The organism is Lentibacter sp. XHP0401, assembly GCF_025751535.1.
Taxonomy (GTDB): Bacteria; Pseudomonadota; Alphaproteobacteria; order Rhodobacterales; family Rhodobacteraceae; genus Lentibacter.
The window spans coordinates 57,672-114,067 of sequence record NZ_JAOWLC010000003.1; the positions used below are offsets into that span (position 1 = coordinate 57,672).

The window sequence follows — 56,396 nt, forward strand, 5'->3', positions numbered from 1 at the left end:
TCCCTCTCGGAAATCACATCACGGATCGCCAAAGCCGAAGCCGCTGCAAACCGCCCCGCAGGCTCTGTGCATCTTATTGCTGTCTCCAAAGTACAGCCCGACGAGCGCGTCGAAGCTGTGCTCAAAGAGGGCCACAGGCTCTTTGGCGAAAACCGCGTGCAAGAAGCCGCAGGCAAATGGCCCGCCTTCCGCGAGGCCTACCCCGAAACGCAGGTTCACCTCATCGGCCCCTTGCAAACCAACAAAGCACGGCAGGCTTTCGAGCTGTTCGACGCCATCCACACGCTCGACCGCATGAAGCTCGCCAGCACCTTCGCCCGCCTCGCCCAAGAGACAGGCCACTGCCCCGAGCTTTTCGTTCAGGTCAACACAGGTGAGGAAGATCAGAAAGCAGGCATCGCCCCCGCCGAAGCGGACGCTTTCATCAAGGAGTGCACAGCGCTCGATCTGCCCGTTGCGGGCCTCATGTGCATCCCTCCCGTCGATGAAGAGCCCAGCCTGCATTTCGCCCTGCTCGCCAAAATAGCTGCCCGCAACGGCCTCACAGGTCTCTCGATGGGCATGAGCAGCGACTTTGAATCAGCCATTGCCCTCGGCGCAACCCATGTTCGCGTCGGCTCCGCCATCTTCGGCGCACGGGCCTACGAGCTGTGAACTTTCCACCGCTACAAACCGTCTCCACAGGGCTCGTTGTTGCCATTGTCGGCTTTTTCAGCTCCTTTCCCATCGTGCTTCAAGGCCTCACCGCCATGGGCGCAACCGAAGCTCAGGCAAGCTCTGGCCTCATGGCCTCCGCCCTTGCCATGGGCCTCACCGCGATCGTCATCAGCCTCGTCACGCGCCAACCCTCCTCCGTGGCATGGTCCACACCGGGGGTCGCTTTCCTCGCCGTTTCCGCCGCCCCCGCTGGCGGCTTCCCCGAGGCGGTCGGCGCATTTCTCCTCGCAGGCGCGCTCACCGTGCTCGCAGGCCTTTTCCGCCCCCTGCGCCGCCTCGCCGCCGAAGTTCCGCTGCCACTGGCTCACGCCCTTCTCGCAGGCGTGCTCATCACCATCTGCGCACAGCCCTTTCTGGCGCTGGCCAGCGCGCCCTATACCGCCCTGCCGATCCTGCTCACATGGTTCATCACGAGTCAGATCTCGCGCCTCTTCGCCGTGCCCGCCGCCGTGCTCATGGCCCTCGCGCTCACGCTCTTTCCCGCAGGCGTCGCTCTGCCTGAAAGCTTGCTCACACAGCCCGAACTGGTCACACCCGCCTTCAGCATAGCAAGCACCCTCGGCCTCGCGCTGCCGTTGTTCATCATCACAATGGCCACACAAAACAGCCCCGGAATGGCCGTGTTGCGCGGGGAAGGCTACCCGCCACGCCCCGCCTTCTTCCTCTCGGCGGTCGGCATCGCAAGCATCCTCTCGGCCCCCTTCGGCGCGGCCCAAACCTGCCTCGCGGCCATCACATCATCGCTCTGCGCAGGCAATGACTCGCACCCCGACAAAGCCCTGCGCTTCTGGTCAGCGGTCATGGGCGGTATCTACTACTGCATCTTCGGCCTCTTCGCCGCGCTCATCATCGCCGTCGCCCAAGCCGCACCGCCCCAAACGCTCGAAACCCTCGCAGGCATCGCCCTCCTCGGCGTCTTTGCCAATTCGGCCAGCATCGCCCTCTCCGAGGTAAAATCCCGCGAAGCCGCCGCCATCACATTCCTCACAACAGCCTCGGGCGTCAGCATCCTCGGCCTCAGCGGCGCAGTCTGGGGCCTCGCCCTCGGCGGCATCGCCTACTTTATCGCCCACAGGCACTAATTCGTGCTATCCTCTCCCCAAACAACGGGAGACAAACATGAAGCCAATCACCCTCGCCGCCGCCCTCATCCTCGCCGCAGGCACAGCCCACGCCGAGATGCAGCTCAGCTTCAAAGGCTGGGGCAATATCCCCTCCTGCACCACAGGCAAACCAAACACAGTGGGAAACCCCGCCTTCACCCTCAAAGGCATCCCCGCAGGCACAACCCAAGTGCAAATCCGCCTTAAAGATCTCGATGTCCCAGGCTACAACCACGGCGGCGGCAAGCTCAAAATGACAGCCGACGGAACCATCCCCGCAGGCACCTTCAAATACAAAAGCCCCTGTCCGCCCTCAGGCGTCCACACCTACGAATGGACGGCCACTGCCAAAAAAGGCAACAAAACCCTGGCGACAGCCAAAGCCGCCAGAAAATACCCCTAAGGCCAGCCTTAAAACGGCCGCCCTTTCTTATTGCCTTAAATATCCCGGGGGTAGGATTCAAAAGCTATAGAGCTTTTGAATCTAGGGGGCTGGCCCCCGCCACCGCGATTTGGCGTAGCCAAAGCGCAATCCCTCACCGCACAATCAACCGCGCGCCATACTCCACCCGCGCCGCAATCCAGTGCAGGTCTTCCCGCGCAAAGGCCACACAGCCCTCCGTCGGATAGCCCTTCCGCCGCCACTGATGCAGGAAAATAGCCGAGCCTTTGCCCGCCTCCGCACGAGGCCAGTTCCAGTCCGTCACAATCACAAGGTCATACAGCGGGTCCGCCCGCCGCATCCGCTCATGGCTGCCCCCGTAAGGCGCTTGCACAAGCTGGTTATACTCCGCATCTCCACTCTCGTCAGACCACAAGTCGCGCGGCCCGATCCGCTCCGCCCAAGAGCGCGGCTGCGCAATACGGTCGGGCCGATAAAACATCCCGACAAGCCGATGCTCCCCCAAAGGCGTCGCTCCGTCACCCTCGCGCTTGTCAGCCCGTATTCCGCCTTTACCAATCACACAAGGAAACGTGCGGCCCATAAAGCGCAGCCCCGTCGGCGTCAGCACCAAGTCGGCCACACTCACAACAAATGCCCCGATTTCGCCGCCTTCACCTTGAGATACGCGTGGTTATGCGCATTCTCGCCCACAACAAGCGGCACGCGCTCAACCACTTTCACACCGGTTTTTTCCATCATGGCAATCTTGGCAGGGTTGTTCGTCATCAGGCGGATCGCATCAAAGCCAAGCTCTTTCAAAATCGCACCGCCCACCCGAAAGTCGCGCTCGTCGTCCTCAAACCCGAGTCTGTGGTTCGCCTCCACCGTGTCAAACCCCTGATCCTGCAAGGAGTAGGCCCGCATCTTGTTGGCAAGACCAATTCCGCGCCCCTCCTGGTTGAGGTAAAGCAAAACCCCCGCGCCCTCGGCCCCCATCTGCGCCAAAGCACCGCGCAGTTGCGGCCCGCAATCGCACTTAAGTGACCCCATCAAATCGCCTGTAAAACAAGCCGAGTGCAGCCGCGTCAAAACAGGTTGCGCGCGGTCAGGCTGGCCAATCTCGACAGCATAATGCTCCTCGCTCCCGTCATCGGGGCGAAACACATGCAGCCTCGTATTCTCCGAAACCTCGATAGGCACACGCGCCGCAACAGTCTCGCGCAGAGCAGCGCTCGCATCCATCGTCACACGCGCCGCATCAGCGTCCACAACCGTCAGTCGCTGAGCAGCCGCAAAAGCCTCGGGCGCCTCCAGATTGGCCACCAAAGCTGCTGGCAGCAACCGCGCCGCTTTCGCCAGCATCAAGGCAAGGCGGTGCAACGCTGCACTGCCCTCCCGCTCCGACATCAGCGGCCCTTTCATAGGGGTTGCCAAATCATCCTTTGGGTCGGCCACAGCCAGCACCCAGCGCAAATCAGCACCTTCAGGCAGCATAATCCGCGCCAAATCGCCGTCATAGGCTCTTGCCTTCAGCGTCTCTGCCCGCCGCGCCGTTATGGCCAGCACAGGCTTGAGCCCGTCGGCCTGCAACGCGTTCAAACGCACCGCATCCGCTGTTTCTGCCGCCATAACAACCGCACCTTGCCCGCCGCTCACAAGCACAACAGGCACACCAATGCGCAAATCGGCGCGCGCCCGCGCCAGAGTTTCGTTTATGTCGGGGCCAAGGTTCATGGCTCACTCTTAGGCGATCAGATTACAGAATTGAAACAAAAACAGCCCTCACAACACGACCCCGTGAAAGATTGCAGCAAAACTTGCGAGAGCTGCGTTCCGCCCTACCTTGATCACAAGACGTTCACAAAGAAGTTCATTCGGAGGCCCCAATGGCTCAGCTTAGAAAAATCCTGCTTGTCGATGATGATGATGACCTGCGCGAAGCGCTCAGTGAACAACTCGTCATGACAGAAGACTTCGACGTATTCGAGGCCGACAGCGGCGCCACTGCTATGCAAAAAACTAAGGAAGGCCTCTACGACCTCATCATCCTCGATGTCGGCCTCCCCGATACCGACGGCCGCGAGCTCTGCCGCCTCATGCGCAAGCAAGGTGTCAAAGCCCCCGTGCTCATGCTCACAGGTCATGATAGTGACGCCGATACCATTCTCGGCCTTGATGCCGGCGCCAATGATTACGTGACCAAACCGTTCAAGTTCCCCGTGCTCCTCGCCCGCATCCGCGCCCAGCTGCGCCAGCACGAACAAAGCGAAGATGCGGTGTTCACACTTGGCCCATACACGTTCAAACCCGCGATGAAGATGCTTGTCACTGAAGATGACAAAAAAATTCGCCTGACCGAGAAAGAAACGAACATTCTCAAGTTCCTCTATCGCTCAACCGACGGTGTAGTCGCTCGCGATGTGCTCTTGCATGAAGTTTGGGGCTACAACGCCGGCGTCACTACCCACACGTTGGAAACCCACATCTACCGCCTGCGTCAGAAAATCGAGCCTGACCCCTCAAATGCACGCCTTTTGGTCACAGAATCGGGCGGGTATCGTCTGGTTTCGTGAGGAATACCTGATTTTCTTGATTTGCATCAAAGATGCATGTTATAGTTGTGTATACAAGTTAACTACCTCGTCGCATATGCGGGCAATCATATGTACCTCCCTGTTGGACTACGGCCGAGCTTTTAGCTCGGCCTTTTTTTATCCGGCTGAAGTGTGGTGATTCACGCAAGCGCCGTCTGCCTAAAGCGTTTTGCGTTTCATCTCTGTCACAGGTCTAATGCAAACATCCGAAACCGTGAAAGGCTCTACACAACGACGCCGAACAGTGTCCCCAATAGTGAGGTAATGGCCATGGCAAATACGCCCCAGCACACAACCCGCACAATAGCGCGAAACTTTGGCGCTCCGCCGGCGATAGCCCCCAAAGCCCCCAGCACAGCCAGCGCAAACAAGGTCACCACAAGCACAACAGGAATAATCCAGCCTTGCGGTGCAACCACAGCCGCCAGAAGCGGAACAGCCGCTGCAACACTAAATGTCATACCCGAAGCAAAGGCCGCCTGAAACGGGCGCGCAGAATGCACTTCAGAAAGCCCGAGTTCGTCACGCATATGCGCTCCAAGCGCATCATGTTCGGTAAGCTCCAGGGCAACCTTGCGCGCCGTGTCTGGTGAAAGCCCGCGCTCTTCATAGATATGTGCAAGCTCCGCAATCTCGGATTCAGGGTTCGCTTCAATCGCCTTTATTTCCCGAAGCATATCCGCCTTCTCGATATCCGCCTGCGAGGAAACAGAGACAAACTCCCCCGCCGCCATCGAAAGTGCACCCGCGGCAAGCCCGGAAAATCCGGCCAGAAAGACCGTGCTCGCGCTCGGATCGGCCGCAGCAACGCCAACAATAAGCGCCGAAACCGAGACGATCCCGTCATTGGCCCCCAAAACGGCTGCTCTCAGCCAACCGCTTCTGTTTACATAGTGTCGCACTTCGGGGTGTGCGGGCGGGCCTTTTGCCATCAGCCTCTCCTGTCTTCTCTGCCTGTTTACGCCGACAATAGCCGATTCCCTGCCAGTGCGTGTTGTGCTAACTCATAGGTTCTTTCAATCAGGAGCGCACCCCATGTCATTCACTCTCGCCACTTGGAACATCAACTCTGTCCGCCTGCGCGAGCCTCTGGTGCTCAAACTCCTGTCGGAAGAGGCACCCGATGTGCTCTGCCTGCAAGAGTGCAAAAGCCCGGTTGATAAAATCCCCCTCGATGGCTTCAAAGCCCTCGGCTACAACCACATGGTCGCGCGTGGCCAGAAGGGCTACAACGGCGTCGCGATCCTTTCAAAAATCCCGATGATCGAGGCAGGCGCAGAAGACTACGCCCAACTCGGCCACGCCCGCCACATCGCAGGCAAGCTCGAAAACGGCGTAACGGTGCACAACTTCTATGTCCCCGCCGGCGGTGATGTCGCCGACCGCGAAGTGAATGAAAAGTTCGGCCAGAAGCTCGACTACCTCACCCAGATGCGCGATGCCTTCCACGCCGATGCGCCGCAAAAGTCCATCCTCGTGGGTGATCTCAACATCGCCCCCCGTGAAGATGACGTTTGGGACCATAAGAAACTCCTCAAAGTCGTTTCCCACACGCCTGTCGAAGTCGAAGCACTGGCGCAAACACAGGATGCAGGCGCATGGGTCGATATCACCCGTCAGGATATCCCCGAAGGCAACCTCTATTCATGGTGGTCCTACCGCGCCCGCGACTGGGACGAAGCCGACAAAGGCCGCCGCCTTGATCACATCTGGGCCACCCCCGATATTTCCAACGCTGGCCATTCTTCCCGCGTCCTGCGTGCCGCCCGCGGCTGGCAGCAGCCCTCCGATCACGCGCCTGTCTTCGCCACGTTTGATATCTAAGCGCCCCGCGCCCCTTGCAAGCACGCGCCGCATCCCTCACATAAAGGGCAACACATATTTCCCGAAGGAGGCCCCTCATGGAGCTCAATCTGACACCCGCCGCGCCCGACAACCTCATCTTCGACGTGACCGAAGCAACCTTCATGGCCGAGGTCGTCGAAGCTTCGATGGAAACACCAATCATTGTCGATTTCTGGGCGCCCTGGTGCGGCCCCTGCAAAACCCTCGGCCCCATGCTCGAAGATGCCGTGACCCGCGCCAAAGGCGCTGTCAAAATGGCCAAAATCGATGTCGATCAAGAGCAGCGCCTCGCGCAAATGCTCGCCCAGCAAGGCCTCCCCATCCAGTCGATTCCGACAGTGGTCGGCTTCTATCAAGGCCGCCCCGTAGATATGTTCCAAGGCGCTGTGCCGGCGTCGGAGCTTGAGGCTTTCGTCAAAAAAGTCGTCGATGCCGCAGGCGGTGATGCCTCCGGCGGTCTTGATGATGCCGTCGCCGCCGCCGAAGAAATGCTCGCCGAGGGCGCGGCCTCCGATGCCGCCCAAACCTTCGCCGCGATCTTGGAAGAAGAGCCGAACCATGCCGCAGCCTACGGCGGCCTCGTGCGCAGCTACATAGCACTTGATGACCTCTCGGGCGCCGAAGCCACCCTCAATGGCGCCCCCGCCGAGATCAGCGCCGCGCCCGAGCTTGAGGCCGCTCACGCCCAGCTCGAACTCGCCAAACAAGCGGCCAATGCCGGACCCGTGGCCGAGCTTCAAGCCGCCTCCGAAGCCGCGCCAGATAATCATCAAGCGCGCTATGACTATGCAAACGCCCTGCAAGCCTCGGGCGATGTTGAAGAAGCCGTAAACCAACTTCTCGAGCTTTTCCGCCGCGACCGCGAGTGGAACGATGGCGCCGCCAAAACCCAGCTCTTCACGCTGTTTGATGCCCTGCCCCCACAAGACCCGATCGCGCTGTCAGGCCGTCGCAGGCTCGGTTCCATGATCCTGATCTGAGGCACACAATGCGCAAGTTCAAAGACCTGCCAAGCGTCATTTCCGTCTTCCCGCTTCCGGGTGCGCTGCTCCTGCCGCGCTCCAACATGCCGCTGCACATCTTTGAACCGCGCTACCTCACCATGCTTGATGACGCCCTCAAAACCCCCGAGCGCCTCATCGGCATGATCCAGCCCGATACAGGCCCGCACCGCACCGAAGATGCGCTGATGACAATCGGCTGCGCGGGCCGCATCACCCAGTTCAACGAAACCGACGATGGCCGCTACATGATCACTCTCACGGGTGTCTCCCGCTACCGCATCAGCGCCGAGGTCGACGGCTTCGCGCCCTACCGCCGCGCCGAAGTGAGCTGGGAAGGCTTCGAGCACGACATGGGGCCAGAAGAACACGACCCCGCCTTTGACCGCGCCAAATTCATGGCCCTGCTTGAGCGGTTCTTCTCTGCCAAAGGCCTCAACACCGATTGGGAAACACTGCAAGAAGCCGAGGATGAGCTCCTCGTCAACTCCCTCTCCATGCTGCTCGACTTTGCCCCAGAAGACAAACAGGCGCTCCTCGAAGCGCCCTCTCTCTCAACCCGTCGCGAAACCCTCGTGACCCTTATCGAATTTGCCCTGCACAGCGGCGGCGATGGCGAGGATATTCTCCAATGACCGACACAAAACAGTTCGACCGCCACATGCTCGAAGCCCTCGTCTGCCCCGTCGCCCAAGGCCGCTTGGAATACGACGCCGAGGCGCAGGAACTCATCAGCAAATCCGCCAACCTCGCCTACCCCATCCGCGATGGCATCCCCGTGATGCTGTTCAGCGAAGCACGGAAGCTGGAAGAGTAAATAAAGCTTTCCCAAACCCACCGCGCGCAGCCTTCACACCTGCTGAGCGCGCAAAAACCCCGTTCAGGCCGTGCACGGGTTGTGCGCGCATGGTGCACGCATTTCACCCCCCCTGGAATCAGCAGGGCCAAAAGCGCGTTAATCTTTTGGGTTACGATTTCATCAAATCTGGCAAATCGCCGTTCAAACCCGCCGCTTCGCGCATAAATCCGCGCTTTAGGCCCGGCATAGCGTTGATCAGCCCCATGCCAAGGTCACGCCCCGCTCTCAGGATCGGATTATCGTTTGAAAACAGCTTGTTGGTCAGGTCGGTGCTGGCAGCCAAGGTGGCCGTGTCAAAGCGCCGCCAGCTTTGGTAGCGCTCCAGCACAAGCTGGCTGGCAAAGTCCTCACCGCGCCGCTCGGCATGTTCGATCACATGCGCCAGCGCAGCCACATCACGCAGCCCCGCATTGAGGCCCTGCCCCGCAATCGGATGCATCCCGTGCGCCGCATCGCCAACAAGCGCAAGCCGTTGACTTATAAAGGAATTCGCAATGGTCAGCTTCAGCGGATAGGCAAAGCGCTTGCCCTCCAGTTTGATCTCCCCAAGAAAGTCCCCAAAGCGCGGCCGCAACACCTCAAGATAGTCCTCATCGGGCAGCGCATTGATGCCATTCGCCCGCTCCGTGCGCTCTGACCAGACGATAGAAGAGCGGTTCCCCGGAAGCGGCAAAATAGCCAGCGGCCCCTGCGGCATAAAAAATTGTTGGGCAACGCCATTATGCGGTTTTTCGTGGGCAATCGCACAGACAAGAGCGGTTTGCCCATAATCCCAACCTGTCCGCCTGATTCGCGCCCTCTCCGCCGTCCCGGAGGCGCGGCCATCGGCCCCCACAATCAACCTTGTGGAGTGCACATCGCCATTGGCCAAAGTCAGCCAGGCACCGCTGTCATTCACTTCTTGAGCAACCACCTTACCCTCGATGGTTTCAATAAGCTCATGGGCGCTCACAGCCTCCAGCAAAGCGCGCCGCAGGTAACGGTCTTCCAGCATATGGCCCATCGGCCCTTCTTCCAGCTCACCCTGCTCGAAATGCAGAAAAAACGGCGCTGGCCCCTCGCCTGCGCGCCCGTCACTCGCCTTGATCTCGTTCATAGGCTGCGCGTGCTCTGACACCTTGTTCCATAGGCCCAAACGCTGCAAAAGCCGCACCGAGACCATAGCCAAAGCATAGGCGCGCCCGTCAAAGGCCGCGTTTTTGCGCACCGTCTCGGGCTGGGCATCAAAGATGCTCACACGCCGCCCTCGTTCGGCCAAAGCCAGCGCCAGAACAGGGCCGTTCAGCCCGCCACCCACGATTGCGATATCACTGTCATATGTCATGCCCCGCACTATGCCAGCCCTTGCGGGATTGTCCATGCAACAGAACGCCGCTACCGTAGATTTGAAAGCAGCAAGAGGGGCACACGATGACAAACTGGCTTACAATGAGCATGGCCGATCTGGGCCGTGGCATCGCCGCAGGCGAGATTGATCCTATTGATCTTACAGAAGAATATCTGAAAGCCATCAAAGCCCACCCATTCGGCACCCGCATCTACGCCCGCCTCACAGAAAAGCGCGCGAGGGCCGAGGCCAAAGCCGCTTCAGAGCGCGCCAGCCAAGGGCTGCGGCGAGGTCTGCTTGATGGTGTTCCCGTCAGTTGGAAAGACCTGTTCGATACCGCAGGCACAGCCACAGAAGCAGGCTCCGCCCTCCTCGAAAGCCGCGTGCCGGACACCGACGCATGGGTCTTGCAAAACGCCACAAAAGCAGGCCTCGTCTGCCTCGGCAAAACCCATATGAGCGAGCTGGCTTTCTCTGGCCTCGGCCTCAATCCCGTCACCGAAACACCCCCCTGTGTGAATGATGAATCTGCCGTTCCGGGCGGCTCTTCTTCCGGCGCGGCGGCCTCCGTTGCCTTCGGGCTCGCCCCTTGCGGCGTTGGCTCCGACACAGGCGGAAGTGTGCGCATCCCTTCCGCGTGGAACGATCTTGTCGGCCTCAAAACAACCTCTGGCCGCATCCCCCTCACAGGCGCAGTTCCTCTGGCCGCGACGTTCGATACAATCGGCCCGCTCTGCCGCACAGTTGAAGATGCCGCGCTCATGCTCGCCGTCCTTGAAGGCAGTCAAGCCGCTGATCTCAAAGGCGCTTCCATCAAAGGCATACGCCTTGCAATCCTTGAGACAGTCGCCCCCGATGAGGTGCGCGAAGCTCCCAAATCCGCCTTTGAAAGTGCCGTTCGGCACCTCAAAACAGCAGGTGCCCAGATCGAGCATATCAAGGCCCCCGAGGTCGCCGAAATCATGCCGCTCTCGGGTATCCTCTTCACATCCGAAGCCTACGGAACATGGAAAGACACCATCGAAGCCGCCCCGGCAAAGATGTTTCCCGAAATCCTTGGCCGCTTCCGCTCTGGCAAAGAATTTTCTGCCGCCGATTATGTCGCCGCATGGCAGACTGTCGAGCAAGCTCGCGCCACATGGGCCAAACGGGTTGCAGGCTATGATGCTGTCATCCTGCCAACCGCCCCGATCTTGCCGCCCAATGCCGAAAGACTGGTGACAGATAGCGACTATTACATCACAGAAAACCTGCTCGCCCTGCGCAACACACGTATCGGCAATTTGCTCGGCCTGCCCGCCATAACCCTGCCTACTGGCACTCCCAGCTGCGGAATTTCCTTCATGGGCGCGGCTTTCGGCGAGGAAAAGCTCCTCCGCGTGGCCGCTGCCGCAGAAAAAGCCATGTCTTAAATGCCACAAACCGCCTGAATCCACAGAGTTTTTCTGGACGGGAGAGGTTTGCTTCAGTAATTTACTCTCAAACGGGGCGCCAATGACCCCGAAGTTGAGGCAGTTTTAATATGTTTCCCGAGCGGTTCTCGAACCTTCCGGCCTATGCGTTTCCGCGTTTGCGCGCGCTGTTGGATTGTCATCCAGCAGGCGGCGAAACCGTGCACATGACAATCGGTGAACCCAAGCACCCCTTCCCCGCGTGGGTCGGTGAGGAGCTTGCCGCCAACATTGAGGGCTTCAACAGCTACCCCCCGAACGACGGCAGCGAAGCGCTGCTCACGGCCATTTCCGGCTGGCTCAAAAGCCGTTTCAACATCACTGCCGCTGCTGATACGCAGATCCTCGCGCTCAACGGAACCCGCGAGGGCCTCTATAACGCCTGCATGGCGCTGATCCCCGAAGAGATACAAGGCGAGCGCCCAAATGTGCTGATGCCCAACCCGTTTTATCAGGTCTACGCTGTCGGGGCAGCTTCTGTCGGCGCGCGGCCAGTGTTCACAAATGCCACAAAAGCCACAGGGTTTTTGCCCGATTTCACAGGCCTACCCACGGATATTCTCAAGAAAACCGCAGCAGCGTTCATCTGCTCCCCGTCAAACCCGCAGGGCGCTATCGCCAGCCGCACTTACTTGCGCGAGCTTATCACACTGGCAGAGCAGTTTGACTTCCAGATCTTCGCCGATGAATGCTACTCAGAGATTTATCGCAATGATCCGCCCCCCAGCGCGTTGGATGTGGCTACAGAGATGGGCGCGCACCCCGAGCGCGTGGTGATCTTTCATTCACTCTCCAAACGCTCCAATTTGCCGGGCCTGCGCTCCGGCTTTGTCGCAGGCGGGCCCGAAAGCATCCGCCGCCTCAAACAGCTGCGCAACTATGCAGGCGCGCCCCTACCCACACCACTTCAGGCCGTGGCAGCCCGCGTTTGGTCCGATGAAGAGCATGTTATTGAAAACCGCAGGCTCTATCAGGAAAAATACATAATCGCCGACAAGATTATGGCTGATTTCGAAGGGTACAAAGGCCCCGAAGGAGGGTTTTTCCTCTGGCTTCCGGTGGAAGACGGGGAGAAAGCCGCGCTCAGGCTCTGGCGCGAAACAGGCGTGCGCGTTCTACCCGGAGCCTACCTGAGCCGCGATGCCGAAGGGCGCAATCCGGGTAAGAATTACATCAGGGTCGCTATGGTGGCCCCAAAAGAAGAAATGCAGCAGGGGCTTACGCGCCTCAAAAGCTGCTTACAAAGCTGAGGACGAGGGAACATGGCATATCAGACACGCGGGCGCGATCCGCTACTCGATAGCAACATGGCGGAAGCCATTGAAAAACGCGGCAAAGAGCTGATCGGCATCGCGCTGATCGTTGTGGCTCTGGCCGCCGCGGCCATGATTGCCTCCTACACTCCGAATGATCCGTCATGGCTCTCCGCCACAGACGCCCCCGTGCAAAACTGGATGGGCAGCATCGGCGCCGCCATCGCAGCTCCGCTCTTCATGATCGTCGGCTGGGGCAGCTGGGGCATTGCAGCGGCCCTCCTCGCATGGGGCCTGCGTTTCACATTTCACTTCGGAGCCGACCGCGCCATCGGCCGCCTCATCTTCGCACCCATCTGGCTCGCGCTTCTGTCAATTTACGCCTCTACCCTCGTTCCGGGCGAAACTTGGACACATTCTTTCGGCCTTGGCGGCCTCTTTGGTGACACCGTGCTTGGCAGCGCTCTCAGCATCCTGCCAGTCGGAGCCACCTTTGGTCTCAAAGTTCTTTCGCTGCTTCTCGGTGCGGCCATGCTGGCATTCGGCTTCTTCATTCTCGGCTTCACACGCCCTGAAATCCGCTATATCGCCCGTTTCCTGATGATCGGCACAATCATGGCCTACGCGCTTGTCATGAACCTTCTGGGCAAAACAGCCACAGGCGCGGTTTCTGCTGCCCAAACCATGCAAGAGCGCAACCGCGTGCGCCGCGAGCAGCGCGCTGTCGAGCGTGCGGAAGCCGCCGAATGGGCCGCAATGCAAGACGCCCAATCGCTTGAAGCCGAACAATACGCAGCCCCTCAAGCGCACGCGCATTATGATGAGCCGCCGCTCACCGCACCTGTAGAAAAGGCAGGTGGTCTACGCGCGCTCATGCCAAACCTTATCCGCCGCCCCGAGCCTGTGGATATGCCGGAGCCGGAGCTTGTGGAGCCGCAGCCAAACTTTGGCGAATACGACACGCCCGAGGCCCCCTCGGATGACCGCATCAAAGCCAAAATCGCCGATGTCATCAAATCGCGTGTGCGCCAGATTCCGTCAATGCAAGCCCCAAGCATTGCCCCCCTCACAAAAGGGCGTGGCCACGGCCCGACACCGCTTGTCCTCAACACAACACCCCAGCCTCACATGCGCGCCGAGCCACCGCTCACTGGCGGCGCACAAAGCAGCCTGCCACCCGAGCCACAGCTGACAGCCAGCTACACGCAAGACTACGCACAAGAAGAAGCCTACGCGCCTGCCCAATACTATGACGAGGCCGACGACGAGGTATTTGAAGAGACGCTCCCGCTTGCAGAAGCCCCTGCGCCGCTGTCTTACTCTATCCCGACAGCCGAGCCCAAAAAGGTTGTGCAACACGCGCCCAAAAAGCCTGTGCAAACGTCCACACGCGCCAAAGCCGAGGCCCAGCCTGCCTTCAAGTTCGAAGACAAGCGCCCCGCCTACGAGCTTCCTCCGCTCTCGCTTCTGGCCGATCCTGTGCATATCGAGCGTCACCACCTCTCCGATGAATCGCTCGAAGCCAACGCCCGCATGCTTGAAACCGTGCTTGATGACTACGGCGTGAAGGGCGAGATCGTCTCGGTCCGCCCTGGCCCCGTTGTGACCATGTATGAGCTTGAACCAGCGCCAGGCCTCAAGGCCTCCCGCGTGATCGGCCTCGCCGATGATATCGCCCGCTCCATGGCCGCGCTCTCCGCGCGTGTCTCCACGGTTCCGGGCCGTTCCGTCATCGGGATCGAGCTGCCCAATGACAACCGCGAGATGGTCGGCTTCCGCGAGATTCTCTCTGGCCGCGAATACGGCGACGGCAACCACAAGCTGCCCCTCGCCCTTGGCAAGGATATCGGCGGTGATCCCATCGTCGCCAACCTCGCCAAAATGCCTCACCTGCTCATCGCAGGGACAACAGGCTCGGGCAAATCTGTCGCGATCAACACCATGATTCTCTCGCTCCTCTACAAGCTCACGCCTGAAGAATGCCGCATGATCATGATCGACCCGAAGATGCTCGAACTTTCCGTCTATGACGGTATCCCGCACCTGCTCTCTCCCGTTGTGACCGATCCGAAGAAGGCCGTTGTCGCCCTCAAATGGACAGTCGGTGAAATGGAAGAGCGCTATCGCAAGATGTCCAAAATGGGCGTGCGCAACATTGATGGTTACAACTCCCGCGTGGCCGATGCTTTGGCCAAAGGCGAGACATTCTCGCGCACCGTCCAGACAGGTTTTGACGACGACACAGGCGAACCCGTGTTCGAAACAGAAGAGATCATCCCCGAGAAAATGCCGTATATCGTCGTCATCGTCGACGAAATGGCCGATCTCATGATGGTCGCGGGCAAAGAGATCGAAGCCTGCATCCAGCGCCTCGCCCAAATGGCGCGTGCCTCAGGCATTCACATCATCATGGCAACCCAGCGCCCCTCTGTTGACGTGATCACAGGCACAATCAAAGCCAACTTCCCCACCCGGATCAGCTTCCAGGTGACAAGCAAGATCGACAGCCGCACAATCCTCGGCGAAATGGGTGCCGAGCAACTCCTCGGCATGGGTGATATGCTCTACATGGCAGGCGGCGCGAAAATCACCCGCTGCCATGGTCCGTTTGTCTCTGATGAAGAAGTCGAAGAAATCGTCAATCACCTCAAGGCCTACGGCCCGCCTTCCTATGTCTCTGGCGTAGTTCAAGGCCCGCCCGATGACAACGCAGGTGATATCGACGCAGTCCTCGGCCTCGGCGGCAACACCGACAGCGAAGATGCGCAATACGATGAAGCGGTCGCGATCGTTATCAAAGACCGTAAGTGCAGCACCTCCTACATCCAGCGCAAGCTTTCGATCGGCTACAACAAGGCCGCCAAGCTTGTGGAACAAATGGAAGAAGAAGGCCTCATCTCGGCCGCCAACCACGTTGGCAAACGCGAGATTCTTGTGCCGGAACAGCACTAGGCGGCTTTTCGCCCTTAAATCCATAAAGCACGGGCTAAAGCGTTTCGCGACCTTCTCCCAAAGAGTTGTTCGCGAAACGCCCGCTTTCCCCAATAATCGTGGCTCCGCATGAGCACAGAGCCGCCCTTGAGCGGTGCTCATACGGTTTTGTTATCGCTTAACAGCCGGTGTTTTCATATTTTAACCCCATATCAATAGTGCAAATTCGCATCTGGATGCTTAGGTAACGGTTATGAAACTCAAACACATCTTCTTCGCGCCCGTTCTGGCGCTCGCCCTCGCAAGCCCCGCAGCCGCAGACAAGCTGTCGCTGAACGCGCTCTCGCAGTATCTCAACGAGATGAAAACCGCCAAAGGCGCGTTTACCCAGATCAACGATGACGGGACAATCTCGACAGGCACGATTTACATCAAACGCCCCGGCAAAATCCGTTTCGAGTATAACCCGCCCGAGGAAACGCTCGTTCTAGCCAGCTCCAATGCCGTGGCGATCTTTGATCCGAAGACAAACCAGGGCCCGGAGAGCTACCCGCTCAACAAAACCCCCCTGTCTATCATCCTCGCCCGCACGGTCGATCTTGGCCGCGCCAACATGGTGACAGGTCACAGTTACGACGGCACCGCCACAACCATCACAGCGCAAGATCCGGCAAACCCCGAATACGGCAATATCCAGCTGAAATTCACAGGTGACCCTGTCGAATTGCGCCAATGGGTCATCAACGATGACAGCGGCTCAAGCACAACTGTGGTGCTGGGCGAGCTTACCAAAGGCGGCTCGCTGCCCAACACCCTGTTTGATATCGATGCAAACATGAAAAAGCGCGGAGGGCGCTAAGCCCCCGTCTTTTAATTCATCTCAACCGGCGACAGCTTGCAAGCTGCGCCCTATACATCTCCGAGCGGTTGCCGACTTCGCCCGCAACCCGCATGAGCCATGCCTTCTGGCGGTAGGTTCCGCGCGCATACCCTGTGTGCCCGTCGTGATAAGCCAGATACTGGTTGCGCGCATCGGTCAGAGAGATCCCGTTCCGCTCACGGGAAATATTCATGTAATACCCCATGAAGTCCGTCGCATCGCGAATGTTGTTCCGCTTTGCCATACGCCGGTTTTCTTTCTGCTGATACTCTTTCCAGGTCGCATCCAGCGCCTGAGAATAGCCGAAGGCACTTGACTGACGACCAACAGGAATCACTCCAAGCGCATACTGGAACGGCGTGCGCGCATCGGACTTGAATTTGCTCTCTTGGTAAATCGTCGCCATCTGGACATGCACAGGCACGCCCCACTTTCGCTCCGCCGCCTTGAAGGCACGGTAATATGTCGGGCGCTCTTTCAGAATGGCACAGGCGTTGTCGAGCTGCTTTGGTGCGCTCGTTCCCGCTCCACGGCCACAGGCCGCCAGAGATGCCACAATCATTAAAGCGCAAAGGATTCTGCTCATCTGCCCCTCGCTTATTTTTTGTTTTTACAACCATACCGCATTGGGCGCAAAATCTAAATCACATTTCTGTGCCACAAGCGCTTTTCTGCGCGCAAAAGCGATGTGTCGCTGCACACTGTTGGCCAGCGCTTCACAGAGTGTTTCCAGCAAATTCACTCTCTGAAATGGACATATGACCATTGAAAGCGTTATGCTGCTCGGATAGGGGCTAAACTTATGATGATACGCAAACGTGCCAAATACCACCTCGGACAAGTCGTCCGCCACAAAAAGCACCCCTTCCGTGGGGTGGTCTTTGATGTAGACCCGCAGTTTTCAAACAGCGACGAATGGTATGAAGCCATCCCCGAAGACAGCCGCCCCCAAAAGGAGCAGCCCTTCTATCATCTCCTCGCAGAAAATGATCAAAGCTACTATGTCGCCTATGTCTCCGAGCAAAACCTCGTAGCAGACTATTCAGGCGAACCGGTTGATCATCCCGATATCCCCGATCTCTTCGGCCCCTTCCAGGACGGCCAATACCCGCTTCAGTTCCAACTGAACTGACCCCAGCCACCGACTTTCAGCTTTCTTTTTGCTCCAAATATCCTGGGGGTCTGGGGGCAAAGCCCCCAGCCAGTCGGATTGCGCAAAGCGCAATTCGAAACGTTTTCACTCCACAGGTCGCCCGTCTTTCTTCCAGGCCCCGAATCCACCGTCCATCTCGGCCACATTCGTAGCGCCCATATCCTGCAAGGCTTTCGCCGCCAAAGCCGAACGCCACGCCCCCGCACAGAAAAGGATAATCTTCTTGTCCGTTGCAAACGCTTCCTTGTGATAGGGGCTCGCAGGGTCAAACCAGAATTCCAGCATCCCGCGTGGCGCACGAAATGCCCCGGGAAAGTGCCCTTCGCGCTCAAGCTCGCGCGGGTCGCGAATATCCACAACAAGCGCTTCGCCCGCCTGCGCCAATCGCCAGACTTCGTCGCGACTCAACGTCTCGATCTCTTCTTTCGCCCGCATCACGAGCTCTTTTACAGGTGTAATTGCCATGCTCAATACCCCAGCGCCGCGCCGTCTTTGCGCGGATCAGATGCGCCCTCCAGCACACCATCTGCGCGGATACGAATAGCCTGCGCTCCGCCCAGCGGCCCGTCAGGCACAACAACCTTATGTCCCATCTCGACAAGTTCGGCGCGCACCGCCTCGGTATATCCCTTCTCGACCTTAAGGTCGCTTCCGTCCGCAAAAGACCGCGGCGCATCAATCGCGCTTTGCGCATCTATGCCAAAGTCCTGCATATTCATCACAAACCGCGCATGTCCGCAGGGCTGATAGGCCCCGCCCATCACGCCAAAAGGCATAATCGCGCGGCCATTCTCCGCCAGCATCCCCGGAATAATCGTGTGCATAGGTCTCTTGCCACCGCCGTATGCATTCGGATGCCCCTCCTCAAGCGTGAAGCCGGCGCCACGGTTTTGCAGCAGAATCCCGAATTTCTCACTCGCAATCCCCGAGCCAAAGCCGTGGAAAATCGAATAGATAAAGCTCACGGCCATACGGTCTTTATCCACCACAGTGATATAGATCGTATCCTTATGCACCGCTTCACTGAGAGGTGCCGCCGCCGCCATCGCGCGCTTTGGGTCAATCAATGCCGCCAGCTTTGCTGCGGTTTTCATGCTCAGCATATGCTCAAGCCGCGTGGTTCTGTCGGGGTCAGCAATAAAGCGGTTGCGCGCATCATAAGCCAGTTTCGTCGCCTCTGCCTCGATATGCGCACGCATCGCGCCAAACGGCTCCATGCTGGCAATGTCAAACTGGCTCAGAATATTCAGCATCAGGTTTGCCGTTGCGCCCTGTCCGTTCGGCGGATGCTCCAGCAGATCAACCCCTTTGTAATGGCTCCCCACAGGATCGGTATAAAAGCTCACCGCATTGGCAAAATCGCTCAGCTCATGCACACCGCCAAGCTCTTTCAAAGCGGCAACCATATCTTCGGCGACTTCACCTTCGTAAAAGCCCTTGCGCCCGTCCTTTGCCACACGCCGCAGCGCCTCGGCCTGCGCAGGGGCGCGAAACATCTGGCCAATTTCGGCTGGTTTCCCGTTGATCAGATAATGCGCCTCGCCATGCCCTTGCAGAGCCTTAGCCGCCTCGGGCCAGTCAAACGCCACACGCGGCGCAACAGGCACACCCTCCTCCGCATAGCGAATGGCAGGCGCCAGAATCGCATCAAGCCCGAGTTTGCCATAATCCTCCGACAAACGGCAAAATCCGTCCATAGCGGTCGGGATCGTCACCGCCTCAGGCCCTCTGAGCGGCACAGTTTTTTCACCCCGCGCGCGCAAAGCTTCAATATCAGCTGCCGCAGGCGCGCAGCCCGAACCGTTCAGCGCGCGAATGGCCCCGCCCTCTTTGTCCTGAAACAGCACAAAACAATCGCCGCCAATTCCTGTCATCTGCGGCTCGCAAATCCCGAGCAGAACAGCCCCCGCTATAGCCGCGTCCATAGCGTTGCCGCCGCGCTCCATGATATCAACAGCAACTTTAGCCGCTAGAGGATGCGAAGTGGCACAGATGCCATTCTTCGCCAAAACGGGCGACCTCCCGGGGAAATGAAAATCACGCATATCTTGCCCACTCTATTGCTATTTTACAAAAGACTAAGCGCCGCAAAGACCATTGCCAATGCAGTTTTGCAAATCATCACCATATCTGGAAAGATAAGAGCCTCGACGCCGCACACTGGGTGGGGGCTGTTAACGTACGACGCCGAGGGAAGCCATATGCAGCTACAAAATTGGTATGGCACTTGAATGAGGCAATTCTTCGTGCCGAATGAGGCGATTTGGTGAAATATTCTGGCCGTCCGATCAATCGGTATATCCTCAGGTCATCCATGACCCTCACAACAGATCGAAAAGGCAAGCTCATTGGTTTCTCCAACACGCTTGTAAGCAAGGTCGAAAGCCAGATTTCGCACCAGATACCAACCGAACCCACCTTCAGGAAGTGCATCAAGCGGCCCGTCAAGTGGTGGCAAACGTCCGTCTGGTAGCCCTTCCGAAGGCAAATTCCCGCCTTCATCAAGCACGTGAAACCGTAGCACATGCCCCGCACGTTTCAGAGAAACAGCAATCAGCCCTGTGTTCTGGGTGCCGTAAGCATGTTCCACGATATTGTTCAGCACCTCACCCAAAACAACCTCGACAGAGCCAATATCATCGGCACTCAGATCCATCCCTTTCAGCTTACAGATCAGTTCCGCCAATGCCTCACGCACCTCAAGCTCCCCGCTCGGGAACTCAAGGCACAGGTCAGCCTGCGCCTGATTAGCATAGAGCGTCATCTGCCCGTTCCTCACCGCAGGTCAGCCCGCCTTGTAGAGCTTGTTCACATCTTCAGCCTGCGCATGGATGGTAAAGATCGAATCCATCCTCGTGAGGCGGAAAACCTTCTCCACAGTCGGGGTCAGCCCCGCCAGATCAAGCCGCTTCGTGCTGCCCATCAATTTCATCACAGCAACAACCGCGCCAAGCCCGCTCGAATCGATAAAGCCCACCTCGCTTAAATCGAGCACAACATGGCTCGCCTTTGCCTGCCCCGTAAATTCTCTCAGCGAATCTTTGAATTTCAACGCAGCGGCCGCATCAATCCGCTCGGCCAGAACCTTTACAAACAAGAGATCACTTGTCTCTCTACAGTCAAATTTCATCACTATCTCCGCTACCGTAGAAATACGCCTTTGTGTCACGAGACTAGACGGCAAACCTTTCTATTCGGTATTCAAGAGGCAATTCAGGAGGACATCACATGAAAAAAGTAATCATCGCAGGCGCAGCCCGCACGCCCATGGGCGGCTTTCAAGGCGTATTTGATGGCGTTCCCGCCTCCGTCCTTGGCGGCACGGCCATCCGTGCAGCGCTGGAAAACGCAGGAGCAAAAACTGTTGATGAAGTTCTCATGGGCTGCGTTCTCCCCGCAGGTCAGGGTCAGGCCCCCGCGCGCCAGGCAGGCTTCGCAGGCGGGCTGGGCGAGGATGTCCCGGCGACGACAGTCAACAAAATGTGTGGTTCAGGTATGAAAACCACCATGATGGGCGTTGATCAAATCGCCCTCGGCCATGCCGACACCATGATCACAGGCGGTATGGAATCCATGTCAAACGCGCCATATCTCTTGGAAAAAATGCGCTCCGGGGCGCGTATCGGTCACCAGAAAGTGCTCGACCATATGTTCCTCGATGGCCTGGAGGATGCCTACGATAAAGGCCGCCTCATGGGCACATTCGCCGAAGATTGCGCCGAGAAATACCAGTTCACCCGCGAAGCGCAGGACGAATATGCGATCGGCTCGCTCAACGGCGCGCTTGAAGCGATCCGCTCTGGCGCATTTGATGGCGAAGTTACGCCGGTGTCGCTTCAAACCCGCAAGGGCGAGGTGACTATCGCGGAAGATGAACAGCCTGCCAAAGCCCGCCCCGAAAAGATCCCGACACTGAAACCCGCTTTCCGCGAGGGCGGCACGGTCACGGCAGCCAATGCCTCATCCATCTCCGATGGCGCAGCCGCGCTCGTGCTAGCCTCCGAAGAAGCGGCCAAAGCTCAGGGTCTTGGCATCCGCGCGCAGATCGTGGGCCATACAAGTCACGCCCAAGCCCCCGGATGGTTCGCAACCGCGCCCATACCCGCCGCACAGAAACTGCTTAAAAACATTGGTTGGACTGTCGATGATGTCGACCTTTGGGAAGTCAATGAAGCCTTCGCAGTGGTCCCCATGGCCTTCATGCACGAAATGGGAATCCCGCGTGAAAAGATGAACGTCAACGGCGGCGCCTGCGCACTTGGTCACCCCATCGGCGCATCCGGCACACGCATCATCGTGACGCTCCTGAATGCCCTTGAAAAGCGCGGCCTCAAACGCGGTATCGCCGCCATCTGTATCGGCGGCGGCGAAGGCACAGCCATCGCCATCGAACGCGTCTAGGCCTTCCTCTTTCTATAAATATCCCGGGGTCTGGGGCAGCGCCCCAGCTCTCCTGTTACAAGAAACACATCATGCGCGTTAACTACACCACCCTCACAAAAACCATCCACTCGCTCACAACAGGCGAAACCGACGAGGTCGCTCTTATGGCGACGCTGGTTTGCGAGCTTCATCACAGTGACGACCGCTTCGACTGGACAGGGTTTTACCGTGTAACAGAGCCTAACCTGCTCAAGATCGGTCCCTATCAAGGCGGCCACGGCTGCCTGCAAATCCCGTTCTCCCGCGGCGTCTGCGGCGCAGCAGCGCGAACGCGCAAAGTGCAGCTTGTCGACGATGTCGAAAGCTTCGAGGGCCATATCGCCTGCGCCTCCAGCACTCGCTCCGAGCTTGTCCTGCCGGTGTTCAACGCGGCGCACGAGGTGATCGCTGTGCTTGATATCGACAGCGACCAGCCCTCAGCGTTTACACACGAAGACGCGCAGGCTTTGGAGGCGATACTTGCCGAGGTTTTTGCACGGTGAGTTGATTTCGAATTTCGCTTCGCGAAATCCGACCGTTGAGGGGGCCAGCCCCCTCAAATTCCTGAGAGTTTACAAACGCAAGCCGACAGAGCGCACTTGCTGCGCAGAATCGGCCCCTCGGTATATTTATTGCAATAAGAAAGACTCTTGTGAAAAAAGGCTTTGAAATTTCATGCCCTTGAGGCATCGTGAAAATAATAGAGCAAATTTCACGGGATTCGAATGAACCAAAAGGCCAGCCCTTCGCAAACTCTCGGAGCCGACCTGCGTGCATTACGTAAAGCACGTGGGCTGACGTTGAGTGACATGGCCGACACCTTAGGCCGTTCTGTCGGCTGGCTCAGTCAGGTGGAGCGTGATTTGTCCGAGCCCTCCATCACCGATCTGCGCCATATTGCCCGCGCACTCGGCGTTTCTGTTTCCATGCTGTTCAGCCACGCGCCCGCGCCGGCAGGCGAGGCGGGATATGTTGTGCGCAGAGGTGCGCGTCGCCCCATCGGCTCGGGCGAGGCGGGGCTTGTCGAAGAGTTACTCTCTCCCGATCTCACCGATGATTTCGAGATGGTTCACTCAACTTTCAAGCCGCATTCACGCATTGGGGAAGAAGTCACCCGCCCAACTCAGGAGGTCGGTTACCTAATCTCTGGCAAGCTTGATCTCGTCATCAGCGGTGCGCGCTTCACGATCCACCCGGGTGACAGTTTCCGCATCCGTGGCGAGCCTTTCGAATGGATCAACCCCTACGATGACCCAGCCGTTGCGATCTGGGTCATTGCGCCGCCGGTGTATTAATCATGAGCTTCGAGGCCTGGACCATATTCGCGCTTTTCTGGCTGGTGTTCGTCACCACCCCGGGGCCAAATGCCGTCAACTGCATCCAATCGGGTATGAGCCTCGGCTTCCTGCGCGCTTTGCCCGCAGTGGCCGCGATTCTCTGCCAAGCCTCACTGTTCCTGACGCTCTCGGCTTTCGGCATCACAGCACTGCTCGCCGCATCCCCAACAGCATTCCTTGCGCTCAAATACGCAGGCGCAGGCTTTCTCGTTTATCTCGGCTTGCGCGCAATCCTAAGGGCACATCTGCCCATCGAAGCCAGCGCACACGCGGGCCGCACTCTCTTCTGGCGGTCTTTTCTGATCGCCACGATCAACCCGAAATCTGTTGCCGGTTACCTAGCCGCCTTCAGCCAGTTTGTAGACCCGAACGCGCCGATAGCGCAGCAAATGTGGGTCATCGTGCCCACGGCGCTCACGCTTACAAGCTTTAGTTATTGCACCTACACCGCCCTCGGCACGGGGCTTGGAAAGCTCGCGCTCGGCGCGGTATTCAACGCTTGGTTCCGTCGTGTCATGGGCCTTTGTTTCATCGCCTATGGCCTCGCCCTCGGCGCAACAACGGGGAGAATGTGACATGCTGAAAGGCTCCTGCCTCTGCGGCGCATGCAGCTTTGAAACAACTGCCAAGCCGCAAGGTCCTTCCATGTGCCACTGCGCCCAATGCCGCGCACAGTCTGGTGGCATCTGGTCCTCGGCTTACGTTCCGCGCGCCGAATTGCACATCTCCGGCCCGGTCAAATGGTTCGCTTCCTCAGAGGCAGCCCACCGTGGTTTCTGCCCCGAATGCGGCAGCTTCCTCTTCTGGGAGGCCCACGTTGAGGACACCACCAGCTTTTCTCTCGGCAGCATCACAGACCCCACCGGGCTACGCCTTGAGAAGCACATTTTCACAGCCAGCAAAGGCGATTATTACGATATCGCCGATGGCCTTCCGCAGAAGGAATAGGCCATGTTAGAGACGGTTTTTACCATGGACCCTGCCCTCATCCTTGCCTTCACAGGCGCAGGCATTCTGCTCAATATCACCCCCGGCTCCGATGTGGCCTTTTCAATGGCTTCCGGTATTTCGGGTGGTCCCCGCGCAGGCATCGCCGCCGCCACGGGGATCACTCTCGGGGGCCTCACACATGTGCTGTTTGCCGTTCTGGGTATATCCGCCGCGCTCATGGCGGTGCCTCACGCCTACGATATTATCCGCTATCTTGGCGCGGCCTATCTCATCCTGCTCGCCGTCAAAACATGGCGCGCCCCGCCCGAGCTTGAAAAGGCGCGCGGCGCAACCCGTCTCATCTCGGCCCTCAAGCGCGGCTATCTGACCAATCTGCTCAACCCGAAAGTCGCGCTCTTTATCCTTGCGTTCCTGCCCCAGTTCACCCGCCCGGAAGCAGGGCCAGTCTGGCAGCAAATCCTCATCCTTGGTCTCATCTTCAACGCCTCGGGCCTTGTCATCAACAGCACCTATGGCATTGCAGCTGGCCTCGCAGGCCACCGTATCATCCGTATGGGTGGAACCCTCAATAAAATCACATCCATCGTCTTCGGCGGCCTCGCTGCGCGCCTCATCTGGGAGTAAACACCATGTCCGATATTCCAAGCAAAGCCCGTGTGGTCATCATCGGCGGCGGCGTTGTCGGCTGCTCCGTGCTCTATCATCTCGGCCTCAAAGGCTGGACAGACTGCGTGCTGCTCGAGAAAAACGAGCTCACGGCCGGGTCTACATGGCACGCCGCTGGCAACGTGCCCACCTTCAGCACCTCATGGTCGATCATGAACATGCAGCGCTACTCGACAGAGCTATATGCCCGCCTCGGCGCTGAAGTTGATTACCCGATGAACTACCACCAGACAGGCTCGCTCCGCCTCGCACACTCCAAAGAGCGCATGCAAGAATTCGAGCGCGCCGCCTCTATGGGCCGCTACCAAGGCATGGATATCGAAATCCTCACGCCTGAAGAGACAAAGGCGCGCTACCCCTTCCTCGAAACCCACGACCTCGCAGGCGCGCTCTTTGACCCGCATGATGGTGATATCGACCCCGCCCAACTTACCCAAGCCCTCGCCAAAGGCGCACGCGACATGGGCCAGAAGGTGCTTCGTTTCACACCTGCCACAGGAGTCACCCAGCAGCCCGACAAGTCATGGATCGTGCACACTGAAAAAGGCGATATAGCCGCCGACTATGTGGTCAACGCCGCTGGTTACTACGCCCAGCGCGTCGGCGAGTGGTTCAAGCCCTATGGCGGGAGAACCGTGCCCATGATGGTGATGGAGCATCAATATCTGCTGACCGAGCAAATCCCCGAAATCGAGGCTTGGAGCAAAGACCACGGCAAGAAGCTCCCCCTGCTGCGCGATGTCGATGTTTCCTATTACCTGCGTCAGGAAAAAGGCGGTTACAATCTTGGCCCCTACGAGCCAAATTGCAAAGCGCACTGGGACACCGACGCCGACAAAATGCCAGAGGATTTCTCCTTCCAACTCTGGCAGGAAGATCTCGACCGCATCGAGGATATCGTGACCGACGCGATGGAGCGTGTGCCGCTCATGGCCTCTTCGGGTGTCTCAAGCGTCATCAACGGCCCGATTCCTTACGCCCCTGACGGCCTTCCGCTCATCGGCCCCATGCCGGGGGTTGATAATGCCTTCGAGGCCTGTGTCTTTACCTTCGGCATCGCCCAAGGCGGCGGCGCGGGCAAAGTCATGGCAGAGTGGATTGTCGATGGCCAGACCGAGTGGGATATGTGGTCCGTCGATCCGCGCCGCTACACGGATTACACCGATCACGCCTACTGCGTGGCGAAAGGCATGGAAGTCTATGGCAACGAATACGCCATGCACTTCCCGTGGCACGAATGGCCCGCTGGCCGCGACCAGAAGCTCTCCCCGGTTCATGACCGGGTGCTTGCCCAAGGCGGCGTCATGGGCGCCTACAACGGCTGGGAGCGCGCCAACTGGTTTGCACAGGAGGGCGATGACACATCGCTTGACGCCACCCATACATGGGGCCGCGCAGGCCCATGGGAGCAACGCATCCGCGAAGAATGCGAAGCCGTCCGCGACAACGTCGGCGTGCTCGATCTTCCCGGTTTCTCCCGCTTCAACCTGTCAGGCGAGGGCGCAGCCGAGTTCCTGCACGAACAAATCACAGGCGCTCTGCCCAAGATCGGCCGCATGAACCTGATGTATTTCGCCGACAGTCGCGGCCGCATCCTCACCGAAATGTCCTGTGTCCGCCACGATGAGGATTTCTTCACCCTCATCACAGCCGCCACAGCCCAATGGCACGATTTCGAGCTGCTCCGCTCGCGCCTGCCCGCAGACCTAACTCTCACAGATCACAGCACCGAGTTCGGCACACTCATCGTCACTGGCCCCAAAGCGCGTGACCTTTTCCAAAGCATCGGAACAGAAGCCGACCTCTCCCTGCCATGGCTCTCCCACCAGTCCGCAACAGTCGCTGGCCAGCCCTGCGCTCTCGCCCGTGTCTCTTTCGCAGGCGAGCTCGGCTGGGAGGTCCACGCCGCCAACGCAAACCTGCCCGTCATCTACGAAGCCATCCTCGCCGCAGGTGCAAAACCCTTCGGCATGTGGGCACTCAACTCGCTCCGTTTGGAAAAAGGCTACCGCGCATGGAAGGGTGACCTCTCCACAGACTACTCCCTCTTCGAGGGTGGGCTTGACCGCTTCGTCAAACTCGACAAACCACAAGACTTCCCCGGAAAATCCGCCCTGCAAGCTGAACGCCAACAAGGCCCCAAAAAGCGCTTCGTCACCCTCCTTGTCGAGGCTGGCGACACAGACGCGCCCTATATGTCCTGCCTCTACTCCGGTGGTGAAATCGTGGGCGAAACAACCTCGGGCGGCTGGGGCTACCGCATCGGCAAATCCATCGCCTTGGGCATGGTAAGAGTCGATCTGGCCATGCCCGGCACAGAGCTTGAAGTCGAAATCTACGGCACGCGTCACAGAGCCGTGGTGCAAGAAGACGCCCCCCTCTGGGACGCCGCAAACGAAAGGCTGCGCGCATGAGCGAGATCACTCTTCTCGACGGCTCCATCGGCCAGGAAATCGTCAAGCGCTCAGGCGGCCGTGCCACCTCGCTCTGGTCCACATCCGTGATGATGGAGCAGCCCGAAGTCGTGCGCGCCGTGCACACTGATTACTTCCATGCAGGCGCCACAATCGCCACAATGAACAGCTATGCCATCTGGCCCGACAGGCTCGAGCGCGTCGACCTCGCAGCCGAGCACCTACACCTCCTCGATACAGCCGCCGCAGAGGCCATCGCGGCCCGCGCCGCCTTCGGTTCAGGCCGTGTCGCCGCCTCCCTCGGCCCCCTTGGCGCGTCCTATCGCCCCGATATCGCGATCCCTCTGGCAGAAGCAGCAGAAGCCTACCGCATCAATATGGAGCGCCTCGCGCCTTCTGCCGATCTCTTCTTGATCGAAACGGTTTCTTCGCTTCATGCCGCCCGCGGCGCGCTCATGGGCTGCGCCACATCAAAAAAGCCTGTCTGGCTCGCCATCACAGTTGATGACGATGACGGGACCAGGCTCCGCTCAGGAGAATCCGTCTCTAACCTTGCCCAACTCGTGCAAGAATTCGCGCCCGCCGCCCTCCTGGTCAACTGCTCCCGCCCCGAGGCCATCGCCGCTGCGCTTGATCTCATCGCGCCCATAGGCCTGCCCTTTGGTGCCTACGCCAACGGCTTCACACGCATCTCCGAGGGCTTCCTGAAAGAAGCACCCACAGTCGATGCGCTGGAGCAACGCAAAGATCTTGGCCCCGAAGACTACGCCACCTTCGCCATTCGCTGGATCGCCCAAGGCGCAACCATCGTGGGCGGCTGCTGCGAAGTCGGCCCCGAACACATCAGAGAACTCGCCACCCAACTCAAAGCCGCAGGGCACACGATTATCTAGCCTTTCTTATTGCCACAAATATCCTGGGGGGTGCGGGGGGCTAGCCCCCCGCCGCTCCGCCAAGCCCCAGCATCCATGGAGTCACACAAATGCCCATCCTCCCCTCCAAAGCCCGCGTCGTCGTCATCGGTGGTGGCATCATCGGTTGCTCCGTCGCCTATCACCTCACCAAACTCGGCTGGAAAGACGTGGTGCTGCTTGAGCGCAAACAGCTCACATCAGGCACAACATGGCACGCCGCAGGCCTCATCGCCCAGCTCCGCGCGACCGCCAATATGACCAGGCTCGCCAAATACTCCCAAGAGCTCTACGGCAACCTTGAAGAAGAAACAGGCGTCGCCACCGGCTTCAAGCGTGTTGGCTCCATCACAGCCGCCCTCACCTCCGAGCGCCTCGAAGAGCTGCACCGCTCCGCCGCCATGGCTCGCGCCTTCGGCGTGCAGGTCGAGGAAATCTCCCCCTCCGAGATCAAACAGCGCTACGAACACCTCAACATCGAGGGCGTCACAGGCGGCGTCTACCTCCCGCTTGATGGTCAGGGTGACCCTGCCAACATAGCCCTCGCCCTCGCCAAAGGTGCGCGCCAGCGTGGCGCGACCGTGCAAGAGCGCGTAAAAGTCACTGACATTGCCAAAAACGGCCGCCGTGTCACTTCTGTGAGTTGGCAAGGCGAAGACGGCACATCAGGTGAAATCGAGGCCGATATGATCGTCAACTGCGCGGGCATGTGGGGCCACGAGGTCGGCAAGATGGCGGGTGTCAACGTCCCCCTTCACGCCTGCGAGCACTTCTATATCGTCTCCGAGCCTATCGCAGGCCTCACCCAGCTTCCTGTGCTGCGTGTGCCCGATGAATGCGCCTATTACAAGGAAGACGCAGGCAAGCTCATGCTCGGCGCGTTTGAACCCCGCGCGAAACCGTGGGGCATGGACGGCATCTCCGACGCGTTCGAGTTCGATCAGCTTCAGGAAGATTTCGACCACTTCGAACCAATCCTCGAAATGGCGGTCAACCGTATGCCCATGCTCGGCAAGGCAGGCATCCACACCTTCTTCAACGGCCCCGAAAGCTTCACCCCTGACAACGCCTATCACCTCGGCTTCGCCCCCGAGATGGACAACGTCTGGGTCGCCGCCGGCTTCAACTCGATCGGCATCCAATCCGCCGGCGGCGCTGGCATGGCCCTCGCCGCGTGGATGGACACGGGCGAAAAACCTTTTGATCTCGGCGACGTCGATATCTCGCGCATGCAGCCCTTCCAAGGGAACAAGCACTACCTCTTCGAGCGCTCCAAAGAAACGCTCGGCCTGCTCTACGCCGATCATTACCCCTTTCGCCAGAAAGCCACAGCCCGTGGCGTCCGCCGCACGCCCTTCCACACCCAGCTCCTCGCTCAAGGCGCCGTCATGGGTGAGCTCGCAGGCTGGGAGCGCGCCAACTGGTTTGCAAACGCGGGCCAGAAGGCCGAATACGAATACTCGTGGCAGCGCCAGAACTGGTTTGACAACCGCGCCGCCGAGCATGCCGCAATCCGCCAAAACATCGGCATGTATGATATGTCATCCTTCGGTAAACTGCGCGTCGAAGGCCCCGATGCCGAGCACTTCCTCAACCGTGTCTGCGGCGCAAACATGTCTGTTCCTGCTGGCAAGATCGTCTACACCCAGTTCCTCAATGCCAAAGGGGGCATCGAGGCCGATGTGACAGTCACCCGCCTCTCCGAGGCGGCCTATCTCGTCGTCACCCCCGCCGCAACGCGCCTCGCTGATGAAACATGGCTCAGGCGGCATTTGGGCAATGATAGAGCCATAGTCACCGATGTCACAGCAGCCGAAGGCGTCCTCGCCGTCATGGGCCCAAACGCACGCAAACTCCTGCAAGCCGTCTCGCCCAATGACTTCTCCAACGAGGCAAACCCCTTCGGAACAGCGCAAGAGATCGAGCTTGGCTTCGGCCTCGCCCGCGCGCACCGCGTTTCCTACGTGGGCGAGCTTGGCTGGGAAATCTACGTGAGCGCCGACATGGCCGCCCATGCCTTTGAAGTGCTGCACGAAGCAGGCCAACCTCTTGGCCTCAAGCTCTGTGGCATGCACGCGATGGACAGTTGCCGTATCGAGAAAGCCTTCCGCCACTTCGGTCACGATATCACCTCCGAGGACAATGTCGTCGATGCAGGCCTCGGCTTCGCGGTTGATCTCTCCAAAACCGACTTCATAGGCAAAGCCGCCGTCGCCGTCCGCCGTGAAAGCGGCCCCAAAGCGCGTATGGTGCAGTTCCTTTTGGAAGACAGCCATCCGCTCCTCTACCACAACGAGCCGATCCTGCGTGATGGAGAGATCGTCGGCTACCTAAGCTCAGGGGGCTACGGCCACACCCTCGGCGCAGCCGTCGGCCTTGGCTACGTTCCCTGCGAAGGCCAATCCGCCGCTGAGGTTCTGACAAGCTCCTATGAAATCGATATCAAAGGAACTCGCGTCAAAGCAACGGCCTCCCTCAAGCCGATGTATGATCCCAAATCAGAGAAAGTGCGCGCCTAGTCCTTCCTCTTTCTTCAAATATCCTGGGGAGCGCGAGGGGCAAAGCCCCTCGCCATGGTCGGATTGTGCAAAGCACAATTCGAAACCAAAGCGGTACATCACGGGGCTGGCCCTCCCCTCCAAAACCGCCTAATCAGGTCGAGAAGAGGACCACCCCATGACCGAGAACCGTGACACCCCCCTAGGCCTCGCTTTTGCGCTTACAGCCTATATCCTTTGGGGCTTCCTGCCGCTCTATATGAAGCTGCTCAGCCATATTCCCGCCGCCGAAGTGGTCGCGCATCGGGTGATCTGGTCACTCCCTATTGCCGCCACCTTGCTCATCATTCTTGGCCGCACGTCCGATATTAAAACAGCTCTAACTACGCCCAAAATGCTCGCTATGGGCTGTGTCACCGCCGCGCTCATCTCGATCAACTGGGGCTTCTACGTCTGGGCCATCACATCAGGTCACGCACTCGACGCGGCTCTTGGCTACTATATCAACCCACTCTTCTCCGTCTTCCTCGGCGCGGTGCTTCTGGGCGAAAAGCTGGGCAAACTCCAGCTCGCCGCCCTAGCCCTCGCCGCAGCGGCGGTGTTCATCCTCACGCTTGAGGCGGGCAAGCTGCCGTGGGTTGCCATCGCACTTTTCGTCACTTGGGGCTTATATGCCCTGGCGAAAAAGTCGCTGCCGATCGGGCCAAATCAGGGCTTCCTGCTCGAAGTGATCATCCTCACCCCCCCAGCCATAGCCTATCTTGCCTGGCTCGGGCCAACAGGAAACTTCCTTGGCAGCGCTTATGACACATGGCTCCTTCTGGGCTGTGGCGTGGTTACAGCTGTGCCGCTCCTTGTCTACGCCAACGGCGCAAAGCTGCTGCGCCTCAGCACAATCGCCATTTTGCAATACATCGTCCCCACGATGATCTTTTTCATCGGCGTGTTCGTCTTCAAGGAGCCTTTCGGCGGCGCACGGATGATCGCCTTTCCGATGATCTGGATGGCCCTCGTGCTCTATTCCACAGCCATTTTCCGCAATATGCGTGCCGCCCGCAAACTGGCCGGCAGAACAGCGACAACACCATGACAAATACGCTCCTCACCATTGGCCATGGCTTCTCCGCCAGCGCCCTTACACGCCTTCTCGCCCCGCTTGGCTGGCGCATGTTCGGCACAACCCGCTCACCCGAGAAGTTCGCCGCCCTAAAGGCACAAGGCGTCACGCCCCTGCTCTTTCCCGGCGGCAATCTGACAGAAGCGCTGGCAGAGGTCACACACCTCCTTATCTCGGCTTCACCGGGCGAGAATGGTGACCCGTTTCTGGCCAAATACGGCTCTAAACTGGCCCAACTCGCGCCCAATCTTGAATGGGTCGGTTATCTCTCGACAACGGGTGTCTACGGTGACCGCGCAGGCGGATGGGTCATAGAAGAAACACCTCTCACCCCAAGCAGCAACCGCGGTCTCATGCGTGTCGAGGCCGAAGAGCAGTGGCAAGGCTCAGGCCTGCCCGTCCACATCTTCCGTCTCGCAGGCATCTACGGCCCAAACCGCAGCGCTTTTGACAAGCTCCGCAAGGGCACGGCCCAGCGCGTCATCAAAGAGGGACAGGTCTTCTCACGCATTCACGTCGAAGACATCGCCCAAACCCTCCTCGCCTCGATCAACCGCCCCGATGTCGGCACGGCCTACAACGTCAGCGATGATATGCCGGCCCCGCCGCAAGACGTGCTCGCCTACGCCGCCGAACTTCTCGGCATCAGCCCGCCCCCCGAAGTCCCCATCGAGGAGGCCAAGCTCTCTCCCATGGCCCGCAGCTTCTATGAAGACAGCAAACGCGTTTCCAACGACCGCATCAAGGAAGACCTCGGCGTCACCCTGCTCTATCCGGACTATCGCGCAGGGCTTGAGGCTATTCTTGCGTCGGAGACGCGTGAATAGCCTTGCCTTTCGCGCACCAAACCCTACCTACCCTTAAACCCTAGCTTCCGAGGCTCAAATGTCCCTGCGCGCAACGCTCGCCAAATTCGTTGATCACCCCAGAACCGTTTCGTTCATCACCGTCGTGATCATCTTCAACGCGATCATTCTGGGCCTGGAAACCTCGCGAAGCGCCATGGCCAATTATGGCACACTCATCGAGGCACTCGACAAAATCTGCCTCGCCATCTTTGTCGCCGAACTGGCCGCCAAGCTTGTCGCCCACGGTCCCCGTTTTTTCCGCTCGGGCTGGAACATATTTGATTTCGTTATCATCGCAATCTCACTCATCCCCACAGGTCAGGGCTTCTCCGCCATGCGCGCGCTGCGCATCCTGCGCGTGCTCAGGGTGGTCTCGGTCGCGCCCTCTCTGCGCCGCGTGGTCGAGGGCCTCATCACAGCCATGCCGGGTATGGGCTCGGTCTTTATGCTGATGGGGCTGATCTTCTATATCGGCGCCGTTATCGCGACAAAGCTCTTTGCAGAGACCTTCCCCCAATGGTTCGGCAGCCTGGGCGCATCCGCCTACACGCTCTTCCAGATCATGACACTCGAAAGCTGGTCCATGGGGATCGTCCGCCCCGTGATGGAAGTCTACCCCTACGCATGGGCCTTCTTCCTCCCGTTCATCCTCGTCACGACATTCGCAGTGGTCAACCTGCTGGTCGGCCTCGTGGTCAACTCCATGCAAGATGCCCACCACGCCGAAGACGTCGCCAACACCGACGCCTACCGCGACGATGTAAAAGCACGGTTGGACGGGATCGAAAGAAAGCTTGATGCGATGGCAAATGCCCGCGCAACGCAAAAGGATTGAACCATTCTCACGCAATGAGCGTTAGACATGATGGTAAGTGAAAGTCGCACCCTCAGCAATCTGCTCGATGCGCTTGAAGACGCAGGAAGCGGCGAAACCGTCTCGCTCTCCGATGTTTTGAAAGAAATCGGCAGCCGCAGCTTTGCAGCGCTCATACTGGTCCCTTCGCTGATCCTGATTTCGCCGCTGTCAGGCGTCCTCGGATTACCCACCATCGGTGCAGCAATCATGTTTCTCGTCGCGTTGCAAAAGCTGTTGCGCCGTCCTCACATCTGGCTGCCCGATGTGCTCAAGCGCCGCAAAGTTCAGTCAAAACGACTGCTCAAAGCAACAAGCTGGCTCCGGCCCGTTGCCAACTGGGGCGATAAGCACACCCACAAGCGCCTCCGCTGGCTCACAACAGAGCCCGCGAATCTCCTAGCATTATTGGTGATCATGGCGATCTGCCTTGTGATCCCGATGCTGGAAGTTCTGCCCTTCGTAACATCGGTTTTTGCCGTAGCGATAAGCCTCTTTTCCGTAGGCTTTCTCGCACGTGACGGCCTGTTCACACTTCTTGGCTACACACAGGTCGTGCTCAGCTTTGGCGTGGTCCGGTATATGGTAGGTTAAGCCCGCTTCACCTGAGCAACACCCAACACACCCAGCACTTTCGCCACTATATGTTCGGCCTCAAGCCCGGCTTCGGCATACATTTCAGCGGGCGAGCCTTGGTCAATGAACCAGTCAGGCAAGACCATAGAGCGGAACTTGAGGCCCGCATCAAACGCGCCTTCCTCGGCCAGAAGTTGCGCCACATGCGAGCCAAATCCGCCCACAGCGCCCTCTTCCAGCGTGATCAGCACCTCGTGCTCGGCGGCCAGCCGCAGTATCATGTCGCGGTCCAGCGGCTTGGCAAACCGCGCATCCGCAACCGTCGGGGTAATGCCCTTCGCGGCCAGTTGCTCGGCAGCCTTCTCGGCCTCGGCCAGTCGCGTGCCAAAGCTCAAAAGCGCAACGCGCGCCCCCTCGCGTACAACACGACCTTTCCCAATCTCAAGCGCCATGCCACGCACGGGCAAATCAACGCCAACGCCCTCACCGCGCGGATACCTGAAAGCAATAGGCCCGCTGTCATGCGCCGCAGCCGTGGCCACCATATGCTTCAGCTCGGCCTCGTCCGCTGCCGCCATCACAACCATGTTGGGCAGGTTCGCCAAAAACGCGATGTCATAGCTCCCCGCGTGCGTTGCCCCATCCGCGCCAACAAGCCCCGCACGGTCAATCGCAAAGCGAACAGGTAGGTTCTGCAAGGCCACATCATGCACAATCTGGTCATAACCACGCTGCAGGAAGGTTGAATACATCGTGCAAAACGGTTTCATGCCTCCCGCCGCCAGCGCACCACAAAAGGTCACGCCATGCTGCTCGGCAATGCTCACATCAAAGCAACGGCTCGGGTAACGCTCGGCCATCAGGTCAAGCCCCGTGCCGCTCGGCATAGCCGCTGTCACCGCACAGATCTTGTCATCTTCCGCCGCCAGCCTGACAAGCTCGTCGCCAAAAACAGAGGTATAGCTCGGCGCATTGCTCGGCGTTTTCACCTGCTTTCCGGTGACCACATCAAACTTGGCCGTCGCGTGCCCCTTATCGTCGCGCGCCTCGGCGGGGGCATAGCCCTTGCCCTTCTTGGTAATCGCATGAATGAGAATCGGCCCCGTCGCCCGCGCCTTCACAGTCCGCAAAAGCGGCAAAAGCTGGTCCATGTCGTGCCCGTCAATCGGCCCGATATAGCTAAAGCCCAATTCTTCAAAAAGCGTGCCGCCCACGGTCATGCCCTTGAGCATTTCCTTGGCCCGCTTCGCGCCTTCCTGAAAGAACGGAGGCATCAGACTCACCGCGCCCTTGGCCGCGGCCTTGAGTTCCTGAAAAGGCTCCTCGGCATAAAGGCGATTGAGATATCCCGAAAGCGCGCCCACAGGCGGCGCAATGCTCATGTCGTTGTCATTGAGAATAACAATCAGCCGCTTGCCCAAATGGCCCGCATTGTTCATCGCCTCAAAGGCCATGCCTGCGCTCATCGCACCATCTCCGATGATGGCAATCGCATCACCCAGGCCCTCGGGGCAATTTCCGCCCAAATCACGCGCTACAGCAAAGCCCAGCGCCGCGCTGATCGAGGTAGAGCTATGCGCTGCACCAAAGCAATCGTAAGGGCTCTCGCTCCGCTTGGTAAATCCGCTCAACCCGCCACGCTTGCGCAGCGTGCGAATCCTGTCGCGCCGCCCTGTCAAAATCTTGTGGGGGTAGCTCTGGTGGCTCACATCCCAGATAATCTTGTCTTTCGGCGCATCAAACACCGCATGAAGCGCCACGGTGAGTTCCACAACACCCAAGCCAGCGCCCAAATGCCCGCCCGTTTCAGACACAGCCGAAATCGTCTCGGCGCGCAGCTCATTGGCCAGCGTTCCAAGCTCGGCATCGCTCAGCCGCTTCATATCGGCGGGGCTGGCCACTTGGTCTAGCAGCGGGGTGTTGGGGCGGTCATTCATAAGCACCCTTTCAAGGGCCGTTTCACTTACGCCGCGAGATAACGAAGCGCGCCGCCTCTCGCAAGCACTCGGCATCGTCTTGATAGATAGATAAGGCCTCACAAGCCTCTTCTACAAGGTCTTTAGCTTGACGTTTCGCCGCATCAAGGCCCAGAAGTGACACAAAGGTCGCCTTCCCTGCTCCTGCATCCTTGCCAACAGCCTTGCCCGTCACTTCCACATCACCCTCTACGTCAAGGATGTCATCGGCAATCTGGAAGGCAAGCCCGAGCCTGTCTCCATACGTCTCTAATCCTGCGCAATCCGCCCAAGCCATCACTGGCCCGGCCGTCGCAGACCAGCGGATAAGCGCACCCGTCTTACCGCGCTGAACCGCTTTGATTTCATCCAGGCTCAAAGGTGCAGCGCTGGTTTCCGCCGCAATATCCATCATCTGCCCGCCGACCATGCCATTATGCCCCGAGGCCACAGCCATCCCGTGCAAAAGCTTCATCGCATTGGGCAAATCCTCGCTCGCAAGCAGCTCAAAACCCTTGGCCTGCAAGGCATCTCCCGCCAAAACAGCGGTATGCTCGTTCCATTTCTTGTGAACAGTCGGCTTGCCGCGGCGCAGGTCGTCGTCGTCCATGCAGGGCAAATCATCGTGAATCAGCGAATAGGCGTGGATACACTCCACAGCCAGCGCCGCTTCTCTGGCAGAATGTTCGCTCTGCTCATGCAGCCTCGCCGATTCATACACCAGAAAGGCCCGCAAAGCCTTGCCGCCTTCCAGCGCATAAAGCATCGCTTCACTCAACTCGGCCTGCGCCATAGATGCTGGCACACCAAACGCCTCGCGCGCCGCTTCTGAAACTGCGCCCTGAGCGCGGCGCAAAGCCGCCTCAAAGCCGAGTGGCTCAATCAACATCTAGCGGCTTCGTCCCTGTCGGGTTGCCTTCGCCATCAAGCGTAATAGCAGCAACTTTTTCTTCCGCTTCCTTGAGCTTGCCTTCGCAGTGCTTCTTCAGCACAGCGCCGCGCTCGTAAAGCTTTATCGAGTCTTCCAACGGCACATCGCCGCGCTCCAGCTGGCCCACAACTTTCTCAAGCTCCGCCATAGCGGCCTCAAAGCTCATCTCTTTAACAGGTGTCTCGCTCATGCGTCTCTCCAGCTCGTTTTTTCAGACCATACAGGCGCATCGAAAAGGGTTCAATTCGGAACCGCCGCCGCATATGCTCCGCCCATGTCAGAGATCGAGATCAGCAATATCCAGCTTTACCCCGAAGAGGCCCTCGCCGCTTTGGACAGGCTAGAGCATATCGCCACAATCGCCCTCGCTGGCCGCGCGCATACTGTTGAAAAAGCGCTGCATCTTGTCCCAAACCGTCACGCCGTTTTCAGCGGCACATTTGAGGGCGCACCCGTGGTCTTTCGCCTCGCCCTGTCTGATAAGGCCCGCGAAACATCAGCCAGGGAATGGGCCGAGCTCTCCCGCGTCTGGCCTTACATGAGTGAGCCCCCCCTCACCGTGCAACAGCCGCTCTTCTTTGATGAAGCCACTGGCCTCACCGTCACGGCGCTGGCAAAGGGTGAAGGCCTGCTCACCGCCCTCTGGCGGCTTGCGCCACAGGACCGCGCCGTGCCCATAGCCCTCTCCGCCGACTGGCTGCGCAAATACACCGCCCCCTCCGAAGAATGGCGCGAGACAAACCGCCGCCCATGGCGCAAATGGGCCGAGCAAGCCGTGGGCAAACAGCCGCATGAAAGCCTCGCCGATATCGAGGGCCGCATCTTTCACCGCATGAAAAAGCTACACCGCCAGATCGACTTTCCCGAATGGCGCGTGGCTCTCGCCCATGGTGATTTTCACCTCAACAATCTCTTCTGGAACGGCACAGGCCTCACAGGCCTCGACCTTGGCGCAACCAATCATGCGCCTCTTTACAAGGATATCGCCCGCGCGCTTGTCCACATGGCGCGTCGCGGCATGTTGCCTTCAGGCTCCCGCCGCTTCGGTGTCGATGCTGACGCCTTCGAGACATTTTCCGCCCGCTTCGAGCTTAACGATCAGGAAAAACACGGCTATCTGCCTTACTTCATCTGCTTTGAAACTCTCATCAAAGTCGAACACCCCAAAATGCCCCAAGCGCGGATTGATCACGCCATGGCCATGTCAAAAGCCTTGCTGGAAGATCTCAAGCAAATCACTTAACCATCTTTGCTTTCAGCTCATACAGCACAGCCAGCGCCTCGCGCGGCGTCAGCTCGTCGGGGAAGATGTCGGCCAATGCCCCCTCAACTTCACTCGCCTTGGCCTTCACAGGCTGGGGCGCAGGTGCGGCGCTAAACAGTGGCAAATCATCAATAACCGCCTTTGCAGAGCCTTCCCGCTCGCCCTTTTCCAAAGCGTCGAGAACAACCCGTGCCCGCGCGATCACGCTCTCGGGCAGCCCCGCCAGCTTGGCAACTTGCACACCATAAGAGCGGTCTGCAGTGCCTTTGCGCACCTCATGCAGGAAGATGATATCACCCTCCCACTCCTTCACCATCACAGTGGCATTGGAGCAACGCGCGAGCTTGTCGGAAAGCTGCGTCATCTCGTGATAATGCGTCGCAAAAAGCGCTCGGCAGTGGTTGCTCTCGTGGAGGTGCTCCAAAGTCGCCCACGCGATAGAAAGCCCATCATACGTCGCCGTGCCGCGCCCGATCTCATCAAGGATCACAAGCGCGCGGTCATCCGCTTGGTTCAAAATCGCAGCGGTTTCCACCATCTCGACCATAAAGGTAGACCGCCCCCGCGCCAGATCGTCACTCGCACCAACGCGGCTAAACAACTGGCTCACAATCCCCACACGCGCCGCCGCCGCAGGCACATAGCTTCCCATCTGCGCGAGCACAGCAATCAGCGCATTTTGCCGCAGAAAAGTCGATTTACCCGCCATGTTCGGGCCCGTCAGCAGCCAAAGTTGGTCATCCTCCGCAAGCGCGCAATCGTTCGGCACAAAGCTCTCACCACCCTGCCTGCGCAAGGCCTGCTCCACAACAGGGTGGCGCCCCTGCTCAATCTCCAGCGCGCGGCTTTCGTCCACTTTGGGCCGCGCCCAATCTTCCTCGCGCGCGATGCTGGCAAGGCCCAGTGCCACATCAATCTCCGCAAGCGCGCCGGTGGCCGCAAAAATGGCCTCCTGTTCCGCCAGAATAGCGGCCCGAAGCTCGCCAAATATCCTCAGTTCAATCTCGGTTGCGCGCCCCCCCGCGTTCAAAATCCGCGTTTCCATTTCGCTCAGCTCGGGAGTGGTAAAGCGCACTTGGTTCGCAGTGGTCTGACGGTGCTTGAAGCGCTCGTTGAGCGGCGCACCAAGCATCTTCTCCGCATGAGTTGCCGTCACCTCAATAAAATACCCAAGCACATTGTTGTGCTTGATCTTGAGCGATGAAATCCCCGCATCGGCAGCATACTCCGCCTGCATCTTGGCAATCACCCCGCGCCCCTCGTCGCGCAAGCTCCGGCTGGCGTCGAGTTCTGCATCATAACCAGCCGCCACAAACCCGCCATCACGGGCAAAAAGCGGCGGCTCCGCTACCAGCGCGGCATCGAGCAAATCAACCAGGCGGTCATGCCCCAACAGCTTCTTACCCGCCTCCGCCAAAAGCTCGGGAAGTTCAATTTTGGCCATGTTAGAGCCTATTTCGCCCGCTTTCCCAAGGCCGTTGCGAATACTCGCCAAGTCCCTCGGCCCACCGCGCTCAAGGCCCAGACGCGACAAGGCCCGCTCCATATCAGGCACATGTCGCAGGCTGTCGCGCGTGTCGGCCAGAAACCCGGTTTCAGCCAGCCCAAAACCCACAGCATCAAGCCGCGCGCCAATCTCGGGTACATCACATGAAGGCGAAGACACCCGCCGCTCCAGAAGCCGCGCGCCCTGCGCTGTCAGCGTGCGGTCAATCGCCCCCAGAAGCGAACCGGCACGCGCGCCCTGCATAGAGCGCGTCAGCTCAAGGTTGCGCCGTGTCGCCGCATCAATCTGCATGACCCGTCCGGCAACTTCGCGCACAGGCGCCGCAAGTAGCGGCAGCTTTCCCTTCTGGGTGATCTCCAAGTAATCAAGCACAGCGCCCAGCGCCGACACTTCCGCGCGGCTGAACTGCCCGAAAGCCTCCAGCGTCTCGACCTCGAAGAAATCACAAAGCCGCTTTGTCGCCCCCTCGCTGTCAAAGCTCGCCTTGCCAAGCTCGCTCACAGCAACACCCTGTTCCTCGGCAATTTCGGCAAGCTCGCCAAACTGCGCATCGGCAAAGACAATCTCGCTGGGCGAAAGCCGCGCAAGCTCTGGCCCAAGCCGCACACGGCTCAGCTCCATCACCCGAAAATCACCTGTCGACATGTCAAGCCATGCCAGCCCCGCGCTGTCCCTGATCTCGATATAAGCCGCCAGAAAATTGTTCCGCCGCGCTTCAAGCAGGCTGTCTTCCGTAAGTGTCCCGGGTGTCACCAGCCGCACAACATCACGCCGCACAACCGATTTATAGCCGCGCTTCTTCGCCTCTTCAGGGCTTTCCAGCTGCTCGCACACGGCCACACGAAATCCCTTGCGAATGAGCGTCAGCAGATAATTCTCCGCCGCATGATGCGGCACACCACACATAGCAATGTCCTCGCCATCGTGTTTGCCCCGTTTTGTGAGCGCAATGTCCAGCGCCTCTGACGCCGCCACAGCATCGTCAAAAAACATCTCGTAAAAGTCGCCCATGCGATAAAACAAAAGCGCCTCGGGGTAATTCCCCTTAATCTCGAGATACTGCGCCATCATTGGCGTCACAGCTGGCTTGGCAGCGCTCACAGGCTCATCCCCCCGAATGGTTCGGGCCAAACTAATCTGCACAGCGACCGCGCGAAAGCCGAAAGTCGCGTTTTAGTTTGAGAGAATGGCCTGTAGCCGCTATGACAGCCCAACCCCTTCTTGAATCAGGCCCAAAATGACCAAGCAAAAGATCTCCCGCGAAGACGCCCTAGCCTTTCACCTCGAGCCAACTCCCGGCAAATGGGAGGTCACCGCAACTGTCCCCATGACAACCCAGCGTGATCTCTCGCTCGCCTACTCCCCCGGTGTTGCCGTGCCTTGCGAGGATATCGCGGCCAACCCCGAGTTGGCCTACGACTACACCAACAAAGGCAATCTCGTTGCGGTCATTTCCAACGGCACAGCCGTCTTGGGCCTCGGCAACTTGGGCGCGCTCGGCTCCAAGCCCGTGATGGAGGGCAAAGCCGTCCTCTTCAAACGCTTCGCTGATGTCAACAGCATCGACCTTGAGCTTGATACAGAAGATCCCGACGAATTCATCAACGCGGTCCGCCTCATGGGGCCCACCTTCGGCGGCATCAACCTTGAAGATATCAAAGCCCCCGAGTGTTTCATCATCGAGCAAACCCTCAAAGAGCAGATGGACATCCCCGTCTTTCACGATGACCAGCACGGAACAGCCGTAATCTGCGCTGCTGGATTGCTCAACGCGCTCCAGATTTCTGGTAAGAACATCGAAGACGTCAAGATCGTCGTCAACGGCGCGGGTGCAGCAGGCATCGCTTGCATCGAGCTGATCAAAGTCATGGGCGCAAAGCACGATAACTGCATCCTTTGCGATACCAAAGGCGTTATCTATCAGGGCCGCACCGAAGGCATGAACCAGTGGAAATCTGCTCATGCCGCCAACACTCCCGCGCGCACACTCGCCGAGGCCATGGATGGTGCCGATGTTTTCCTCGGCGTCTCCGCCAAAGGCGCTGTTACGCAAGAGATGGTGGCCTCTATGGGCAAAAACGCAGTAATCTTCGCCATGGCCAACCCTGATCCCGAGATCACACCCGAAGAGGCCCACGCCGTGCGCGAAGATGTGATCGTCGCCACAGGCCGCTCTGATTATCCCAATCAGGTAAACAACGTGCTCGGCTTCCCCTATCTCTTCCGCGGCGCGCTCGATATCCACGCCCGCGCCATCAATGACGAGATGAAAATCGCCTGCGCCGAGGCTCTGGCCAAACTCGCACGTGAAGATGTCCCCGATGAAGTCGCCATGGCCTACGGCAAAAAGCTCAGCTTCGGCCGCGATTACATCATCCCGACTCCCTTTGATCCGCGCCTGATCTATGTGATCCCCCCCGCCGTTGCGAAAGCAGGGATGGACACAGGCGTCGCCCGCCGCCCGATCATTGATATGGACGCCTACGAAGCCTCGCTCAAGTCGCGGATGGACCCGACAGCCAGCATCCTGCGCAGCCTCAACGCCCGCGCACGCCAGAATCAAGCCACCATGATTTTCGCCGAGGGCGATGACCCCCGCGTGCTGCGCGCCGCCGTGCAATATCAACGCGCCGGCATGGGCAAAGCTCTCGTTGTCGGCCGCGAGGATGATGTCAAAACCAAACTCACAGCCGAAGGTATGGCCGACGCCGTGGGCGAGCTCGAGATCGTCAACGCCGCCAACACACCCCACTTGGCCGAGTATAAAACCTTCCTTTACAAACGCCTCCAGCGTCAGGGCTTTGACCGCCACGATGTGCACCGCCTCGCCGCACGCGACCGTCACGTTTTCGCAGCCCTCATGCTGGCCCACGGCCACGGCGAAGGCCTCGTCACAGGCGCTACCCGCAAATCCGCTCACGTCATGCAGCGCATCAACATGGTGTTTGATGCCTCAGCTGAAGCAGGTGCCGTCGGCGTCACAGCGCTCCTTCACAAAGGCCGTATCGTCCTTGTTGGCGACACGCTGGTGCACGAATGGCCCGATGAGAACGATCTGGCCACAATCGCCGAGCGCTCCGCCGATGTGGCCCGTCACCTGGGCCTCGAGCCGCGCGTCGCCTTCGTGAGCTTCTCAACCTTCGGCTACCCCCGCTCCGAACGCGCCGAAAAAATGCACAAGGCCCCCGAAGTGCTGGAAGCCCGCGGCGCAACATTCGAGTATGAAGGCGAAATGACAGTCGATGTCGCCCTCAACGCTCGCGCGCAAAAAGCTTACCCCTTCTCACGGCTCACTGGCCCCGCCAACATCCTCGTCGTTCCGGCGCGTCACTCTGCCTCGATCAGCACAAAGCTCATGCAGGAAATGGCCGGCGCAACAGTCATCGGCCCCATCCTCGCGGGCATCGACGAAAGCATCCAGATCTGCTCCACCGTTTCCACAGTGAACGACATTCTCAACATGGCAGTGCTTGCAGCGTGCAAAGTCGGCTAGCGCAATGACCCTCTTCAACCTCGGCTCGATCAACCTTGACCACTTCTATGAAGTGCCTCACCTGCCCGCGCCGGGCGAAACGCTGATTGCGGAAAGTCACCAAACCGGCCTCGGCGGCAAAGGCGCAAACCAGTCTGCCGCCGCCGCCCGGGCTGGCGCCCGCGTGGTTCATATCGGAGCGGTCGGCTCCGATGGCGCTTGGGCCGTCAACCGTCTCAATGAACTCGGCATCAACACCGCCCATATCTCCACAGTCAAAGCTCCCACCGCCCACGCGATCATCAATGTCGATCCCGCAGGTGAAAATGCCATCGTCGTTTTCTCCGGCGCCAACATGAAGCAGTCTCTAACACAGCTCAAAGCGGCCTTACTCACGGCCAAGCGCGGCGATATGCTGCTGCTGCAAAACGAGACCAATCTGGCGCTCGAAGCCGCCACGCTCGCCCGCAGCCTCGGCCTCAAGGTCGTCTACTCCGCCGCCCCGTTCAACGCCGGGGCCACCAAGGCTCTCCTCCCGCTCACCGATCTGCTCATCCTCAACGCTGTCGAAATGCAGCAGCTCACCGAGGCCACCAATTCAGAAGCCCTCACCCCCGCCACAATCGTCGTCACTGAAGGCTCCAAAGGCGGCTACGCCATCACACCAGAGGGCGAGCAACGCTTCCCCGCCTTCCCCGTCAAAGCGGTCGATACAACAGGCGCAGGCGATACCTTCACAGGCTATCTCGCCGCCGCCCTCCACGAAGGCCAGCCGCTTGAAAGCGCCCTGCGCCTCGCCGCCGCCGCCTCTGCCCTCAAAGTCACAAAAAAAGGGACAGCCGATGCCATCCCTTCCCGCGCCGATGTCGAAGTTTTCCTAGCCGCTCAAACCTGATTACCCTTTCTTTTTGCCACAAATATCCTGGGGGGACGATACAAAAGCCTGCGGCTTTTGAATCCGGGGGGCTAGCCCCCCGCGGATCGGCTTGCGAAGCAAGTCGAAGCTTCACCCCGCAAATGGCGCAGCCCCGCCCCATATCGCTTTCACCCTGGCATCACGCCCACAAGCCTTGCGATAAAACTTATAGGCAGATGCCTTGCTCTTCGGCCCTGCCCGCGTCAGCACAATATCAGAGCTTTTGTAATAATCCTGATGATACGCCTCGGCTGGATAAAACCCGTTCAGCGGCAAAACCTTGGTGGCAATCTTGCCCCCCAGGTCCTTGCCCGCCTCGCTCACTGCCTTCTCTGCCGCAGCCTTTTGCTCTGCTCCGTTGTAAAACAGCGCTGTCTTATACGCTGGCCCACGGTCACAAAACTGCCCGCCTGCATCCAGCGGATCAATCGAGCGCATAAATTTATGCAAAATCTCGTCACGGCTGATCTTGCCCGCGTCAAAAGTGATCTTCACAACCTCATAATGCCCCGTATGGTTCTTGTAAGTCGGGTTGGTTGATTTACCCCCCGCAAAGCCGGACACAGCATCAATCACACCGGGAACTTTCTCGAAATCCGATTCAACACACCAGAAACACCCCCCGGCCACTACAATCTCTTCACGCGGCCCCGCATGGGCAACGCCACATTGCAGCAACAGGGCAACGCCAATCAGCGCCGCCAACATCACCGCCTTCATTTCTCTCACACAGCACATCATGGCTTTCCCTCCTGCCAAATTTGCCTTCACTCTAGCGCTGAAAAACTCCGCTGTAGACAGCCCTCACAGAGAGGTTACTACTTGTTCCCGAAACGTGAGAGGCCGAAACATGAGTGACAAAATAACAACCCACGCCGCCGAGGAAGACGCCCGCAACGAGCAAATCCTAATATGGCTCAACGGTCGCTGCGTGCCCAAAGCCGAAGCGCTCGTCAGCGTCTATGACAGTGGCTTCATGCTGGGCGATGGCGTCTGGGAGGGCCTGCGCCTCTACAATGGCAACTGGGCCTTCTGGGGTGAGCATTTTGACCGCCTCTTCGAGGCCGCCAAAGCGATTGATCTTGATATAGGAATGACCCGCGATCAGCTCTATTCCGCCTTATTAGAGACGCAAAAAGCCAATGACATGACAACAGACGCCCACGCGCGCCTCATGGTCACCCGGGGCGTCAAGACCCGTCCCTTTCAGCATCCATCCCTCAGCCGCCAAGGCCCGACAATCACAATCATCATGGAGCATTCCCAGCCCAAGATCCCGCGTCCGATCCGCCTTGCAACAGTCCCGCACATCCGCGGTCTGCCGATGACCCAGGATCCCAAGCTGAACTCCCATTCCAAGCTCAACTGCATTCTCGCCTGTATTGCCGCCGAAAAGGCCGGTGCCGACGAGGCGCTGATGCTCGATATCAACGGCTTCGTAAACACAACCAACGCCTGTAATTTCTTCATCGTCCGAAAAGGCGCTGTCTGGACCAGCACGGGAGACTACTGCATGAACGGCATCACCCGCCAGAAAGTGATTGATCTCTGCCGTGCCGATGGCATCCCCGTCTTCGAGCGCAACTATAGCCTTGTCGATACATACGGCGCCGATGAAGCCTTCCTCACCGGCACATTCGGCGCACAAACCCCCGTCAGCGAGATTGATGGCCGCCCCATCGGCACAGGAAATATGGGCCCCGTCACCAAACGTCTTCGCACGCTTTACAAAGATCTGATCGGGGCCAGCGCATGACAACAATCGCCATGTGGTCCGGCCCGCGCAACCTCTCAACCGCGCTCATGTATAGCTTCGGAAACCGCGCTGATTTCACCGTGGTGGACGAGCCCTTCTATGCCCACTACCTGCGCGAAACAGGCCTCGCGCATCCCATGCGCGAAGGGGTGCTCGCCAGCCAACCGCAAGACGCCGAGGCAGTGGTTCAGTCTCTAACGCAGCCAAAAAAGCAACATTTCTACCAAAAACACATGTGCCAGCACATGCTACCCTCCGTGCCGCGCGGCTGGATGCTTACCGTGCAAAATGTCTTTCTCATCCGTCACCCCGCCCGCGTCATCGCCAGCTTCGGTGCGAAATATGAGGGCTTCGGTCTGGCCGATATCGGCTTCTCCCAACAGCTCGAGCTTTTCGAAATGCTCCGCGCCGAGGGAAAAAACCCGATCGTCATCGACAGCGCCGATATTCGCAACGCGCCCGAGCATATGCTCACCAAGCTCTGCACCGTCCTCGGCCTGCCGTTTGATACCGCCATGCTGCACTGGCCCAAAGGCGGCCATGCTTCCGACGGCGCATGGGCTCCACACTGGTATAACGCCGTTCATGCCTCCACCGGTTTTGCCGGCCCCGAAGGCCCGCTACCCGATATGGAAACACCCGAACAACAGCAGCTGCTCGCCAAAGCCCTGCCCGTTTACAAGGCGCTGAGCACATGCAAACTAACGCCCTAACTGAAAGCTTTTCCGCTGTAATAGAGACGATTTCTGCCAAAAAGCGGCGCTACAAGTTTGAATTGAGCCTAGGCGCTTCCCTGCTCATCGCTGCCTGCTTGGGGATGGCAACAGCAGACGGCGACATGGTAGGCGCCTTCGCGCTTCTTAGCCTCGGTTTGTTCGGTCTTTACACCTTGCAAATCAACCGTTTCAAAAAGCACAGCACCGATCTCATCATGCCTCTGCTCTGCAACGCGGTTGAAGGCCTCGCCTACAACGGCCTGCAAGAACCGCCCTTTGTCGATCGTGAAAAAGAACTTCTCCTGCCTGGCGGCTACTTCAGCGGGCACAGCATCAGCCTGACAGGCAAGTTCGGCAACCAGTGGTTCCGCCAGTTTAATGTCACACTAGAAGAATCAGACGGCGACAACACCAAAACTACCTTCCGCGGCGTTGTCCTTCAATTGCCGCCCCTTGGTATTGCGCCGCCACTTCTCGTCCGCCCAAACAGCCGCGCACGCGGGGCGCTCGGCACGTGGGTCTTCGGCCCGAATGACCCTATGCCAGCCAAAACTGAACTTGGCAGGCTCTCGGCAAACGGCGAAGCTCTAACCCTTTTTGCCCCCGATGAAGCCACAATCGACACCTACGCCACGAATCTCAAAGCCCTCATCGCCACCTCCGATGCCACCTTCACCGACAGCGCCACAATCGACACGGCCCTCATAACCCAAAGCGCCACATGGCTCGCAATCTCCGATAACTCCCTGCCGTTTTCCATCGGCGGGTTGTTTCAATCCAGAACAGCTCTCGCCGCCGATATCGAGCGCGCCTCAGCCGAACTCGCAGTGCCGCTGCGCCTCATGCAGCTCTGGGTAGACGGCCTCCGCAAAAAACCCGAACCGCCCACATCCCCGAAATTGCACGCCAAAACTGCTACCTTTTAACCCAGTTTCCGTTGATTAAGCACATTCCCCTTGTCTCACATCGCGGTTGCTCTATCTGTCTTGCAAGCAACAATAAGACAGAGACGTATGAACATAGCATCCGCCTTCCCGAACGAGCAGACCACCAAAACCAAGTCAGCAAAAGAATGGGTCACAACACTGGCCAAGTTCCGCGAGCCAAACGCAGCCCGCAGCAATTTCGAGCTTTTGGTCACGGCCATTCCCTTTCTGGCTCTCTGGGCGCTCGCTTGGGCCTCCCTCTCTGTCAGCTATTGGCTCACGCTCGTGCTATCCGTGCCAATAGCGGCGTTCCTCCTCCGCCTCTTCACAATCCAGCATGATTGCGGCCACGGCTCCCTGTTCAAAAACCGTGACATGAGCGATTGGATCGGGCGTGGCCTCGGCGTGCTCACCCTCACCCCCTATGATGTCTGGCGCCGCACCCACGCGATTCATCATTCCTCGCACGGCAATCTCGCCAAGCGTGGCATCGGCGATATCGTCACCCTCACCGTGGCTGAATATCAGGCGCTCTCACCGCTCTGGAAACTTCAGTATCGCGCCTATCGCAACCCGTTCTTCCTCTTCGGCTTTGTCCCCGCCTATCTCTTCTTCATCCAGCAGCGCTTCCCCGTGGGCCTCACGCGCACACCCAAATACTGGGTCTCCGCCATGCTCACCAATCTGGCAATCCTTACAATCCTCGGCACGCTTTACTATTTCGGCGGTTGGGCTCCGATCCTGCTTATCTTCGTCCCCTCAACCCTGCTCGCCGCAACCGCTGGCATGTGGCTCTTCTACGTCCAGCACCAGTTCGAAGAAACAACATGGGACCAGAATGAAAACTGGGATCTACACGACGCCGCGCTCTACGGCAGCTCGCACTATATCCTGCCCTCATGGATCAACTGGTTCAGCGCCAACATCGGCATCCACCATGTTCATCACCTCTATGCGCGCATCCCGTTCTACCGCCTGCCAGAAGTGCTGCGCGAGAACGCCGAACTGGCCGAGATCAACCGTATGACAATCCGCGAAAGCCTCGCCAGCGTTCGCATGCACCTCTGGGATGAAAACGGCAAACGTCTGCTTTCCTTCCGTCAAGCGCGCGCAATGACCGCCTAACAACAACCACTCTTTCTTATTGCTCCAAATATCCTAGGGGGAGGATTCAAAAGCTCTAAAGCTTTTGAATCAGGGGGACTAGTCCCCCGCCTCGGTCGGATTCTCGCGCAGCGAAAATTCGAAGCCTAAAGCAGCTTCGCCAGTCGCATGGCAACACCCATATCGCCCGAGACCTTCAGCTTCCCCGTCATAACACCCGTCATGGCATTCAGCTTGCCGGTCAGCAGCTTGCCAAGATTCTCCTTGCTGATCTTCAGGGTGCAGTCTGTCGGCTCGTCTTGGGCCAAAACAGCCCCATCCTTCAAAATAATCACCCCGTCCGCACCGCAATCAAACTTGAGAGAGCCCTCAAAGCTCTTGCCCTTCAGCCCGCGTTCAATGCCTTCAGCCATTTCTTGCATAATATGCCTCCACTTGGTTCACCCGATTATGGCTCACCTGAAAAGCCACCGCTGCACTAACCTTGCGGCACCTTCATGCCTTGGAAAAGCCCCGCCCCAAGGACCGCCATGCCACAGCCGTCAACAAAGCCGCTCCAAGCCCGGCCGCGGCAAACGGCATGGTCAGCGCTGCACCGCGGGGCATCAACGCCTCGGACCAGCTCACAATCAAACCTGATAAAAGCAAACCAACCGGCATCATCCCCCACGCCAGCAAGCGGTAAACCGAGTTCACCCGCCCAAGCAGCGCATCAGGAATCACCCGCTGACGGTAGCTCACCGATACGGTGTTCCAGATAAGCCCCGTCAACTCGAACATCGCCAGCACAAGAGCCAGCGCCCAGCCGTTCGGCGCAAAGACAATCGCGCCAAAGGCCACAGCGGAGGCCAGCGTCATCCATTGCGCCGTCGCCCCCGCGCCCAGCCGCTTTATCACCCGCTCGGCAATGAGTCCGCCAAGAATCCCGCCCACAGCCCCGGCGGCAAGGATAAGCCCGTATCCTCGCGCGCCCAGCCCGAGATTCTCCTGCACATGCAACACCAGCGCAATCACAACCATCTGGTGCAAAAGGTTCCACACTCCCGTCACCACAGCAAGCAGCCTCAGCAAAGGAGCCGCGCGCAAAAAGCCTAGCCCCTCGCGCAACTCCTTTCGCCAGTCGCGCGCCCCCGCCTGTTGTGGCTTGAACTGCCCGCGCAGCCCAAGCATCATCAAGGCCGCCAGCGCAAATATCGCGGCATTCAGCGCGAAAGGCATCCAGATCACAAAAGCAATCAGAAACGCGCCCAGCGCCGGCCCGATAAGCGCATTGCCCACAAGCTCCACACTCCAGAGCCGCCCGTTTGCACGCTCAAGCCCCGCGTGCGGCACAATCGCAGGCAGCATTGTTTGCGCCGCATTGTCCCGAAACACTTCGGCTGTCCCCACCAGAAGCGCGCACATCAAAAGCGCTCCAAACAGAACAGGCACGCCCGTTCCGTTCTCCGGCGGCTCCCCAAGCGGCAAGGCCGACCAAACGAGAAGCGCAGCCACAGCAAAGACACAGGCGCGCAAAATATCCATCGTCAGCATAAGGCGGCGACGGTCCACGCGGTCGGTCACAATTCCCGCTGGCAGCGCAAATAAAAACCATGGCATCCTAAGCGCCACAGGCATCAGCGCCACCAAAAGGGGGTCGCGTGTCAGCAGCGTCGCCATCCATGCCCAGACAACAACCGCAATTCCGTCTGCAAGGTTGGTCATCCCGCTCGCGGCAATAAAACGGCCAAGCTGGCGCGATGTGTCAGGTGTCGTCATGGTGCGCAGTCCTCAACCAGCGTGCGCCACATTAATCAATTTTCCCTTAACGAAAACCCTGTTTGGGGGGTGTACGGGTTGTGCACGCATGGTGCACGCTTTTCACCCCCCTGCAATCAGCGCTGTTTCAGCCCGTTAACCTTTCAAAACGCAGGGGTAACAAAAGCAAAACGGGCCTATGCTACACTGCACAGACCCGCTTGATTTTATTAGGTTTTCAACCCTCGAAAGGATTATTTGAACCGACGATTCCGTGTTGCAAGAAGCTTGAGGCGAAGCGCGTTCAACTGGATGAATCCCGCCGCATCTTTCTGGTCATACGCACCGGCATCATCCTCAAATGTCACATGCGCCTCCGAGTAAAGCGAGTGGTCCGACCAGCGGCCAACGCAAGTCGCCGCGCCCTTGTAAAGCTTGAGCTTCACTGTGCCGGTCACATGTTCCTGGCTTTTATCGATCGCCGCTTGCAGCATTTCGCGCTCGGGGCTGAACCAGAAACCATTATAAATAAGCTCTGCATAACGCGGCATCAGACTGTCTTTCAAATGCCCCGCACCGCTATCGAGCGTGATCTGCTCAATCCCGCGGTGCGCTTCAAGCAGCACAGTCCCCCCGGGCGTCTCATAAATCCCGCGGGATTTCATGCCAACAAAGCGGTTCTCGACAAAATCAAGACGGCCAATCCCGTGCTTCCCGCCCATCTCGTTGAGCTTGGTCAAAATCGTCGCAGGGCTCATAGCCTCGCCATTGATGCTCACAGCATCGCCGCGCTCAAAGCCCACTTCGATGTATTCCGCCTCGTTCGGCGCATCCTCGGGGCTCACCGTGCGCTGGTAAACATAGTCAGGCGCCATCTCGGCAGGGTCTTCCAAAACCTTGCCTTCGCTTGAGGTGTGCAGCAAATTCGCATCCACCGAGAAAGGCGCTTCCCCACGCTTGTCCTTGGCAATCGGAATCTGGTTTTTCTCAGCAAAATCAAGAAGTTTGGTGCGGCTGGTCAAATCCCATTCCCGCCAAGGCGCAATCACCTTGATGTCGGGGTTGAGCGCGTAGCAAGCCAGCTCGAAGCGCACTTGGTCGTTGCCCTTTCCCGTCGCCCCATGGGCCACAGCATCCGCACCGACTTCCTCGGCGATCTCGACAAGGCGCTTGGAAATAAGCGGCCGCGCAATCGACGTGCCAAGCAGGTAAAGCCCTTCATAAACAGCATTCGCACGGAACATCGGAAAGACAAAATCACGCACAAACTCTTCGCGTACATCCTCGATATAGATGTCTTTCACACCCATCATCTCGGCTTTCTTGCGCGCAGGTTCCAGTTCTTCGCCCTGGCCCAGATCGGCGGTAAAGGTCACGACTTCGCAGCCATATTCCGTCTCAAGCCACTTGAGAATGATGGAGGTGTCCAGACCACCAGAATACGCAAGGACAACTTTTTTAGGAGCCGACATGATGATTTCCTCTTGTCTTGTTTGCCGCGAGGTAGCGCTTTTCGCGCGCCTCTGCAAGCGCAGCCCCTTGCTTTGCGGGCCATCGTGGTAGAATAAAACCGGATGGATAATATCAAACCCGCCTCCCGCCAGATCGCTCAAGCTCTCCGCAACGTGTTCGAAGCCACCCCGCTTCAACGCAATGCCCACCTGTCCGAGATCTATGGGGCCGACATTTTTCTCAAGCGCGAAGACCTAACCCCTGTGCGCTCCTACAAAATTCGCGGCGCATTCAACGCCATGACCAATGCCATGAAGGGCCGCGACACCTCGCCGCTTTTTGTCTGCGCAAGTGCGGGGAACCATGCTCAAGGCGTTGCATTCATGTGCAAATATCTCGGCGTGCGCGGACGCATTTTTATGCCTGTCACAACCCCCAGCCAGAAGATCATGAAGACAAAAACCTTCGGTGGTGCTCTCATAGAGATCCGACTGGTAGGCGATTACTTTGATGAAACCCTCGCCGCCGCAAAGGCCGATTGTGAAAGTGAGCAAGGCATCTTCCTACCCCCGTTTGATGCAGAAGACGTGATTATGGGCCAGTCCACGGTCGCTGCCGAAATTGAAGAACAACTCGGCCAAGCGCCTGATCTCATCGTGCTGCCCGTCGGCGGGGGCGGCCTCTCCGCTGGCGTAACATCCTACTTCGGCAACGAGGCTCACTACGCCTTTGTCGAGCCATCAGGCGGCGCCTGCCTCGCCGCAGCACAAGAAGCTGGCAAGCCCGTTTCGCTTGAGCGTATCAACTCTTTTGTCGATGGTGCCGCCGTGGCCGAGATCGGCCAACTCACCTTTGAAAAGCTCCGCCCTTACAAAGACGAGGTTCACCTGCAGATCAATGAAGACAGGCTCTGCACAACCCTCATCGAAATGCTCAATGTCGAAGGCGTTGTGCTTGAGCCCGCAGGCGCGCTCACCATCGACGCGCTCAAGGATATGCACGAGGAAATCAAAGGTAAAACCGTGGTCTGCATCGTCTCTGGCAGCAACTTTGATTTCGAGCGTTTGCCTGAAGTCAAAGAACGCGCTCAGCGCTACTCCGGCCTCAAGAAATACTTCATTCTGCGGATGCCCCAGCGGCCCGGCGCGCTCAAGGATTTTCTCGGCTTCCTCGGCCCGCACGACGACATCACCCGCTTTGAATACCTCAAGAAATCCGCGCGGAATTTCGGATCGGTCCTCATCGGGATCGAGACAGACACTCCCGAGAGCTTCGAGCGCCTAATGCGTTTGGCGAATGATAAAGGCTTCAGCGCGCGCGACATCACGAACGATGAAGTGCTGTCGTCATTCCTTGTCTAAAAGCTGTCCTTTGGTCAGCGTAAAGCCCGAAGCAATCCAGGCCCGCTCCGTCCGCTTGAGCGCATCGCCAAGCGCTTTGCCCTTAAGGTGCGGCAGGTCTTTCGCCGTCAAAGGAAACCGCTGCGCAGCAGCCGCATCAAGCCTTGCCATGTCAGCAGCTCCACCTAGCAACGCCACCCTTACAAGCAAGGCGTTCCGTGCAGTATTTGCATCGGTGCGGTAAGCCAGTTCCTCGGCGCCCTGATCACTCCATGCAAAGCGCCTCACTATGTCAAACAAGCGCTGTTCTTTCTTGGAAAGCCGTAGAGACATCTCCCCCGAAAAAACCAGAAGAGCAGCCAGCCGCACCACAGGCTCGACTCCACCACCAAGCTCCAGGAAGCGCTGTAAAACAGGCAGGCTTGCGCCGCCCACAATCCGCGCCAGAACGCCGGCCTCTTGCATCAGGTCCAGCACATCTATCAGCTGATCAGAAGCCAGCAGTTTCAGCATCTCAGCCGTCTGCCGTTCAACCGAAACATGCCGTAAGCCATAGCTCAACCTTGCGGCTGCCTGCGCGGCGGCAGGGTCGATCCCTTTTGCGCCAAAGCCCAGCTGCGCCGCAAATCGAAAGAGCCGCACGATGCGCAGATAATCTTCCCTTATCCGTTGATCCGCAGCGCCAACAAAGCAGATCTTGCGCGCTTCAATATCGGCCATCCCGCCTGTCGGGTCAGCGAGGTTGCCCATGCGGTCTGCATAGAGCGCATTCATCCGAAAATCACGCCGCGCCGCATCATCTTCAAGACTGTCGGAAAATGCGACGACAGCATGCCGCCCATCTGTATCTATATCCTTGCGAAAGGTCGTAACCTCAAGCACAGATCCGCCGCCGACCACAGTAACAGTGCCGTGTTCAAGCCCCGTTGGGACAGACTTCATGTCCAGCGCCTTGGCTGTTTCAATGACAGTATCAGGTCGCGCACTTGTGGCGATATCAAGGTCTTTCACAGACAGGCCAAGCAGCGCATTTCGCACGCAACCGCCGACGAAATAGGCCTCATAGCCATCCGCTTCCAGCGCCGCCAAAAACGCTTGGGCGGCTTCATCTTCAAGCCATTTGCCCGAAACCTGTGTCACCCTGAAATCCGCTCCGCCAAGCCCAGCGTCATACGCGCTGTCGCGCCCCAAATATAATGCGGGCCATATGGAATTGTGTAGTATTTTCGAAACGCACCGCGAAACTGGCGCCCCTGCACCGAGTAATTCGCCGGCTCTATCAAATGTGAAAGCGGCACGAAGATGATTTCCTCTACCTCGCCAGCGTCGAGCACTGGCTCAAAAGGGTTTCGCACAAATCCAAGGATAGGCTGCACTGTAAACCCTGTCACCGTCAGGTGCTCCGGCAGCGCTCCAAACACATCAACCGTTTCAGGCGGCAGGCCGACTTCCTCATACGCCTCGCGCAAGCTGGCGGCCTCTACCGAAGCATCACTCGCCTCAACCTTTCCGCCCGGAAAAGCGATCTGCCCGGGGTGATGTCGTAAATGCTGCGCCCGCTTGGTGAGGATCACATTCAAAGCACCCTCCCGCTCGATTAATGCGATCAAAACGGCAGCGGGGCTTTTTATTCCGTGCTCAACAGGGATGACATCCGGGTTCAGATCATAATCAGACGAGACCGCTCCCGCCTTGGCCAGAGCGGCCTTTATCTGCGCGATCTGTTCCAAAGCCCTATTTCGCCGCTAAGCCGACCGTGGCAGGATCAAGCTCGAAATGGCGGTTACAGAACTGGCAGTCAGCGGTGACTTTTCCGTCTTCTGTTGTCATCTTTTCGATGTCTTTCACCCCATAGATCGAAAGGCTCTGGCGCACACGCTCTTCCGAACAAGTACAGCCAAATTGAACATCTTTGGGTTCGTAAACCGCAGGCTCTTCTTCGTTGAACAGCCTCCAAACAAGCTCAGGCGGGGAGACATAAGGCCCAAGCAATTCAAGGCCTTCGACCGTGTTGAGCAGGATGTTCACCCTGTTCCAGTCTTCATCCTTGCGTTGCGCATGATCACGCTGTTCTTTCTCATTCTCGGGGTCACCCCCCTCGCTCTTGAGCGATTTGGGCAAATGTTGCAAAAGCATACCCGCCGCACGCCATTGCGTGCCAGTGTCTTTCATATAGGTCTCGCCATGCTCGACAATCAGCTTGGTCGCGATCTGCTCGGACGCGGCAAAATAGCCCTCAGCGGCTTCGGCAATAGAGCTTCCATCAAGACCAGACAGCGCCTTATACGGCGTCGCGCCTTTGCCCTGATCAATGATAACCGCAAAGTAGCCTTTACCCAGCTGATCAAAGGGTTTTCCATTCGTGATCCGCGCCCCGTCATAGCTGGCATAAGCACGAATGCTTGCGGGTGCGTCAACCTCGGCAGGTGCAAAATAGTCAGTCGCAATCATTCGCACGGGCCCATCTGTCTGCACTTGCAAAGACAGCTTCCATTTCGGCTCAACCATACTTCCCAGCAATGCAGTGATGATCACCATTTCAGAGATCAATGACTCAACTTGCTTAGGGTAATTATGCTGCGAAAGGATATCATTAACCGTCTGGTCAAGGCGTACAACTCTGCCGCGGCAGTCTGATACACGCAGCTCAAAAGGCAGGATTTTCTCATCCCAGTTTATGTTCGAAGCGTCTTCCATAGGGGCCACCCAATCTCTCTGTTCGCCCAGCACCTAATAGCGCAGGCCCAGTTGCGCAAGACAACAGATCAGGTTTCCTGGCTCGCAAACTCCAGAAGAATGGCCGAAATATCATCCGAAAAATCTCGCGCGCCAGCAAAGCTATCGAGCTCGAACAAAAGCGCATCAAGCAAACACGGCCCCCGCTTACCGCGCCAGTTATTCATAAAACGCACGATATTTTCATCATCATAAAACTCGTCGGCTTCATTCATACATTCGGATACGCCGTCGGAAAGCACCAACAGTCTGTCACCCGCAGCAAGCTGTAGCTCGAACTGATCATAACTCGCATCTGCCATCAACCCGACAGGCAAACCGCCTCTGCCAACAAGCTCGACAGAACCGTCAGCCCGCTGAACAAGCGGGTGCGGATGGCCTGCCTGGCTGACCGTCACCTTGCCAGTCGAGAGATCAACTGTGGCATAGACAAGCGTGAAGTAGTGCTCGGTTGTCATCTCTCGCAGCACAAGATCGTTTAGTCGTGCGACC

55 protein-coding genes (2 of these 55 cut by a window edge) are annotated in these 56,396 nt (G+C 58.6%); 34 read left to right on the plus strand and 21 right to left on the minus strand.

What is annotated here, in order from left to right; translation table 11 throughout:
- The 3 genes in view from OE750_RS05095 to OE750_RS05105 are tightly spaced (at most 37 nt apart) and all read left to right on the plus strand, a layout consistent with a single transcriptional unit that may run on beyond the window.
- Positions 1–654, plus strand: partial view of a YggS family pyridoxal phosphate-dependent enzyme gene (locus OE750_RS05095; protein WP_263762138.1) — the 3' portion only. Its footprint begins 3 nt before the window's first position; only the last 654 of its 657 coding nucleotides appear in the window; its start codon lies off the left edge, out of view; it ends in the stop codon at positions 652–654.
- A complete protein-coding gene (locus OE750_RS05100) occupies positions 651–1,799 on the plus strand; it encodes a benzoate/H(+) symporter BenE family transporter (RefSeq protein ID WP_263762140.1) in 1,149 nt (382 codons plus the stop codon). Before OE750_RS05095 ends, OE750_RS05100 begins: the two co-directional genes overlap by 4 nt.
- 37 nt (positions 1,800–1,836) lie before the next feature.
- Positions 1,837–2,223, plus strand: a complete 387-nt coding sequence (locus OE750_RS05105; RefSeq protein WP_263762142.1) for a hypothetical protein — start codon at positions 1,837–1,839, stop codon at positions 2,221–2,223.
- A 133-nt stretch (positions 2,224–2,356) separates the two neighbouring features.
- Here OE750_RS05105 and OE750_RS05110 read toward each other — a convergent pair whose 3' ends face one another.
- Positions 2,357–2,851 carry a L,D-transpeptidase family protein gene (locus OE750_RS05110; protein ID WP_263762144.1) on the minus strand — a complete coding sequence of 165 codons (495 nt, stop codon included), beginning with the start codon at positions 2,849–2,851 and terminating at the stop codon, positions 2,357–2,359.
- Positions 2,848–3,939, minus strand: a complete 1,092-nt coding sequence (gene ribA, locus OE750_RS05115; RefSeq protein WP_263762146.1) for a GTP cyclohydrolase II — start codon at positions 3,937–3,939, stop codon at positions 2,848–2,850. Before ribA ends, OE750_RS05110 begins: the two co-directional genes overlap by 4 nt.
- A 152-nt stretch (positions 3,940–4,091) precedes the next feature.
- Between ribA and OE750_RS05120 the strand changes: the two genes are divergently transcribed.
- Positions 4,092–4,778 carry a response regulator transcription factor gene (locus tag OE750_RS05120; RefSeq protein ID WP_263762148.1) on the plus strand — a complete coding sequence of 229 codons (687 nt, stop codon included), beginning with the start codon at positions 4,092–4,094 and terminating at the stop codon, positions 4,776–4,778.
- Positions 4,779–5,023: 245 nt separating this feature from the next.
- On the opposite strand, the gene OE750_RS05125 is transcribed toward OE750_RS05120, so the two are convergent.
- Positions 5,024–5,731, minus strand: a complete 708-nt coding sequence (locus OE750_RS05125) for a VIT family protein (RefSeq protein WP_263762150.1) — start codon at positions 5,729–5,731, stop codon at positions 5,024–5,026.
- A 103-nt stretch (positions 5,732–5,834) separates the two neighbouring features.
- Between OE750_RS05125 and OE750_RS05130 the strand changes: the two genes are divergently transcribed.
- The 4 genes from OE750_RS05130 (at position 5,835) to OE750_RS05145 (ending at position 8,462) form a co-directional block, all read left to right on the plus strand.
- On the plus strand, positions 5,835–6,623 hold the full coding sequence (locus OE750_RS05130; protein WP_263762152.1) for an exodeoxyribonuclease III: 789 nt from the start codon (positions 5,835–5,837) through the stop codon (positions 6,621–6,623).
- Between the two features lie 77 nt (positions 6,624–6,700).
- Positions 6,701–7,624, plus strand: coding sequence for a tetratricopeptide repeat protein (locus OE750_RS05135; RefSeq protein ID WP_263762154.1), 924 nt, complete (start codon positions 6,701–6,703; stop codon positions 7,622–7,624).
- A gap of 8 nt (positions 7,625–7,632) precedes the next feature.
- Entirely contained in the window at positions 7,633–8,280 is a 648-nt protein-coding gene (locus tag OE750_RS05140; protein ID WP_263762157.1) for an LON peptidase substrate-binding domain-containing protein, read from the plus strand.
- Positions 8,277–8,462, plus strand: coding sequence for a Trm112 family protein (locus OE750_RS05145; protein ID WP_263762159.1), 186 nt, complete (start codon positions 8,277–8,279; stop codon positions 8,460–8,462). The genes OE750_RS05140 and OE750_RS05145 overlap by 4 nt, the downstream gene beginning before the upstream one ends.
- Before the next feature lie 151 nt (positions 8,463–8,613).
- Here OE750_RS05145 and OE750_RS05150 read toward each other — a convergent pair whose 3' ends face one another.
- The gene (locus tag OE750_RS05150; RefSeq protein ID WP_263762161.1) at positions 8,614–9,864 is read right to left on the minus strand and encodes a UbiH/UbiF/VisC/COQ6 family ubiquinone biosynthesis hydroxylase; all 1,251 of its coding nucleotides are present in this window, start codon (positions 9,862–9,864) and stop codon (positions 8,614–8,616) included.
- A 50-nt stretch (positions 9,865–9,914) separates the two neighbouring features.
- Here OE750_RS05150 and OE750_RS05155 point away from each other — a divergent pair, with 50 nt between their 5' ends.
- From OE750_RS05155 to OE750_RS05170, 4 genes are all read left to right on the plus strand, one after another.
- The gene (locus OE750_RS05155) at positions 9,915–11,243 is read left to right on the plus strand and encodes an amidase (protein ID WP_263762163.1); all 1,329 of its coding nucleotides are present in this window, start codon (positions 9,915–9,917) and stop codon (positions 11,241–11,243) included.
- A 110-nt stretch (positions 11,244–11,353) separates the two neighbouring features.
- Positions 11,354–12,532, plus strand: a complete 1,179-nt coding sequence (locus OE750_RS05160; protein ID WP_263762165.1) for an aminotransferase class I/II-fold pyridoxal phosphate-dependent enzyme — start codon at positions 11,354–11,356, stop codon at positions 12,530–12,532.
- A gap of 12 nt (positions 12,533–12,544) precedes the next feature.
- On the plus strand, positions 12,545–15,487 hold the full coding sequence (locus OE750_RS05165; RefSeq protein ID WP_263762167.1) for a DNA translocase FtsK: 2,943 nt from the start codon (positions 12,545–12,547) through the stop codon (positions 15,485–15,487).
- 232 nt (positions 15,488–15,719) lie between these two features.
- Positions 15,720–16,325, plus strand: a complete 606-nt coding sequence (locus OE750_RS05170; protein WP_263762169.1) for a LolA family protein — start codon at positions 15,720–15,722, stop codon at positions 16,323–16,325.
- A 16-nt stretch (positions 16,326–16,341) separates the two neighbouring features.
- Here the strand turns inward: OE750_RS05170 and OE750_RS05175 are convergent, their stop codons facing one another.
- Complete coding sequence (locus tag OE750_RS05175) at positions 16,342–16,932, minus strand: transglycosylase SLT domain-containing protein (protein ID WP_263762171.1); 591 nt, start codon at positions 16,930–16,932, stop codon at positions 16,342–16,344.
- 219 nt (positions 16,933–17,151) lie between these two features.
- Between OE750_RS05175 and hspQ the strand changes: the two genes are divergently transcribed.
- A complete protein-coding gene (hspQ, locus tag OE750_RS05180; protein ID WP_263762609.1) occupies positions 17,152–17,478 on the plus strand; it encodes a heat shock protein HspQ in 327 nt (108 codons plus the stop codon).
- A 105-nt stretch (positions 17,479–17,583) separates the two neighbouring features.
- Here the strand turns inward: hspQ and OE750_RS05185 are convergent, their stop codons facing one another.
- The 4 genes from OE750_RS05185 to OE750_RS05200 form a co-directional block, all read right to left on the minus strand.
- Positions 17,584–17,964 carry a rhodanese-like domain-containing protein gene (locus OE750_RS05185; RefSeq protein WP_263762173.1) on the minus strand — a complete coding sequence of 127 codons (381 nt, stop codon included), beginning with the start codon at positions 17,962–17,964 and terminating at the stop codon, positions 17,584–17,586.
- A gap of 2 nt (positions 17,965–17,966) precedes the next feature.
- Positions 17,967–19,544, minus strand: a complete 1,578-nt coding sequence (locus tag OE750_RS05190; protein ID WP_263762175.1) for a gamma-glutamyltransferase family protein — start codon at positions 19,542–19,544, stop codon at positions 17,967–17,969.
- 263 nt (positions 19,545–19,807) lie between these two features.
- Positions 19,808–20,263, minus strand: coding sequence for an ATP-binding protein (locus OE750_RS05195; protein ID WP_263762177.1), 456 nt, complete (start codon positions 20,261–20,263; stop codon positions 19,808–19,810).
- Between the two features lie 21 nt (positions 20,264–20,284).
- A complete protein-coding gene (locus OE750_RS05200) occupies positions 20,285–20,629 on the minus strand; it encodes an STAS domain-containing protein (RefSeq protein WP_263762179.1) in 345 nt (114 codons plus the stop codon).
- A gap of 98 nt (positions 20,630–20,727) precedes the next feature.
- Here OE750_RS05200 and OE750_RS05205 point away from each other — a divergent pair, with 98 nt between their 5' ends.
- From OE750_RS05205 to OE750_RS05265, 13 genes are all read left to right on the plus strand, one after another.
- Positions 20,728–21,900: a thiolase family protein gene (locus OE750_RS05205; protein WP_263762181.1), complete on the plus strand. Its 1,173-nt coding sequence runs from the start codon at positions 20,728–20,730 to the stop codon at positions 21,898–21,900.
- Positions 21,901–21,971: 71 nt separating this feature from the next.
- A complete protein-coding gene (locus tag OE750_RS05210; RefSeq protein ID WP_263762183.1) occupies positions 21,972–22,424 on the plus strand; it encodes a GAF domain-containing protein in 453 nt (150 codons plus the stop codon).
- Between the two features lie 222 nt (positions 22,425–22,646).
- A complete protein-coding gene (locus tag OE750_RS05215; RefSeq protein WP_263762184.1) occupies positions 22,647–23,216 on the plus strand; it encodes a helix-turn-helix domain-containing protein in 570 nt (189 codons plus the stop codon).
- A gap of 2 nt (positions 23,217–23,218) precedes the next feature.
- Positions 23,219–23,833, plus strand: a complete 615-nt coding sequence (locus tag OE750_RS05220) for a LysE family translocator (RefSeq protein ID WP_263762186.1) — start codon at positions 23,219–23,221, stop codon at positions 23,831–23,833.
- Position 23,834: 1 nt separating this feature from the next.
- Positions 23,835–24,206 (plus strand): GFA family protein, encoded by a 372-nt coding sequence (locus OE750_RS05225; RefSeq protein ID WP_263762188.1) that lies wholly within the window; start codon positions 23,835–23,837, stop codon positions 24,204–24,206.
- Between the two features lie 3 nt (positions 24,207–24,209).
- Entirely contained in the window at positions 24,210–24,833 is a 624-nt protein-coding gene (locus OE750_RS05230) for a LysE family translocator (RefSeq protein WP_263762190.1), read from the plus strand.
- 5 nt (positions 24,834–24,838) lie between these two features.
- Positions 24,839–27,289, plus strand: coding sequence for a GcvT family protein (locus OE750_RS05235; RefSeq protein ID WP_263762192.1), 2,451 nt, complete (start codon positions 24,839–24,841; stop codon positions 27,287–27,289).
- A complete protein-coding gene (locus OE750_RS05240) occupies positions 27,286–28,182 on the plus strand; it encodes a homocysteine S-methyltransferase family protein (protein ID WP_263762194.1) in 897 nt (298 codons plus the stop codon). The genes OE750_RS05235 and OE750_RS05240 overlap by 4 nt, the downstream gene beginning before the upstream one ends.
- Before the next feature lie 89 nt (positions 28,183–28,271).
- The gene (locus OE750_RS05245) at positions 28,272–30,719 is read left to right on the plus strand and encodes a GcvT family protein (protein ID WP_263762196.1); all 2,448 of its coding nucleotides are present in this window, start codon (positions 28,272–28,274) and stop codon (positions 30,717–30,719) included.
- Positions 30,720–30,876: 157 nt separating this feature from the next.
- The gene (gene rarD / locus OE750_RS05250; RefSeq protein WP_263762197.1) at positions 30,877–31,788 is read left to right on the plus strand and encodes an EamA family transporter RarD; all 912 of its coding nucleotides are present in this window, start codon (positions 30,877–30,879) and stop codon (positions 31,786–31,788) included.
- Positions 31,785–32,642: an SDR family oxidoreductase gene (locus OE750_RS05255; protein ID WP_263762199.1), complete on the plus strand. Its 858-nt coding sequence runs from the start codon at positions 31,785–31,787 to the stop codon at positions 32,640–32,642. Before rarD ends, OE750_RS05255 begins: the two co-directional genes overlap by 4 nt.
- A gap of 58 nt (positions 32,643–32,700) precedes the next feature.
- The gene (locus tag OE750_RS05260) at positions 32,701–33,498 is read left to right on the plus strand and encodes an ion transporter (RefSeq protein ID WP_263762201.1); all 798 of its coding nucleotides are present in this window, start codon (positions 32,701–32,703) and stop codon (positions 33,496–33,498) included.
- A 27-nt stretch (positions 33,499–33,525) separates the two neighbouring features.
- Positions 33,526–34,110: an exopolysaccharide biosynthesis protein gene (locus OE750_RS05265; protein WP_263762203.1), complete on the plus strand. Its 585-nt coding sequence runs from the start codon at positions 33,526–33,528 to the stop codon at positions 34,108–34,110.
- Here OE750_RS05265 and dxs read toward each other — a convergent pair.
- From dxs to OE750_RS05280, 3 genes are read right to left on the minus strand one after another with little or no spacing between them, the layout of a single operon-like run.
- Positions 34,107–36,029, minus strand: a complete 1,923-nt coding sequence (gene dxs, locus OE750_RS05270; protein WP_263762205.1) for a 1-deoxy-D-xylulose-5-phosphate synthase — start codon at positions 36,027–36,029, stop codon at positions 34,107–34,109. The two genes, OE750_RS05265 and dxs, sit on opposite strands and share 4 nt — an antisense overlap.
- 22 nt (positions 36,030–36,051) lie before the next feature.
- Positions 36,052–36,936 carry a polyprenyl synthetase family protein gene (locus OE750_RS05275; RefSeq protein ID WP_263762207.1) on the minus strand — a complete coding sequence of 295 codons (885 nt, stop codon included), beginning with the start codon at positions 36,934–36,936 and terminating at the stop codon, positions 36,052–36,054.
- Positions 36,926–37,168 carry an exodeoxyribonuclease VII small subunit gene (locus tag OE750_RS05280; protein ID WP_263762209.1) on the minus strand — a complete coding sequence of 81 codons (243 nt, stop codon included), beginning with the start codon at positions 37,166–37,168 and terminating at the stop codon, positions 36,926–36,928. The genes OE750_RS05275 and OE750_RS05280 overlap by 11 nt, the downstream gene beginning before the upstream one ends.
- An 84-nt stretch (positions 37,169–37,252) precedes the next feature.
- Between OE750_RS05280 and OE750_RS05285 the strand changes: the two genes are divergently transcribed.
- The gene (locus OE750_RS05285) at positions 37,253–38,221 is read left to right on the plus strand and encodes an aminoglycoside phosphotransferase family protein (RefSeq protein ID WP_263762210.1); all 969 of its coding nucleotides are present in this window, start codon (positions 37,253–37,255) and stop codon (positions 38,219–38,221) included.
- On the opposite strand, the gene mutS is transcribed toward OE750_RS05285, so the two are convergent.
- A complete protein-coding gene (gene mutS, locus OE750_RS05290) occupies positions 38,214–40,820 on the minus strand; it encodes a DNA mismatch repair protein MutS (protein ID WP_263762612.1) in 2,607 nt (868 codons plus the stop codon). The two genes, OE750_RS05285 and mutS, sit on opposite strands and share 8 nt — an antisense overlap.
- A gap of 166 nt (positions 40,821–40,986) precedes the next feature.
- Here mutS and OE750_RS05295 point away from each other — a divergent pair, with 166 nt between their 5' ends.
- Both OE750_RS05295 and OE750_RS05300 read left to right on the plus strand, forming a co-directional pair.
- Positions 40,987–43,242, plus strand: coding sequence for an NADP-dependent malic enzyme (locus tag OE750_RS05295; protein WP_263762212.1), 2,256 nt, complete (start codon positions 40,987–40,989; stop codon positions 43,240–43,242).
- 4 nt (positions 43,243–43,246) lie between these two features.
- Positions 43,247–44,116, plus strand: a complete 870-nt coding sequence (locus OE750_RS05300; RefSeq protein ID WP_263762214.1) for a ribokinase — start codon at positions 43,247–43,249, stop codon at positions 44,114–44,116.
- A 111-nt stretch (positions 44,117–44,227) separates the two neighbouring features.
- Here the strand turns inward: OE750_RS05300 and msrA are convergent, their stop codons facing one another.
- Positions 44,228–44,875: a peptide-methionine (S)-S-oxide reductase MsrA gene (gene msrA, locus OE750_RS05305; RefSeq protein ID WP_412176202.1), complete on the minus strand. Its 648-nt coding sequence runs from the start codon at positions 44,873–44,875 to the stop codon at positions 44,228–44,230.
- Positions 44,876–44,987: 112 nt separating this feature from the next.
- Between msrA and OE750_RS05310 the strand changes: the two genes are divergently transcribed.
- From OE750_RS05310 to OE750_RS05325, 4 genes are all read left to right on the plus strand, one after another.
- On the plus strand, positions 44,988–45,893 hold the full coding sequence (locus OE750_RS05310; RefSeq protein ID WP_263762216.1) for a D-amino acid aminotransferase: 906 nt from the start codon (positions 44,988–44,990) through the stop codon (positions 45,891–45,893).
- The gene (locus OE750_RS05315; RefSeq protein WP_263762218.1) at positions 45,890–46,606 is read left to right on the plus strand and encodes an HAD family hydrolase; all 717 of its coding nucleotides are present in this window, start codon (positions 45,890–45,892) and stop codon (positions 46,604–46,606) included. Before OE750_RS05310 ends, OE750_RS05315 begins: the two co-directional genes overlap by 4 nt.
- Positions 46,588–47,535: a hypothetical protein gene (locus tag OE750_RS05320; protein ID WP_263762220.1), complete on the plus strand. Its 948-nt coding sequence runs from the start codon at positions 46,588–46,590 to the stop codon at positions 47,533–47,535. Before OE750_RS05315 ends, OE750_RS05320 begins: the two co-directional genes overlap by 19 nt.
- 87 nt (positions 47,536–47,622) lie before the next feature.
- Positions 47,623–48,660: a fatty acid desaturase gene (locus OE750_RS05325; RefSeq protein ID WP_263762222.1), complete on the plus strand. Its 1,038-nt coding sequence runs from the start codon at positions 47,623–47,625 to the stop codon at positions 48,658–48,660.
- A 125-nt stretch (positions 48,661–48,785) separates the two neighbouring features.
- Here the strand turns inward: OE750_RS05325 and OE750_RS05330 are convergent, their stop codons facing one another.
- From OE750_RS05330 to OE750_RS05340, 3 genes are all read right to left on the minus strand, one after another.
- Positions 48,786–49,061, minus strand: coding sequence for an SCP2 sterol-binding domain-containing protein (locus OE750_RS05330; RefSeq protein WP_412176200.1), 276 nt, complete (start codon positions 49,059–49,061; stop codon positions 48,786–48,788).
- A gap of 73 nt (positions 49,062–49,134) precedes the next feature.
- Positions 49,135–50,397 (minus strand): MFS transporter, encoded by a 1,263-nt coding sequence (locus OE750_RS05335; protein WP_263762224.1) that lies wholly within the window; start codon positions 50,395–50,397, stop codon positions 49,135–49,137.
- A 233-nt stretch (positions 50,398–50,630) separates the two neighbouring features.
- Positions 50,631–51,848, minus strand: coding sequence for an argininosuccinate synthase (locus OE750_RS05340; RefSeq protein ID WP_263762226.1), 1,218 nt, complete (start codon positions 51,846–51,848; stop codon positions 50,631–50,633).
- Positions 51,849–51,950: 102 nt separating this feature from the next.
- Between OE750_RS05340 and ilvA the strand changes: the two genes are divergently transcribed.
- Positions 51,951–53,189, plus strand: coding sequence for a threonine ammonia-lyase IlvA (gene ilvA, locus OE750_RS05345; protein WP_263762228.1), 1,239 nt, complete (start codon positions 51,951–51,953; stop codon positions 53,187–53,189).
- On the opposite strand, the gene OE750_RS05350 is transcribed toward ilvA, so the two are convergent.
- From OE750_RS05350 to OE750_RS05365, 4 genes are all read right to left on the minus strand, one after another.
- Positions 53,175–54,308 (minus strand): CCA tRNA nucleotidyltransferase, encoded by a 1,134-nt coding sequence (locus tag OE750_RS05350; protein WP_263762230.1) that lies wholly within the window; start codon positions 54,306–54,308, stop codon positions 53,175–53,177. The two genes, ilvA and OE750_RS05350, sit on opposite strands and share 15 nt — an antisense overlap.
- Positions 54,305–54,898 (minus strand): NUDIX hydrolase, encoded by a 594-nt coding sequence (locus OE750_RS05355; RefSeq protein WP_263762232.1) that lies wholly within the window; start codon positions 54,896–54,898, stop codon positions 54,305–54,307. Before OE750_RS05355 ends, OE750_RS05350 begins: the two co-directional genes overlap by 4 nt.
- Positions 54,899–54,902: 4 nt before the next feature.
- Complete coding sequence (locus OE750_RS05360) at positions 54,903–55,865, minus strand: Hsp33 family molecular chaperone HslO (protein WP_263762234.1); 963 nt, start codon at positions 55,863–55,865, stop codon at positions 54,903–54,905.
- Positions 55,866–55,933: 68 nt separating this feature from the next.
- On the minus strand, positions 55,934–56,396 hold the end of the coding sequence (locus tag OE750_RS05365; protein ID WP_263762236.1) for a PP2C family protein-serine/threonine phosphatase. It continues 800 nt past the right edge of the window; the window shows 463 of its 1,263 coding nt (coding positions 801–1,263); its start codon lies off the right edge, out of view; its stop codon occupies positions 55,934–55,936.

Bases quoted from the DNA above. Each gene is read 5' to 3' on its own strand.
- OE750_RS05280 (WP_263762209.1), bottom strand. From the start codon at position 37,168: ATGAGCGAGACACCTGTTAAAGAGATGAGCTTTGAGGCCGCTATGGCG.
- OE750_RS05240 (WP_263762194.1), top strand. From the start codon at position 27,286: ATGAGCGAGATCACTCTTCTCGACGGCTCCATCGGCCAGGAAATCGTC.
- OE750_RS05265 (WP_263762203.1), top strand. From the start codon at position 33,526: ATGATGGTAAGTGAAAGTCGCACCCTCAGCAATCTGCTCGATGCGCTT.
- OE750_RS05300 (WP_263762214.1), top strand. From the start codon at position 43,247: ATGACCCTCTTCAACCTCGGCTCGATCAACCTTGACCACTTCTATGAA.
- ribA (WP_263762146.1), bottom strand. From the start codon at position 3,939: ATGAACCTTGGCCCCGACATAAACGAAACTCTGGCGCGGGCGCGCGCC.
- OE750_RS05260 (WP_263762201.1), top strand. From the start codon at position 32,701: ATGTCCCTGCGCGCAACGCTCGCCAAATTCGTTGATCACCCCAGAACC.
- OE750_RS05190 (WP_263762175.1), bottom strand. From the start codon at position 19,544: ATGCGTGATTTTCATTTCCCCGGGAGGTCGCCCGTTTTGGCGAAGAAT.
- OE750_RS05315 (WP_263762218.1), top strand. From the start codon at position 45,890: ATGACAACAATCGCCATGTGGTCCGGCCCGCGCAACCTCTCAACCGCG.
- OE750_RS05275 (WP_263762207.1), bottom strand. From the start codon at position 36,936: ATGTTGATTGAGCCACTCGGCTTTGAGGCGGCTTTGCGCCGCGCTCAG.
- ilvA (WP_263762228.1), top strand. From the start codon at position 51,951: ATGGATAATATCAAACCCGCCTCCCGCCAGATCGCTCAAGCTCTCCGC.
- OE750_RS05210 (WP_263762183.1), top strand. From the start codon at position 21,972: ATGCGCGTTAACTACACCACCCTCACAAAAACCATCCACTCGCTCACA.
- OE750_RS05320 (WP_263762220.1), top strand. From the start codon at position 46,588: ATGCAAACTAACGCCCTAACTGAAAGCTTTTCCGCTGTAATAGAGACG.
- OE750_RS05335 (WP_263762224.1), bottom strand. From the start codon at position 50,397: ATGACGACACCTGACACATCGCGCCAGCTTGGCCGTTTTATTGCCGCG.
- OE750_RS05135 (WP_263762154.1), top strand. From the start codon at position 6,701: ATGGAGCTCAATCTGACACCCGCCGCGCCCGACAACCTCATCTTCGAC.
- OE750_RS05175 (WP_263762171.1), bottom strand. From the start codon at position 16,932: ATGAGCAGAATCCTTTGCGCTTTAATGATTGTGGCATCTCTGGCGGCC.
- OE750_RS05170 (WP_263762169.1), top strand. From the start codon at position 15,720: ATGAAACTCAAACACATCTTCTTCGCGCCCGTTCTGGCGCTCGCCCTC.
- OE750_RS05145 (WP_263762159.1), top strand. From the start codon at position 8,277: ATGACCGACACAAAACAGTTCGACCGCCACATGCTCGAAGCCCTCGTC.
- OE750_RS05205 (WP_263762181.1), top strand. From the start codon at position 20,728: ATGAAAAAAGTAATCATCGCAGGCGCAGCCCGCACGCCCATGGGCGGC.
- msrA (WP_412176202.1), bottom strand. From the start codon at position 44,875: ATGTGCTGTGTGAGAGAAATGAAGGCGGTGATGTTGGCGGCGCTGATT.
- OE750_RS05360 (WP_263762234.1), bottom strand. From the start codon at position 55,865: ATGGAAGACGCTTCGAACATAAACTGGGATGAGAAAATCCTGCCTTTT.
- OE750_RS05310 (WP_263762216.1), top strand. From the start codon at position 44,988: ATGAGTGACAAAATAACAACCCACGCCGCCGAGGAAGACGCCCGCAAC.
- OE750_RS05235 (WP_263762192.1), top strand. From the start codon at position 24,839: ATGTCCGATATTCCAAGCAAAGCCCGTGTGGTCATCATCGGCGGCGGC.
- OE750_RS05255 (WP_263762199.1), top strand. From the start codon at position 31,785: ATGACAAATACGCTCCTCACCATTGGCCATGGCTTCTCCGCCAGCGCC.
- OE750_RS05200 (WP_263762179.1), bottom strand. From the start codon at position 20,629: ATGAAATTTGACTGTAGAGAGACAAGTGATCTCTTGTTTGTAAAGGTT.
- OE750_RS05285 (WP_263762210.1), top strand. From the start codon at position 37,253: ATGTCAGAGATCGAGATCAGCAATATCCAGCTTTACCCCGAAGAGGCC.
- OE750_RS05245 (WP_263762196.1), top strand. From the start codon at position 28,272: ATGCCCATCCTCCCCTCCAAAGCCCGCGTCGTCGTCATCGGTGGTGGC.
- OE750_RS05325 (WP_263762222.1), top strand. From the start codon at position 47,623: ATGAACATAGCATCCGCCTTCCCGAACGAGCAGACCACCAAAACCAAG.
- OE750_RS05230 (WP_263762190.1), top strand. From the start codon at position 24,210: ATGTTAGAGACGGTTTTTACCATGGACCCTGCCCTCATCCTTGCCTTC.
- OE750_RS05185 (WP_263762173.1), bottom strand. From the start codon at position 17,964: ATGGCAATTACACCTGTAAAAGAGCTCGTGATGCGGGCGAAAGAAGAG.
- mutS (WP_263762612.1), bottom strand. From the start codon at position 40,820: ATGATGGCGCAGTATCTCGAGATTAAGGGGAATTACCCCGAGGCGCTT.
- OE750_RS05165 (WP_263762167.1), top strand. From the start codon at position 12,545: ATGGCATATCAGACACGCGGGCGCGATCCGCTACTCGATAGCAACATG.
- OE750_RS05125 (WP_263762150.1), bottom strand. From the start codon at position 5,731: ATGGCAAAAGGCCCGCCCGCACACCCCGAAGTGCGACACTATGTAAAC.
- rarD (WP_263762197.1), top strand. From the start codon at position 30,877: ATGACCGAGAACCGTGACACCCCCCTAGGCCTCGCTTTTGCGCTTACA.
- OE750_RS05150 (WP_263762161.1), bottom strand. From the start codon at position 9,864: ATGGACAATCCCGCAAGGGCTGGCATAGTGCGGGGCATGACATATGAC.
- OE750_RS05160 (WP_263762165.1), top strand. From the start codon at position 11,354: ATGTTTCCCGAGCGGTTCTCGAACCTTCCGGCCTATGCGTTTCCGCGT.
- OE750_RS05330 (WP_412176200.1), bottom strand. From the start codon at position 49,061: ATGCAAGAAATGGCTGAAGGCATTGAACGCGGGCTGAAGGGCAAGAGC.
- OE750_RS05105 (WP_263762142.1), top strand. From the start codon at position 1,837: ATGAAGCCAATCACCCTCGCCGCCGCCCTCATCCTCGCCGCAGGCACA.
- OE750_RS05225 (WP_263762188.1), top strand. From the start codon at position 23,835: ATGCTGAAAGGCTCCTGCCTCTGCGGCGCATGCAGCTTTGAAACAACT.
- OE750_RS05195 (WP_263762177.1), bottom strand. From the start codon at position 20,263: ATGACGCTCTATGCTAATCAGGCGCAGGCTGACCTGTGCCTTGAGTTC.
- OE750_RS05220 (WP_263762186.1), top strand. From the start codon at position 23,219: ATGAGCTTCGAGGCCTGGACCATATTCGCGCTTTTCTGGCTGGTGTTC.
- dxs (WP_263762205.1), bottom strand. From the start codon at position 36,029: ATGAATGACCGCCCCAACACCCCGCTGCTAGACCAAGTGGCCAGCCCC.
- OE750_RS05140 (WP_263762157.1), top strand. From the start codon at position 7,633: ATGCGCAAGTTCAAAGACCTGCCAAGCGTCATTTCCGTCTTCCCGCTT.
- OE750_RS05130 (WP_263762152.1), top strand. From the start codon at position 5,835: ATGTCATTCACTCTCGCCACTTGGAACATCAACTCTGTCCGCCTGCGC.
- OE750_RS05340 (WP_263762226.1), bottom strand. From the start codon at position 51,848: ATGTCGGCTCCTAAAAAAGTTGTCCTTGCGTATTCTGGTGGTCTGGAC.
- OE750_RS05120 (WP_263762148.1), top strand. From the start codon at position 4,092: ATGGCTCAGCTTAGAAAAATCCTGCTTGTCGATGATGATGATGACCTG.
- OE750_RS05215 (WP_263762184.1), top strand. From the start codon at position 22,647: ATGAACCAAAAGGCCAGCCCTTCGCAAACTCTCGGAGCCGACCTGCGT.
- OE750_RS05155 (WP_263762163.1), top strand. From the start codon at position 9,915: ATGACAAACTGGCTTACAATGAGCATGGCCGATCTGGGCCGTGGCATC.
- OE750_RS05295 (WP_263762212.1), top strand. From the start codon at position 40,987: ATGACCAAGCAAAAGATCTCCCGCGAAGACGCCCTAGCCTTTCACCTC.
- hspQ (WP_263762609.1), top strand. From the start codon at position 17,152: ATGATACGCAAACGTGCCAAATACCACCTCGGACAAGTCGTCCGCCAC.